This window comes from Micromonospora halophytica, assembly GCF_900090245.1.
Lineage (GTDB): Bacteria > Actinomycetota > Actinomycetes > Mycobacteriales > Micromonosporaceae > Micromonospora > Micromonospora halophytica.
Window position 1 is genome coordinate 1 of sequence record NZ_FMDN01000029.1, and the last position, 53,134, is coordinate 53,134.

51 protein-coding genes, 1 rRNA gene and 1 riboswitch are annotated in these 53,134 nt (G+C 73.1%); of the genes, 23 read left to right on the plus strand and 29 right to left on the minus strand.

All coding sequences use genetic code 11. From position 1 onward, the window contains the following. Positions 1 to 172, minus strand: a 16S ribosomal RNA gene (locus tag GA0070560_RS25540); the annotation flags it as partial. A gap of 477 nt (positions 173 to 649) precedes the next feature. Beyond that, on the minus strand, positions 650 to 1,840 hold the full coding sequence (locus tag GA0070560_RS25550; protein WP_245675710.1) for a glycosyltransferase: 1,191 nt from the start codon (positions 1,838 to 1,840) through the stop codon (positions 650 to 652). 350 nt (positions 1,841 to 2,190) lie between these two features. On the opposite strand from GA0070560_RS25550, the gene GA0070560_RS25555 reads away from it, so the two are divergent. Next, entirely contained in the window at positions 2,191 to 3,594 is a 1,404-nt protein-coding gene (locus GA0070560_RS25555) for a DivIVA domain-containing protein (protein WP_091302300.1), read from the plus strand. A 44-nt stretch (positions 3,595 to 3,638) separates the two neighbouring features. Here the strand turns inward: GA0070560_RS25555 and GA0070560_RS25560 are convergent, their stop codons facing one another. The 4 genes from GA0070560_RS25560 to GA0070560_RS25575 form a co-directional block, all read right to left on the minus strand. Then, complete coding sequence (locus GA0070560_RS25560; protein ID WP_170839583.1) at positions 3,639 to 3,971, minus strand: zinc-binding dehydrogenase; 333 nt, start codon at positions 3,969 to 3,971, stop codon at positions 3,639 to 3,641. Positions 3,972 to 4,101: 130 nt separating this feature from the next. Beyond that, on the minus strand, positions 4,102 to 4,911 hold the full coding sequence (locus GA0070560_RS25565; RefSeq protein ID WP_091302304.1) for a nucleotidyltransferase: 810 nt from the start codon (positions 4,909 to 4,911) through the stop codon (positions 4,102 to 4,104). Between the two features lie 53 nt (positions 4,912 to 4,964). Then, positions 4,965 to 5,597 (minus strand): hypothetical protein, encoded by a 633-nt coding sequence (locus GA0070560_RS25570; protein ID WP_211565996.1) that lies wholly within the window; start codon positions 5,595 to 5,597, stop codon positions 4,965 to 4,967. 155 nt (positions 5,598 to 5,752) lie between these two features. After that, positions 5,753 to 6,562, minus strand: a complete 810-nt coding sequence (locus tag GA0070560_RS25575; RefSeq protein ID WP_245675711.1) for a diacylglycerol/lipid kinase family protein — start codon at positions 6,560 to 6,562, stop codon at positions 5,753 to 5,755. 241 nt (positions 6,563 to 6,803) lie between these two features. Between GA0070560_RS25575 and GA0070560_RS25580 the strand changes: the two genes are divergently transcribed. Both GA0070560_RS25580 and GA0070560_RS25585 read left to right on the plus strand, forming a co-directional pair. Then, entirely contained in the window at positions 6,804 to 7,802 is a 999-nt protein-coding gene (locus tag GA0070560_RS25580; protein ID WP_170839584.1) for a helix-turn-helix domain-containing protein, read from the plus strand. Positions 7,803 to 8,041: 239 nt separating this feature from the next. Continuing rightward, complete coding sequence (locus tag GA0070560_RS25585; protein WP_091302308.1) at positions 8,042 to 8,995, plus strand: alpha/beta fold hydrolase; 954 nt, start codon at positions 8,042 to 8,044, stop codon at positions 8,993 to 8,995. Here GA0070560_RS25585 and fxsT read toward each other — a convergent pair. From fxsT to GA0070560_RS25610, 5 genes are all read right to left on the minus strand, one after another. Beyond that, complete coding sequence (gene fxsT / locus GA0070560_RS25590; protein ID WP_091302311.1) at positions 8,989 to 12,906, minus strand: FxSxx-COOH system tetratricopeptide repeat protein; 3,918 nt, start codon at positions 12,904 to 12,906, stop codon at positions 8,989 to 8,991. The two genes, GA0070560_RS25585 and fxsT, sit on opposite strands and share 7 nt — an antisense overlap. After that, the gene (locus GA0070560_RS25595) at positions 12,903 to 14,069 is read right to left on the minus strand and encodes a TIR-like protein FxsC (RefSeq protein WP_091302313.1); all 1,167 of its coding nucleotides are present in this window, start codon (positions 14,067 to 14,069) and stop codon (positions 12,903 to 12,905) included. The genes fxsT and GA0070560_RS25595 overlap by 4 nt, the downstream gene beginning before the upstream one ends. Then, the gene (locus GA0070560_RS25600; protein WP_091302314.1) at positions 14,056 to 14,736 is read right to left on the minus strand and encodes a TIR-like protein FxsC; all 681 of its coding nucleotides are present in this window, start codon (positions 14,734 to 14,736) and stop codon (positions 14,056 to 14,058) included. The genes GA0070560_RS25595 and GA0070560_RS25600 overlap by 14 nt, the downstream gene beginning before the upstream one ends. 164 nt (positions 14,737 to 14,900) lie before the next feature. Continuing rightward, on the minus strand, positions 14,901 to 17,243 hold the full coding sequence (locus tag GA0070560_RS25605; protein ID WP_091302316.1) for an FxsB family cyclophane-forming radical SAM/SPASM peptide maturase: 2,343 nt from the start codon (positions 17,241 to 17,243) through the stop codon (positions 14,901 to 14,903). After that, positions 17,215 to 17,394: a hypothetical protein gene (locus GA0070560_RS25610; RefSeq protein WP_091302318.1), complete on the minus strand. Its 180-nt coding sequence runs from the start codon at positions 17,392 to 17,394 to the stop codon at positions 17,215 to 17,217. Before GA0070560_RS25610 ends, GA0070560_RS25605 begins: the two co-directional genes overlap by 29 nt. Positions 17,395 to 17,696: 302 nt before the next feature. Between GA0070560_RS25610 and GA0070560_RS25615 the strand changes: the two genes are divergently transcribed. The 5 genes from GA0070560_RS25615 (at position 17,697) to GA0070560_RS25635 (ending at position 21,295) form a co-directional block, all read left to right on the plus strand. Next, positions 17,697 to 18,119, plus strand: a complete 423-nt coding sequence (locus tag GA0070560_RS25615; protein ID WP_091302321.1) for a TOBE domain-containing protein — start codon at positions 17,697 to 17,699, stop codon at positions 18,117 to 18,119. Between the two features lie 2 nt (positions 18,120 to 18,121). Then, positions 18,122 to 18,898, plus strand: a complete 777-nt coding sequence (gene modA / locus GA0070560_RS25620) for a molybdate ABC transporter substrate-binding protein (RefSeq protein WP_091302386.1) — start codon at positions 18,122 to 18,124, stop codon at positions 18,896 to 18,898. Beyond that, the gene (locus GA0070560_RS25625; RefSeq protein ID WP_091302322.1) at positions 18,895 to 19,716 is read left to right on the plus strand and encodes an ABC transporter permease; all 822 of its coding nucleotides are present in this window, start codon (positions 18,895 to 18,897) and stop codon (positions 19,714 to 19,716) included. The genes modA and GA0070560_RS25625 overlap by 4 nt, the downstream gene beginning before the upstream one ends. Further along, positions 19,713 to 20,774 carry an ABC transporter ATP-binding protein gene (locus GA0070560_RS25630; RefSeq protein ID WP_091302324.1) on the plus strand — a complete coding sequence of 354 codons (1,062 nt, stop codon included), beginning with the start codon at positions 19,713 to 19,715 and terminating at the stop codon, positions 20,772 to 20,774. The genes GA0070560_RS25625 and GA0070560_RS25630 overlap by 4 nt, the downstream gene beginning before the upstream one ends. A gap of 74 nt (positions 20,775 to 20,848) precedes the next feature. Then, complete coding sequence (locus GA0070560_RS25635; protein WP_245675714.1) at positions 20,849 to 21,295, plus strand: OsmC family protein; 447 nt, start codon at positions 20,849 to 20,851, stop codon at positions 21,293 to 21,295. A 7-nt stretch (positions 21,296 to 21,302) separates the two neighbouring features. On the opposite strand, the gene GA0070560_RS25640 is transcribed toward GA0070560_RS25635, so the two are convergent. Further along, positions 21,303 to 21,761: a GbsR/MarR family transcriptional regulator gene (locus GA0070560_RS25640; protein WP_091302327.1), complete on the minus strand. Its 459-nt coding sequence runs from the start codon at positions 21,759 to 21,761 to the stop codon at positions 21,303 to 21,305. A gap of 85 nt (positions 21,762 to 21,846) precedes the next feature. Here GA0070560_RS25640 and GA0070560_RS25645 point away from each other — a divergent pair, with 85 nt between their 5' ends. Both GA0070560_RS25645 and GA0070560_RS25650 read left to right on the plus strand, forming a co-directional pair. Further along, positions 21,847 to 22,758 carry an ABC transporter ATP-binding protein gene (locus GA0070560_RS25645; protein ID WP_091302329.1) on the plus strand — a complete coding sequence of 304 codons (912 nt, stop codon included), beginning with the start codon at positions 21,847 to 21,849 and terminating at the stop codon, positions 22,756 to 22,758. Further along, positions 22,751 to 23,539 carry an ABC transporter permease subunit gene (locus GA0070560_RS25650; protein WP_091302331.1) on the plus strand — a complete coding sequence of 263 codons (789 nt, stop codon included), beginning with the start codon at positions 22,751 to 22,753 and terminating at the stop codon, positions 23,537 to 23,539. The genes GA0070560_RS25645 and GA0070560_RS25650 overlap by 8 nt, the downstream gene beginning before the upstream one ends. Before the next feature lie 11 nt (positions 23,540 to 23,550). On the opposite strand, the gene GA0070560_RS25655 is transcribed toward GA0070560_RS25650, so the two are convergent. Continuing rightward, positions 23,551 to 24,879 (minus strand): cation:proton antiporter, encoded by a 1,329-nt coding sequence (locus GA0070560_RS25655; protein ID WP_342670440.1) that lies wholly within the window; start codon positions 24,877 to 24,879, stop codon positions 23,551 to 23,553. Positions 24,880 to 25,100: 221 nt separating this feature from the next. On the opposite strand from GA0070560_RS25655, the gene GA0070560_RS25660 reads away from it, so the two are divergent. Then, a complete protein-coding gene (locus tag GA0070560_RS25660) occupies positions 25,101 to 26,468 on the plus strand; it encodes a TrkH family potassium uptake protein (RefSeq protein ID WP_245675715.1) in 1,368 nt (455 codons plus the stop codon). Then, positions 26,461 to 27,141 (plus strand): potassium channel family protein, encoded by a 681-nt coding sequence (locus GA0070560_RS25665; RefSeq protein ID WP_091302333.1) that lies wholly within the window; start codon positions 26,461 to 26,463, stop codon positions 27,139 to 27,141. Before GA0070560_RS25660 ends, GA0070560_RS25665 begins: the two co-directional genes overlap by 8 nt. Positions 27,142 to 27,160: 19 nt before the next feature. Here the strand turns inward: GA0070560_RS25665 and nhaA are convergent, their stop codons facing one another. Beyond that, positions 27,161 to 28,489 carry a Na+/H+ antiporter NhaA gene (gene nhaA / locus GA0070560_RS25670; protein ID WP_091302335.1) on the minus strand — a complete coding sequence of 443 codons (1,329 nt, stop codon included), beginning with the start codon at positions 28,487 to 28,489 and terminating at the stop codon, positions 27,161 to 27,163. 395 nt (positions 28,490 to 28,884) lie between these two features. Between nhaA and GA0070560_RS25675 the strand changes: the two genes are divergently transcribed. After that, positions 28,885 to 29,511 carry a universal stress protein gene (locus tag GA0070560_RS25675; protein WP_139131598.1) on the plus strand — a complete coding sequence of 209 codons (627 nt, stop codon included), beginning with the start codon at positions 28,885 to 28,887 and terminating at the stop codon, positions 29,509 to 29,511. A gap of 111 nt (positions 29,512 to 29,622) precedes the next feature. Here GA0070560_RS25675 and GA0070560_RS25680 read toward each other — a convergent pair whose 3' ends face one another. The 4 genes from GA0070560_RS25680 to GA0070560_RS25695 all read right to left on the minus strand — a co-directional run bounded on the left by GA0070560_RS25680 (position 29,623) and on the right by GA0070560_RS25695 (position 33,890). After that, the gene (locus GA0070560_RS25680; protein ID WP_091302339.1) at positions 29,623 to 30,276 is read right to left on the minus strand and encodes a LysM peptidoglycan-binding domain-containing protein; all 654 of its coding nucleotides are present in this window, start codon (positions 30,274 to 30,276) and stop codon (positions 29,623 to 29,625) included. Next, a riboswitch (cyclic di-AMP (ydaO/yuaA leader) is annotated at positions 30,275 to 30,446 on the minus strand. It overlaps the preceding gene by 2 nt. Positions 30,447 to 30,519: 73 nt before the next feature. Beyond that, a complete protein-coding gene (locus GA0070560_RS25685) occupies positions 30,520 to 31,101 on the minus strand; it encodes a hypothetical protein (RefSeq protein ID WP_091302341.1) in 582 nt (193 codons plus the stop codon). Between the two features lie 154 nt (positions 31,102 to 31,255). Continuing rightward, positions 31,256 to 33,142: a molecular chaperone HtpG gene (gene htpG / locus GA0070560_RS25690; RefSeq protein WP_091302343.1), complete on the minus strand. Its 1,887-nt coding sequence runs from the start codon at positions 33,140 to 33,142 to the stop codon at positions 31,256 to 31,258. Positions 33,143 to 33,230: 88 nt separating this feature from the next. Beyond that, positions 33,231 to 33,890: a class I SAM-dependent DNA methyltransferase gene (locus GA0070560_RS25695; protein WP_091302345.1), complete on the minus strand. Its 660-nt coding sequence runs from the start codon at positions 33,888 to 33,890 to the stop codon at positions 33,231 to 33,233. Positions 33,891 to 33,937: 47 nt separating this feature from the next. Between GA0070560_RS25695 and GA0070560_RS25700 the strand changes: the two genes are divergently transcribed. Together GA0070560_RS25700 and smpB are read left to right on the plus strand one after the other, a co-directional pair. Further along, complete coding sequence (locus GA0070560_RS25700; RefSeq protein WP_211565998.1) at positions 33,938 to 34,183, plus strand: S8/S53 family peptidase; 246 nt, start codon at positions 33,938 to 33,940, stop codon at positions 34,181 to 34,183. A gap of 126 nt (positions 34,184 to 34,309) precedes the next feature. Beyond that, positions 34,310 to 34,804 (plus strand): SsrA-binding protein SmpB, encoded by a 495-nt coding sequence (gene smpB, locus GA0070560_RS25705; RefSeq protein ID WP_091302350.1) that lies wholly within the window; start codon positions 34,310 to 34,312, stop codon positions 34,802 to 34,804. 99 nt (positions 34,805 to 34,903) lie between these two features. Here smpB and GA0070560_RS25710 read toward each other — a convergent pair whose 3' ends face one another. Further along, the gene (locus tag GA0070560_RS25710) at positions 34,904 to 35,206 is read right to left on the minus strand and encodes a helix-turn-helix transcriptional regulator (RefSeq protein ID WP_091302352.1); all 303 of its coding nucleotides are present in this window, start codon (positions 35,204 to 35,206) and stop codon (positions 34,904 to 34,906) included. A 67-nt stretch (positions 35,207 to 35,273) separates the two neighbouring features. Here GA0070560_RS25710 and map point away from each other — a divergent pair, with 67 nt between their 5' ends. The 3 genes from map to GA0070560_RS25725 all read left to right on the plus strand — a co-directional run bounded on the left by map (position 35,274) and on the right by GA0070560_RS25725 (position 38,045). Next, positions 35,274 to 36,056: a type I methionyl aminopeptidase gene (gene map / locus GA0070560_RS25715; protein ID WP_091302355.1), complete on the plus strand. Its 783-nt coding sequence runs from the start codon at positions 35,274 to 35,276 to the stop codon at positions 36,054 to 36,056. Positions 36,057 to 36,270: 214 nt separating this feature from the next. Further along, a complete protein-coding gene (locus tag GA0070560_RS25720) occupies positions 36,271 to 37,086 on the plus strand; it encodes an MEDS domain-containing protein (RefSeq protein ID WP_170839585.1) in 816 nt (271 codons plus the stop codon). Continuing rightward, positions 37,083 to 38,045 carry an anti-sigma factor RsbA family regulatory protein gene (locus GA0070560_RS25725; RefSeq protein ID WP_091302359.1) on the plus strand — a complete coding sequence of 321 codons (963 nt, stop codon included), beginning with the start codon at positions 37,083 to 37,085 and terminating at the stop codon, positions 38,043 to 38,045. The genes GA0070560_RS25720 and GA0070560_RS25725 overlap by 4 nt, the downstream gene beginning before the upstream one ends. 58 nt (positions 38,046 to 38,103) lie before the next feature. Here GA0070560_RS25725 and GA0070560_RS25730 read toward each other — a convergent pair whose 3' ends face one another. Continuing rightward, a complete protein-coding gene (locus tag GA0070560_RS25730; RefSeq protein WP_091302361.1) occupies positions 38,104 to 38,517 on the minus strand; it encodes a hypothetical protein in 414 nt (137 codons plus the stop codon). A gap of 108 nt (positions 38,518 to 38,625) precedes the next feature. Beyond that, positions 38,626 to 40,356, minus strand: a complete 1,731-nt coding sequence (locus tag GA0070560_RS25735; RefSeq protein WP_091302363.1) for a M28 family peptidase — start codon at positions 40,354 to 40,356, stop codon at positions 38,626 to 38,628. Positions 40,357 to 40,521: 165 nt separating this feature from the next. Between GA0070560_RS25735 and GA0070560_RS28425 the strand changes: the two genes are divergently transcribed. Continuing rightward, positions 40,522 to 40,713, plus strand: a complete 192-nt coding sequence (locus GA0070560_RS28425; RefSeq protein ID WP_139131601.1) for a hypothetical protein — start codon at positions 40,522 to 40,524, stop codon at positions 40,711 to 40,713. A gap of 50 nt (positions 40,714 to 40,763) precedes the next feature. On the opposite strand, the gene GA0070560_RS25740 is transcribed toward GA0070560_RS28425, so the two are convergent. Continuing rightward, positions 40,764 to 41,963 carry an RtcB family protein gene (locus GA0070560_RS25740; RefSeq protein WP_091302392.1) on the minus strand — a complete coding sequence of 400 codons (1,200 nt, stop codon included), beginning with the start codon at positions 41,961 to 41,963 and terminating at the stop codon, positions 40,764 to 40,766. A 516-nt stretch (positions 41,964 to 42,479) separates the two neighbouring features. Next, entirely contained in the window at positions 42,480 to 43,160 is a 681-nt protein-coding gene (locus GA0070560_RS25745) for an NADPH-dependent F420 reductase (protein ID WP_091302366.1), read from the minus strand. A gap of 170 nt (positions 43,161 to 43,330) precedes the next feature. Between GA0070560_RS25745 and GA0070560_RS25750 the strand changes: the two genes are divergently transcribed. Together GA0070560_RS25750 and GA0070560_RS25755 are read left to right on the plus strand one after the other, a co-directional pair. Further along, positions 43,331 to 43,930, plus strand: coding sequence for a TetR/AcrR family transcriptional regulator (locus tag GA0070560_RS25750; RefSeq protein ID WP_091302368.1), 600 nt, complete (start codon positions 43,331 to 43,333; stop codon positions 43,928 to 43,930). A gap of 19 nt (positions 43,931 to 43,949) precedes the next feature. Next, entirely contained in the window at positions 43,950 to 44,735 is a 786-nt protein-coding gene (locus tag GA0070560_RS25755; protein WP_091302370.1) for an alpha/beta hydrolase, read from the plus strand. Between the two features lie 46 nt (positions 44,736 to 44,781). On the opposite strand, the gene GA0070560_RS25760 is transcribed toward GA0070560_RS25755, so the two are convergent. The 3 genes from GA0070560_RS25760 to GA0070560_RS25770 form a co-directional block, all read right to left on the minus strand. Then, the gene (locus tag GA0070560_RS25760; RefSeq protein ID WP_091302372.1) at positions 44,782 to 45,822 is read right to left on the minus strand and encodes a zinc-dependent alcohol dehydrogenase family protein; all 1,041 of its coding nucleotides are present in this window, start codon (positions 45,820 to 45,822) and stop codon (positions 44,782 to 44,784) included. A 92-nt stretch (positions 45,823 to 45,914) separates the two neighbouring features. Then, the gene (locus tag GA0070560_RS25765; protein ID WP_245675718.1) at positions 45,915 to 46,415 is read right to left on the minus strand and encodes a DinB family protein; all 501 of its coding nucleotides are present in this window, start codon (positions 46,413 to 46,415) and stop codon (positions 45,915 to 45,917) included. Between the two features lie 118 nt (positions 46,416 to 46,533). Beyond that, positions 46,534 to 47,367 (minus strand): M15 family metallopeptidase, encoded by an 834-nt coding sequence (locus tag GA0070560_RS25770; protein ID WP_091302395.1) that lies wholly within the window; start codon positions 47,365 to 47,367, stop codon positions 46,534 to 46,536. A 115-nt stretch (positions 47,368 to 47,482) separates the two neighbouring features. On the opposite strand from GA0070560_RS25770, the gene GA0070560_RS25775 reads away from it, so the two are divergent. After that, positions 47,483 to 47,716, plus strand: coding sequence for a hypothetical protein (locus GA0070560_RS25775; RefSeq protein ID WP_091302376.1), 234 nt, complete (start codon positions 47,483 to 47,485; stop codon positions 47,714 to 47,716). Positions 47,717 to 47,812: 96 nt separating this feature from the next. Here GA0070560_RS25775 and GA0070560_RS25780 read toward each other — a convergent pair whose 3' ends face one another. Further along, positions 47,813 to 48,598 (minus strand): peptidylprolyl isomerase, encoded by a 786-nt coding sequence (locus tag GA0070560_RS25780; RefSeq protein WP_425412715.1) that lies wholly within the window; start codon positions 48,596 to 48,598, stop codon positions 47,813 to 47,815. Between the two features lie 78 nt (positions 48,599 to 48,676). After that, positions 48,677 to 49,903, minus strand: coding sequence for a D-alanyl-D-alanine carboxypeptidase family protein (locus GA0070560_RS25785; RefSeq protein ID WP_091302378.1), 1,227 nt, complete (start codon positions 49,901 to 49,903; stop codon positions 48,677 to 48,679). Positions 49,904 to 50,266: 363 nt separating this feature from the next. Here GA0070560_RS25785 and GA0070560_RS25790 point away from each other — a divergent pair, with 363 nt between their 5' ends. Then, a complete protein-coding gene (locus GA0070560_RS25790) occupies positions 50,267 to 52,540 on the plus strand; it encodes an ATP-binding cassette domain-containing protein (RefSeq protein ID WP_091302380.1) in 2,274 nt (757 codons plus the stop codon). A gap of 60 nt (positions 52,541 to 52,600) precedes the next feature. Here GA0070560_RS25790 and GA0070560_RS25795 read toward each other — a convergent pair whose 3' ends face one another. Continuing rightward, positions 52,601 to 53,008: a protein-tyrosine phosphatase family protein gene (locus tag GA0070560_RS25795; RefSeq protein ID WP_091302382.1), complete on the minus strand. Its 408-nt coding sequence runs from the start codon at positions 53,006 to 53,008 to the stop codon at positions 52,601 to 52,603. Between the last annotated feature and the right edge of the window lie 126 nt (positions 53,009 to 53,134).

Consider the following 53,134-nt stretch of genomic DNA (forward strand, 5'->3'; position numbering starts at 1 on the left):
TATTCGGTATTAGCCCCGGTTTCCCGGGGTTATCCCAAAGCCTAGGGCAGGTTGCTCACGTGTTACTCACCCGTTCGCCGCTCGAGTACCCCGAAGGGCCTTTCCGCTCGACTTGCATGTGTTAAGCACGCCGCCAGCGTTCGTCCTGAGCCAGGATCAAACTCTCCAACAAAAACTGTTGAAAACATGTCCTGACAACAAAAGTGTTGCCAAAGGAATCCCAACCAACAACCCTCCCGAAGAAGGATCACCAGTCCGGGGTATAAATCAAATTGGCACTGGCTTATCAAGCACCCTGTTGAGTTCTCAAAGAACAACCACACACCGCCCAGAAACCCCGCAACCACGGAGCCCCCGACCCGGGGCATTTCATCCCACCACCCGCCGCTCTCGCGCCGGGCACTTTTACTACGTTACCCGCTGATATCCGCCGTGTCAAACCGCTCTGTCGCGATCCACACCACTTCCACCACAATTCCGGGCACCACAATTCGACCGGCTCTCACCGCCCATCTCGTGGATTCTCGACAGGACGGCCGGTCGAGGTTTCCCACGAACCCGCCCGCTTCCCTGCCGACGTGGAACCATACCCGGTCGGCTCCGCCCCACCAAATCGACCCCTGGCCGATTCGGGGGCACCGCCCGAACGTCAACTCCGCGCTCCGGCCTTCCAGGTCTTTCGCCCTGTTCGTCCGTTCCGCGCTGGCAGAGAGAAAGTTACGCGGCCGGCGAGTTGATCGTCAAATCCACGGGACGCGGCGGCGGTCACATTCCGCATCCCGAGCTGTCGTCCCATTTCAGAGCCTTGTGCCGGGTCGACAGGCTCACGCTCGGTCGAGGTGTCCCGGCAACTGGCGGGCCACCTCCTGCGGAGAGGGCAGCCGGGCGATCTCCTCGCTACCGCGCGGGCGGCGTCCCGGTGGCCGCCGTCTCCGTGCTGCGGCAACAACCGCGCGACATGGTCGGCGACGAACTCCGCGCTCACCTCCTCCGGGAGCAGTCGCAGCCCAGCCCCGGCGGCGCTGACCGCGTCGGCGTTGGCGAACTGGTCGGCGCCCTGGGGCAACACCAGCTGTGGCGCCCCGACGGCGAGCGCGCCGAGTGTGGTGCCGCTGCCACCGTGGTGCACGACCACGTCGACGGACGGCAACAGCTCCGCCTGCGGCACCCAGGCGTGCACGGAGACGTTGTCCGGCACGTCACGGAGCTGCTCCGGGCGCACTCGGCCGGCGGCGACCACCACGTACGCGTCCACCCGCGCCAGACCCTCGACGACCGTGCCGAGCAGTTCCGGGGTTCCGAAGACCGTGCCGAGGGTCAGGTAGACCAGTGGCTTCCCACCCCGCGCTGAACCCCACGCGGGCAGGGTGCCCGGCTCGGAGAACTGGACCGGACGTAGCGCGATGCGGTCCTCGGTGGCGAGGAAGCGCTGATCCTGCAGGGTGGGCGGGCAGATGTCGAGGTGCGCAAGTCGAGGCACCTCGCCGTTCGCCACGGGCAGTTCCAGACCGATCCCCTCCGGGAAGATCCGCCCGAATCCGTGCCAGATGCTCGGGATTCCGGCACGGTACGCGGCGACAGCCGCCCCCGGCAGTCCCCACTCGTGCACCACGAGGTCGGGTCGCAACCGGGCCAGCTCCGGTTCGAGGTCCTCGGCGTAGATGTCGTAGAACGCGTCCGCCGGACGGAAGGGACGCAGTCCGTTCGCGGCCAGCGGGGCGTGGACGGCCTCACCGGCGGCGAAGTGCACCTCGTGCCCGGCGTCGCGCGCCGCGATCGCGAGGGGAATCAGCGGGTAGGTGTGACCGACCGACGCGAGGCTGGTGAACAACAGACGCACGTCGTGAACCTACGCCCCGACCGGCCGCGCCCGGCCCGTCGCGAGGTCCGCAGGCACCCGACGGAAGCCGGCGACCGGCGGCTGTCGAGCCCGCCGCGCCCGGTGAGCGGCGGTTGCTCGGCCGCACCGCCCGGTCGCACGTCGTACCCCGGGAAGGGCCTGGGCCGTGACCGACGTGGACGGTCGGCGGAGCCGGGCCTCGTCCGACGGGGTGCAGCGACGCGCCCACCGGGTGTCCCGATCCGCGGGGCGGGCCTATGACCGGGGCCGGGACGACGGTAGCGTTGCGCCACATCACTGGCCCGTGGGCGAACATCCGCGTGGCGCTCGGAAGGTACGGAGGGTGCTGCATGTCCAACGGCGAGGAGCCGTTCGCGCTGCGTGACGACGTGGCCGGTCGGCCGCATTTCGAGACGGCCCTGCGCGGCTACGACAAGCGGCAGGTGGACCGGTACGTCGAGCAGACGGACGGCCAGCTGGCGACGATGACGGCGGAACGCGACCAGGCCGCCGGTCGGCTGCACGGCCTGACCACGCACATCCAGCGCCTGCAGGCGGAGGTGACCGAGCTGCGTCAGCGTCCGGCGCAGGTGGACCGGGCCTCCTTCCGGGACCTGGGGCCGATGGTGGACCAGATCCTGGCGCTGGCCGAGAAGCAGGCCGGGGTGATCACCGAGTCGGCGACGCAGCGGGCGAACAACCTCCAGGCTGAGGCGGAGAAGGTGCTGGCCGAGGCGCGCGAGCGGACCGTCCAGGCGCTGCGTGACCTGGACGAGGAGCTCGCCGCGCGCCAGGCCGAGCAGGACAAGGCGTACGAGGAGCGCCGTTCGGTGGCCGAGACGGAGCTGGCCGAGATCCACGAGCGGGCGGAGCGGCTGCGGGCCGAGGGCGAGGCGGCGCACGAGCGCGCCCAGCAGGAGGCGAAGCGGATCAGCGAGCAGACCGCCAAGCAGATCACCCAGACCCGGGCCGCCGCGGAGGCGCTGACGAAGGCGGCGCGGACCCAGATCCAGCAGGAGATCCAGGCGGCGCGCACGCAGAGTCAGCAGGAGTTGGCCCAACTGCACGCCAACGCGGAGAAGGAGATCGCCGAGCTGCGGGCCGCCGCCGAGCAGGAGTTGGTCGAGCACCGGACGGCAGCCGAGCAGGAGCTGACCAACCAGCACAGCGCCGCCGAGCAGCAGATCCAGTCGCTGATCGCGGAGGCGCAGCAGTACGCGACGGAGGTGCGCCAGCGCGCCGACGAGCAGGTGGCCGGGCACCAGGAGCAGCTGACCGCGGTGCAGCAGGAGATCGCGGAACGGCAGCAGGCGCTGACCCAGGTCCGGGAGGAGCTGGACACCGCCCGGCGGCAGCTCGCCGAGATCCAGCAGGAGGGCGACACCGCCGAACGGGACCTGGTGCAGGCGCAGCGACGCCTGGAGGAGGTCCGCCGGAGCCTCGCGACGGAGACCAGGCGGCTGGAGGAGGCCCGGCAGGCGGCCGACTCGGTGGAACGGCACGCCAAGGACGTGCGGGCGCGGGTGCAGCGCGAGGCGAAGCGGGTGGCCGACCTGGCGGCCGCCGCGGTGATGGCTGCCGCCGCGGGCGGGTCGGAGACCGCGGAATTCCCGGTGGTCACGGTCCGGCCGCCCGCCGAACCGCCGGCGGAGGAGACCCCGGAGGAGCGTCGCGGGCAGTTCACCGCCGACCGGCCGGCGCCCGAGTCGTACGTGCCGGCGGCGGCACACCGGCCGGAGGTGGTGGGCAGCTGACCGGCGTCGGCGGTGGGTGGGACCGGCTCTCCCACCCACCGGCCTCAGGGCAGGACGACGTTCCTGCCGCGGGCGTGGCCGCCCTCGACCTGCCGGATGGCGTCGCCCGCCTCGGCGAACGGCCAGGTCCGGTCCACGACCGGCCGGAGCTGACCGGCGTCGATCAGCACGGTCAGCGCGTCGAGGTTGTCGCTGCTCTCCTTGGCGGCCAGCGGGACGAGGCGCTGGCGTACCAGCGGGGGCAGCAGCAGGGCGCGCAGTTGGCGGTCGAAGCCCTGGAGCAGGCGTCCGCCGGCTGATTCGCCACCGACGAGGACCAGCGTGCCGGCGGAGCCGGGGGCGGATCCGGGCGGCGTCGCGGACGGCGGGGTCGACACCGGCGGCGGGCACCCGGACGGCACCTGGTCTGTCGCCGGGGCGGGGCCGGTAAGAGCACGAAGCCGAGATGGACGACGTCGGCGATCCGGCCCACGCCACCGGGTCGAGAATTCTTTGCACGCCCGCCGTTCAGCCCGCGTCGAGCACGCGGCGCAGCACCCACCCCTGGAAGTCGCGGGCCTCCGCGCCCCCCGGTGCGGTGCCGCCGGCCCGGGCCGCGACGCAGCGGGCGATCAGCTCCGGGTACGCCCCGGCGGCCGCGACCCGCTGCCCGGCCGCGACCTTCGACAGCCAGACGCCGTCACGGAGCCGGACCAGGGACCGACAGGCACCCAGCACCGCGTCCTCCGCGCCCGGCACCGGCGGGTCCCCGGCCGGCTCGGGCCCGTCCCCGGAAGGCTCGGGCGCGGCGGGACCGGGCAGGGCGAGCCACCAGCGCAACGCCTCGACGAGCAGCCGGTGCAGGTCGTCCGGGCGCAGGTCGGCGAAGACCTCGGTGGCGGGCGGGCCGAGCAGGGCGTACCCGTTCTGGTGCAGGATGCTGCGGTCCAGGCCGTACCAGAACCGGCCGTCGGCGGCGGGCCGGTCGGCGGGGTGGAGGGTGGCGCGGAACGGCATCCGCGCCCCGGTGTTCAGCTCCACCTCGAACCCCGGCTCCGGGGTGCCCGACCCGGCCACCGCGCGGGTGTAGACGACCAGTTCCAGGCCGCGCGCCGGGCACGGCAGCGCCTCGTGCCGCAGCCGGGCCACCAGTTCCCGCCTGCGGACGACGTCGAGGCGGTCGACAACGACGAGCGCCACGTCGACGTCGCTGCGGCCCGGCTGGTACGCGTCGAGTCCGACCGAGCCGGCCGCGTACGCGCCGACCAGCTCGACGCCGAGGACGTCGCGGGCCGCGCCGACCAGGTCGTCGAGGTAGCAGCGCACGGTCTGGTCCATCCCGCCATCCTGCCCCGCGAACCGGCGCAGGACCGCCCGGCGGTTGGCCGCCGCTACCCAACCCCGTCCCGGATGATCGCCTCGCCCTTGACCAGCCAGGCCACACCGAACGCCAGCACCGCCAGGGTCTCGCACCAGACGATCGGCTTGGTCGCGTCCTGGACGGTGTCGGGCAGGAACGTGCTGGCCACGGCGGCCACGATCGCGGCGACGATGAGCCAGCCGCAGACCCGGTACACCCGGTTGCGGATCAGCTTCTCGGGGGTCGGCACACCCGTCGGGTCGGTGCGGGTGAACAGCAGCAGGCAGAAACCGGCCAGGATCAGGAACAGGGCGGCGGCGCAGACCTGGTGCAGCCGCCCCACCAGCGTCTGCGCGGCGCTCGGCGAGCCGGGCGCGGTGGGCAGCAGCGCCACCGCGATCGACAGCACTCCGGCGACACTGCTGAGCACGTCGTCGAGACGGCGGTAGCGGTAGCAGACGAGAAAGACGCCGATCGCGCACATGCTGCCGACGAAGACATCCCGCATCGCCGTGTGGTACGCCCCGCTGATCGAGCCCAGCAGGATCGGCCGGCCGGCGACGAGGGCGTGGCCGGCGGTCAGCACGAACGGCAGGGCGATACCGACCACGCCGATGCCCAGGCGCAGCCGGCGGACCGTCAGCACGTCCTGCGACGGGACCAATCGCCCTCCCCCGGGAGGCTCCTGGCTCAACTGTCCGCCTCGGGGCAGCAGACCGTCAACGCCGCCGGCACCACCTTCACCTTCAGGCGCTTCGTGCGCGTCCGGGCACCGCCGTCCAACTCGTACGTCTTCGCCGCGGCGAACCGGACCTTGACCTACCGCCCGCGGGTGATCCGGACGAAGGGCGAGTCCTCCGACCGGCCGGTGGCCATCCGGCCCAGGGTGCGGGCCCAGTCGACCGCGCCGTCGGCGGTGGAGACGCCGATCTCCAGGGCGCCGTCGTCGGGGCGGGCGTCGTCGAAGGCCGGCACGCCGCCGGTGATGGTGCCGACGTTACCGAAGAGCACGCAGCTCGCCTCGCCGTCGAACCAGTCGGCGCCGTCGACCCGGATCCGGGTGCGGACCAGTTCACCCCGGACGTGACGCAGACCGGTCCAGACGTACGCGACCCGGCCGAGCCTGCCCTTGAGCTTGCGGTCGGCCTCCCGGATCAGGTCGCCGTCGAAGCCGGCGCCGGCCATCACCGCGAAGTGCTCGCCGTTGAGCCGGCCCAGGTCGAGCGTGCGTCGGCGACCGTGCAGCCCGATCCGGACCGCCTCGGCCAGGTCGGTGGGAATGCCCAGGTTGGTGGCGAACAGGTTGGCGGTGCCGGCGGGCAGGATCGCCATCGCGGCGGACGAGCCGGCGAGGGTGTCCGCGCAGCGCTGCACCATGCCGTCGCCGCCCCACACGAAAATAAGATCAGCGCCCTTCTCCAGCGCCTCACGGGCCTTCTCCGGGGCCTTACGGCTCTTCGGCACCTCGTACCAGAGCAGGCGCTCGACCCCGGCGGAGACGAGCGTCGCGCGCAGCTCGTCGAGGCCGCCGCCGAGGGTCTTCCTGCGGTGGGCGACGACGGCGACGGTGCCCGTGGTCGCGGCGGTCGCGGTCCGGTTGTCCGATTCCGTCGTGGTGCTGCTGCTCATGACCGGAAGTGATACCCCACCGCGTGCGATCCCACTCGTCCGACAAGATCGCCCGGACCCGGTGCCGGTCCGGGGCCCGAGAGGTGAGCACGTCGGCAGCGACCCGCTGTTGGCCGCGCCGCAACAGGCCGTTCACACCCCGGCCGCCTGCCGGCCAGGCAGGCTGCAACGCCGCGAGATGATGGCTGGCGCGACCGCAACACCTGGGACACACTTGAGGCCCGACGACGAGGACGGGGGCATGGGTAGCTCCACACAGGACGACACGGCTGCGGCTTTCGTGCGGGAGCTCACGCACTGGCGCCACCAACGCCGGCTGTCCAAGAAGGAACTGGCCGAGCGGACCGGCTTCGACCCGTCGTACGTCAGTCACATCGAGAACGGCCGGCACCAGCCGACCGAGGAGTTCGCCCGCCGGGTCGAACTGGTGCTCGACAGCGGAAACCGGATCTGGCAGCGCTACGTCGCGTTCGCCGGCACCCGGGGCCCGGCCGGCCGGGCCTCCGGGCTCGGCCCCACCGCCGTCCCCCCGCCGGCCGGGCCACACCTGGTCATCGACGACGAGCAGGCCGACCTGTCCCTGGTCGACGGCGGGTACGAGTGCCGCTTCCGACGGGTGCTGCACAGCGTCGGCACCGAGCCGATCACCCGGCACACGGTGCAGATCGACATCGACCGGTTCCCCGACGACCCGGCCCGGTCCACCGCCTTCCACAGCCGTCACCCGCTCACGCTGGACGAGGTGGGCTTCCAGGCGTCCCTCGGCGTCGAGCGGCCCGAACCGATGCGCTGGCGGATCACCCGCAGCCGGGACGCCTTCATGAAGATCGCCCTGCTGCTCGAGAGCGGCGGCGCCCCGGCACCGCTCTACCCCGGGCAGCGCACCGTGATCCACTACGCCTACCGGGTGCCGGTGTGGAAGTTCGGCGACTGGCTGCAACGCGACATCCGGCTACCCACCCGCCGTCTCACCGTACGGCTGGCCTTCCCCGCCGCCACCCGCCCGACGGTCTGGGCCAGCGAGACCTCCTTCACCGCGGAGAGCACCGCGGCCGTCACCCCCTTCCGGCAGGAACGCGAGGGCGTGGTGGCGTACGAGTGGGAGGTGCCCCGCCCCCGGCTGCGCGCCCAGTACCGGGTGCACTGGCGCTACGGCGACCCGGTGGCCGCCCTGGCCGGCGCCGACGTGCCGGTGGAGCTTCGCCGCCCGGACCCCGACACCCGGGCGACCGCCTGCTGACGCCCCCTCTTTCCGACCCCGGGCAGCCCCGGCGCCGGTGCCGTTCCGGCCGTGGAAGTTCCCGCCGGACGCGGCGGAAGCTGTCCTTTCCGACAGATCGGGCCGCTTGTCGACGCACTCCATAGCGTCACGACCGGCCCGACCGTTAGGCTCGAATGCCGAGTGGAGCCGGATCAGCGTCACCACTCGGCGCCGGGTTACGGACGTGGGCTGAACGCAGCACCGGAAGGCAGGCTGGAGTGACCCGAGAAGGCGAGCCTGGGGCCGAATTCGCCCACCGCGCCGACAACCGGCGCGTGGCGTACGAGGTCACCGGCGCGCCCGACGGTCACCCCGTCTTCCTCATGCACGGCACCCCCGGCAGCCGGCGCGGACCCAAACCCCGCGGCATCGTGCTCTACCGCCTCGGTGTGCGCCTCATCGCCTACGACCGCCCCGGCTACGGCGACTCGGAGCGGCGCGAGGGACGCGACGTCGCAGACGCCGCACGCGACGTGGAGGCGATCGCCGACCAACTCGGGTTGGAACGCTTCGCCATCGCCGGCCGCTCCGGCGGCGGCCCGCACGCGCTCGCCTGCGCGGCCGACGGCGCGCTGCGCGGCCGGGTGAGCCGGGTCGCGGTACTGGTCAGCTTCGCCCCGGCCGACGCGCCCCAGCTCGACTGGTTCGCCGGGATGAACAGCGACAACGTGCGCGGGTTCGGCGGCCGGGAACACCTCGACACGGCGGCGATGATCGCGCAGATCCGGCAGCGCGCCGAGCGGGCCGCCGAGGATCCGAGGTTCCTGCTGGAGGAGCTGATGGTGCAGATGAGCGCGGCGGACCGGCGGGCGGTCAACGACGCCGCACTGCGGCGGCTCATCGCCGACACCTACGAGGAGGCGCTGCGCGCCGGCCCGTACGGGTGGATCGACGACGTGCTGGCGCTGCGCCGCAGCTGGAAGTTCGACCTCGGCGCGATCGACACCACGGCCACCCCGGTACGGCTGTGGCACGGCGCGGAGGACACCTTCGCCCCGGTCGGACACGCCCGGTGGCTCGCCGGGCAGATCCCGGGCGCACAGATCGAGGTCCAGCCCGGCGCGGCGCACTTCGACGCCGTGGAGGAGCTGCCCCGCGTGCTGCGCTGGCTCATCGACGCGGACGTGCCGGCCGGCCGCGAACTGCTGATCGGCACCCGACACGCTCAGTAGTGGTGCGGGTCAAGGACCCGGCGGACCAGACGGCCGTCCCGCAGCACGATGACGCTGGGGTGGTGCTGACCGATCCGGTCGGCGAGCCGGTCGGCGATCCGGGTCCGCCCGATGCTGACCCGACCACCCGAGGCCATCTGGTGCACCGTCTCCAGGTTGCCCATGCTGCGCAGGGTGTCAGGATGCTCCGGTCCGAGCACCTGGGTCATCCGGTCGACCACGTCGCGCAGCTGCGCGCGCCCGCCCTCCAGGTCGCCGGAGTAGACGGCGAAGACCGCCATGTTGTTCTCCGCCGCCATCACGAACGGGTGCTCCGCGTCCAGCGCCGCGCGCAGCGCCTCACCCGCCGACACGGCCAGCGGGGTGGCGGTCTGCGGGTCCCCCGCGTCCCAGGTCGCCACGGCGAGGTTGTTCCGGCAGACCAGCACGTACGGATGCTCGGCGCCGAAGATCTGGGCGAAGACCCGCCCCGCCTCGACCAGTTCCGCGCGGGCCCGCTCGGCCTCGCCCTGCAGCATCAGGTTGGCCGTCCAGCTCAGCCAGGCGAAGAGGGTGTCCGGGCTGGTCGGGCCGAAGCTGACGCGCAGCCGCTCGTAGGCGACCTCCAGCAGCTCCGCCGCCGCGGCGATCTCACCGGTGCTGCGCAGTGAGGCGGCGAGGCTGGCCTGGGTGACCAGCACGTCGCGGGACTGGTCGCCGAAAAGTCCCCGGTAGCCCTCCACAACGCCGCGCAGCAGCGCCACGGAACGCTCGTACTCGCCGACCTCGCGCAGGTCACGGGCGAGGTTGCTGGCGGAGAGCAGGGTACGCGGGTGGTCCGTGCCGAGGACCAGGCGCAGCCGCCGGTGGGTGTTCTCGTTGAGTTCCAGGGACTTCGCGAAGTGCCCCACCATCTGGTACGACGCGGCGAGGTTGTTCGCCGAGACCAGGGTGCGGCGGTGGTCCTCGCCGAACACGTCCACCGACGCCGCGTACGTGCGCAGGTCCCGCTCCAGCGCCTCCCGGTAGCGGCCGAGCGCCCGCAGGTCGCCGGCGTAGCCGCCGGCCGTCATCAGGGTGTACGGGTGGCTGGGGCCGATCAGCTCCTCCTGCTGGCGCAGGGTTTCCTCGTCCAGCCGGCAGGACTCCTCGAAGCGGCCCAGGCTGCGCAGCAGGTTCGCCCAGTTGAACCGCAGGTGCAGCAGCTGCACCAGCGGCGCCCGGTGCGCGGCGGAGCCCGGGGACAGCTCGCCCAGCCGGGTGGACCAGATCTCGTCCGCCTGCCGGGCGTACTGCTCGCCCTGTTCGAGACCGCCATTGAGGTAGATGTAGCGAATCCGGTCGATGACCATCTGCCGGACCTCGTCGTCGTGGCAGGAGACCGCGTCGGAGCCGTCCAGGTGGGGCCAGAGGATGCGGAAACGCTCCTGCAGGGCCGGGTCCTCCACCTCACCCGACGGGCGGGACCCGGCGAGGATGCGGTGCACGTCGTGCTTGACCTCGTTCAGCTCACGGTCGGACATCCGGACCCGCAGCGCCGCCTGGAGCAACCGGTGCACCTGCACCCGGTGGGCGTGCAGGTCCACCTTGATCAACGCCAGCCGGTTGATCCGCTGCACCAGCGCCGCGGCGATGTCCCGCTCGGAGACCCGGTCGGCGACGCGCGCCGCCACGACCGGGTCGTGCGGGGCGATCACCCGCGCCACCTGGTCGCCGTAGAGCAGGTCCAGGGAGATCTCCGGGGCGAGCACCGAGGCGAGCTGGAGCAACCGGTACGCCCCGGCGGACTGCTCCTTCAACCGTTGCAGCGACCAGCCCCACACGTCGGTCTCCGGGCCGGTGCGCTCCAGCCCGGCCAGGTACTCCCCGACCGGAGTGCCGGTGTCGGCGAGCCAGGCGCCGGCCATCGCGACGAGGATCGGGATGTTCTCCACCGCGTCGGCGACCCGCTCGGCCTCGGCCACGCTCATCAACTCCGCGCCGATGCGCGAGCGCAGGTGCGTCACGCTCTCCGCACGCTGGAACGCCTCGACGTCGATCGCCCGGGCCAGATCACCCCAGTCCGGGTTGCGGGTGGTGACCAGCACGTGCCCGTTGCCCTGCGGCAGATGCTCCTTGACGTCCTCGTACTGGTCGGCGTTGTCGAAGACGAGCAGCCAGCGCAGCGGCTGGCCGGTGCCGTCGCGCCGCTCGCCGCGGCTGAGCCACTGCCGTACGGCCCGGGTCCTCTCCGGGATGGGCGCCAGCTCCGGCAGGCCGAGCTCCCGGCCGAGGTCGGCGACCTTTTCGTCGACGAACTGGGGCGGGTCCGCGTCGATCCACCAGACGATGTCGTACGCGCCGCGGAAGCGGTGGGCGTACTCGATGGCGAGCTGGGTCTTGCCGATGCCCGCGCCACCGCGCAGCGCCACCGGGACGGCCTCGGCGCCACCGGCCTTGAGCTCCTCGCGCAACCGGCGCAGCAGCAGCTCGCGACCGGTGAAGCGGACGTTGCGGCCCGGCGGGTTGAACACCTCTGCCCCGAGGGCCGGGAACCGGGCGCCCGGAACGGCGTGCCCGCGCTCGCCCGGCACCCGTCCGACGAGCTTGAGCAGCTGCTCGGCGGCGGCCTCGGCGCTGCGGTCGTGCACCGAGGCCCAACTGCCCACCGGCACGTCCGGCGCGGGGGTGGTGTCGTCGAGGTGCAGGGCCAGGGTTGGCACGCCGGGAGGGACCAGGTCCGCGGCGAACCGGCCCCGGCCGGCCCGGTACGCCCGCGACACCAGCCGCAGCTCACGGTGGGTGACCCCGGCCCGGGCCGGGAGCGGCTCGTCCGGCGCGACGGGCTGCACCCGCAGGTCCGCCGCGGTGAGCACGGCCTGCGCCCACTCCGCCCAGGCCTGGTCCTCGGCGACGTGCCGGAGCACGATCAGCTCGTCGGCGGTGGCCGGCTTGCGCTCGAAGCGCTGCACGGTCTGCCGGCGCAGCGCCTCGTCGATGCGGGGCAGCGCGGTGATCCGGCCGTTGGTGATGTGACTGGTCAACGTCTCGTAGGCCGACAGCAGGGTGGTCCGGCCGCCCGGCTCGTCGCCGAAGGTCGCCAGGGTCTCCTCGTAGGCGTAGTACGCCCGGTAGGGCACCTCGACGGTCAGCCAGTACTCCTGCCGCTCGGCGTCGGTCATCCCGCTGGGCAGGCCCGCGAAGCGCTGCATGGCCAGCGCCCGACCGGCGTCGCGCTTACCCTTCTCGCCGTCGTCGACCCGCATCGGCACCGGCAGCACCCGCCGCGCGCGCCGGCCCTCGTAGCCCCGGACCCGGCCGGCGACGTCGGCGGCGCCGTCGATGCCCTGGCCGCTGAGGGTGAAGCAGTCGACCAGCACGTCCGGCAGGTGGATGGTGCAGATCTCGGCGACGTCGCTGATGCCGGTGCGGCTGTCGATCAACGTCCAGTCGTAGTGCCGTTTCATGTCCTCGCGCAGCGCGTCGAAGAACTGTGCGCCGCCGAGCCGGTTGTAGAAGTTGTCCCAGTTCAGCCCGGTGACGCTGGTGGCGTAGTCGGGGTTGTGCCGGCCCGCGAGCAGCAGGTCGAGGCTGCCGCCGCCGGGGAAGTCCCAGCTCACCGAGAAGGCGTAGTTGTGCACCCGGGCGTACTGGCGGTGCCAGTCGCCGGGGCGTGCGGCGGCGTCGCCGGGCGCCCTGCGCCGCCGGGCGTTCTCCCACTCGTACTCCAGGATCAGATCCATCACCCCGCCGGTGGAGGCGACCTGCTCCGGGTCGAGGAACGGCGCGAAGAAGCGGTGCAGGCCCGGGGATTCCAGGTCCCAGTCGGCGACCAGCACCCGCTGGCCGTTGGCGGCCAGGATCCAGGCCGTGTTGGCCAGCGCCATGGTGCGGCCGGTGCCGCCCTTGTAGGAGTAGAAGGTGACGACCTGGCCCTCACGTGGTTGCGTCAACGGTCTTCCTTCCCTCGCGGTACGTCTGATGGGCCGTCCGGTCGCAGGCTGGGCCGGGGCACGGTCGGGCCGTCGGGCGGGTCGACCGGGCCGTGCCGCAGGAACAGCTTGCGGGCCTCGATCACGAGCTGCGGGGCGCTGCGCTCGAACTCGACGATCTCCCGCACCGGCAGCACCTGCGGGAACCGCGCGTCCTGCAAGCTACCGGCGATCGTCTCGGGCGTGGTGTCGCCACGCGCACCGTCGGGGGCGATGACCAGCGGGACGGCCCAGCGCGGCAGCGCGTCCACCGCCGCGCGCGCGTCGCCGGGGTCGACGGTGGCGTCCACCAGCACGACCGTGGGGCTCTCCGGCGCCCGGGCCCGGGCCTCGGCGATCTCGACCACCCGGGTGGGCAGGCCCAGCCGCTCGGCGGTGGCCGCCACGTAGTCGGCGACGGCGAGGGCGTGCTGGTCGCCGTACGGTCGCCAACGGACTCCGTGCGGGGTGACCGTGGTGATCACCAGCGGCGTGTCCCCGGAGTCGACCACCGGGCTGCTGGCCGGCGTGGCCGCCCGGGACGGGGCGAGCGGATCGGACTCGGCGACCGCGACGACCCGCTCGGCGAGCGCGGTGAGGACGCTCTCGTACTGCCGGCGGTAGGCGCTGAGCTTGCACAGCGCCCGCAGCCCGTTCTCGGCGTAGTCGGCGCGGTCGGCCGGGTCCCGCGCCAGCTCCAGCGCCTGCGCCGTCTCGGGCCGTTCCTCCCACGGCGACAGCGGCAGCCAGAGCACCGGCAGGACGTGCCGGGCGGCCCGCCCGGGTGGCAGCCCTCGCAGGCGACTGTGGAACGAGTCGCGCTCGCCGAGGGCCCAGGGGTTGCTGAAGTACTTCGGCGAGTAGAGCGGGACGAAGACCTGGGTGACGCTGAGCGCGTCGGTGAGCGCCCGCCTCAGGTCGGCGCCGGGTTCGACCAGGCCGTCGAAGAAACCCACGTCGAGTTCACCGGTCCGGCGGGCGGTACGCCGCACGGCGACGCCGAGGTCCTGGAAGAAGCGGTTGACCCAGAAGTCGGTGTCGGGCCGGGCCGCGGCGGAGAGCGGCACCGAGTGGGCGTAGCTGAGGAAGAAGTACGTCTGCCGGCCGGCGGGCACCCCTGCGGAGGAAGTGTCAGACCAGGTCATGCCCGACCTCCTCGAACGTGGCGCGGAGCTGGCCCATGTCGACGGGGACCTCCGCCCGCACCCAGTGCGTGTGGTACGCCCGGGCGACACGCTGGGCCAACCGCCAGACCACCGCGTCGTAGGCGTCCTTGCCGTTCTTGCCCAGGCTGAGCAGGCCGTAGATGCCCTCTTCCTGGTACTGCGGGGCGATCTCCGAGGGTAGCCGGGTCGGGCTGAACATCTGCCGCTGCGACACGACCGGCGGCATCGACCGGCGTTCCACCACCGACCAGTTGACCGGGATGATCGGGGTCTCCCCCGGCGTCGTCGCCGCGCCGGGGCGCAGGCTGACCCGGCGGCGGGCGAAGGCGTCCCACTCCCGGGCGCACCAGGCGCTGTTGAGGTACTGCGGTGAGATCAGCGGGATGAAGACCTGGCAGTGCCCGGCGGCGAAGGCGAGGTCGTCGGTCCACAGCTGCCCGCCGTCGAGCATCCGGTCCATGAACCCGGCCGGCCGTCCGGCCGGCAGCCCGAGCAGTTCGACCACGTGGTCGGAGAGGTCCACGAAGAGCTGGAAGACCTTCTGGTTGGTGTCCCTCGGCGGCGCGGCGACCCGGTTGCGGGTCCGGGCGTAGCTGAGGAAGAAGACAGGCGCTCCCGGGTCGACCCGGAAGTCTTCCTCCGCCACGCGCCACTCCCGCCCATTGTGGACATCCTCGGCCATCCACAGTATCGACAGCCGCACGATCCGCGCTGTCCCGCACGGCGACCGGCACCGCATCGCGCACCGCGGACCGGCCCGGTCACCCGCCCTGAACCGGTGCGCACGTCGTACGGGGGGCACCGCGGCGGTCACGGCCAACTGTCCAGGGTGTCGCGCATCCGACGCACGAACCGGTCTCCGGCGGTGGTGAGCGCGCCGAGGCCGAGCAGCGCGTCGAGGGCCCCGTCGGTCCAGTCGCGATAGCGGCGGAAGGCGGCGGCCGCGGCCGGGCCGGACCGGTGTCGCCACACGTCGGCGACCGCCAGGTGGGCGTACGTGCCGTGCAGGACCCCCTCGACCGGACGCGGGTCGGTGCGCCAGGGCACCGTCAGCCGGCGGTCGTCGTGGCGGTCGAACAGGTCGCAGACGTCGAGCACCGCGTCCAGCTTGAGGTGCTGCACCTCGTGGACCAGCAGCACCGCCAGCGCCGCGTCGTCGGGCGCGGGAGCCATCGCCACCGCCCCGAAGGCCGCCCCGGCGGCGGCGCTGCGCTGCACCCCGCTGTCGTCGGGCCGCAGCGGCACGACCGCGCGCAGCAGTGCCCGCAGGCCGGGGCTGTACCCGTCGGTCTCGGTGTCGACGCGGCGCAGCGCCCGGTCGAGCTGCCCGGTCCACCGTACGGCGTCGGCGGCGGCGAGACGGGCGGCGACCGGCAGGTCGTAGCAGTCCCGGTACGGGTCGGTGTCCTCGACCAGCAGGTCGCGCCCACCGGCCCGCACCCGCCGCGCCGGCAGCCAGTGCGCCGGCGCGGCGGCGTCGACCCGTACCCGGTGGTGCAGGCCGTCGACACGGACGTCGAAGCCGGCGTCGTGCACGGCGAGGCGGGCCGTGCGCGTGTCGGCGGCGACGGCGACGGTGAGCGTGCCGAGCGTGGGCAGGTGCAGCGCCCCGTCGTGGACCGGCACGTCGAGCTCGGCGTCGACCCCGGCCCGGATCGCGGCGGCAGCCGCCACGCAGGCGAGGTACGACACGTCTTCCGTCGCCGTGTCCCGGCACCGCTGCGCCCAGCGCCGGACGAACGGATGCTCCAGTACGGCACGGACGGCGTCGGGCGCGGTGACGTCGAGGTCGACCAGGAGCTGCCAGCCGCCCGCCGCCACCGGGTCGTCGCCCGCCCGAGGGCTGAGGGCGACGAGCAGAGCGCGGACCATGGCGACGTGGACCGAGGCGAGCTGGCGGGCGCTCCCCTCGCCGCCCCGACCGCCGGCGAGGTCGTCGAGCACCTCACGGCTGAGCGAGTCGGCGCCCTGCCGGCGGGCCGGCACGTACGCGGGGGTGCCCGCCATCGCGCTGATCAACTCCTTGAGGTCGGCGCAGTAGACGGACGGGTTGTCGAAACCGGTGCCGGCACGGTACCGGTGGGCGAAGAGCCCGCCGCCGCACTGGCGTACCACCTCGCAGTCGCGGCAGGTGGCGCTGAGGCCGGTCAGGCCGCTCTGCCGGATGGCGATCATCGGATGGGCAGCGGCATCGTCGACACCGTGCCGGAAGACGTCCAACCCGGTGGCCGCAGCGCCGTCGTACGCCGACTTGAGGGAGTCGACCTGCTCGAAGGAGCCGTCGGTCTCGATCACCACCAGGTCGGCGAAGCCGAGCCCCACCGCCTCCGTGCGACTGGTGCCGCCGGACGCGGTGGACAGCAGCGACTCCAGCAGCCGGATCGGCACCGGCCGCCCGTCGGCCAGCCAGCGCCGGTGGACAGCCAGCAGCCAGTCGGCGTACGGGGTGGCGACGCCGTCGGGGCGCGGCGGTGGGCGCTCCCAGTTCGCGTGCGGAAGCAGGAAGTCGATGTGTGGCGGCTGCTCGGCCAGCAGCGCCTCGTAGACGCGTACCGGATCGTTGTCCAGGTCGATGGTGCACAGGATGCCGGCGTAGCTGGCGCGGTACGCGGGTCGGCGCAGCAGCGCCAGCGCGCGCCGCACGGCGGCGTGGCTGCTCGCACCGTTGGCGTGGCGCCGGTGCCGGTCGTTGGCGGCGACGTCGCCGTCGAGGGAGACGCCCACCTTGACGTCGTGGGCGACCAGCACGTCGCAGATCTCCGGGGTGAGCAGCACACCGTTGGTCTGCATGCGCAGGTCGAGCCGGGTCACCGGATCGATGTGCCCGCGCAGTTCGGTGGCGGCGGCGGCGAGACCGGCCGCGCCGGCGAGCAGCGGCTCGCCGCCGTGCAGCACGACCCGCACGGTGTCGAGCCGGTGCGCGGCAGCATGCTCGGCGACGCGGCGGGCCGCGGCCCGCAGGGTGGCCGTCGCCATCACCCGCGGCTGCCGCCGCCAGGACTGGTCGGGGTGCTGGTAGACGTAGCAGTGGTCACACGCGAGGTCGCAGCGGCTGGTCAGCTTCAGCACGTACTGGCTCAGCGGGCTGACCCCGGCGGCGGGCTCCCTGCGCGGCTCGGCAGGGTCAGATCGCAGAACCGAAGCCCTGGACATCGACACCGGTCGGGCGGTTGACCCTGCGGTCGTGGGTGTGGGCGACGTCCCGCGCGCGGGAGAGCGGGATCTGGCCGAGTGGGGTGTGCCGGAGGTCGTCCAGCGGCGGCGGGGTCGGGGCCTGGTCGGGACGGACTGCGATGCGATCCACGTCGTTCCCCCAAGTGAGTCGGAGGTCGGCGGGCCTCGGCCCGGGACGACGGTCAACGCCGACCATCGACGATAATATATGGCACGCACGGTGATGTCACGGCCGCTCTGTGTTCATCCGTATCGTCTGCAGCTCCGGCGCCCGGCCCGTCAGCCCGGGGCGCCCTCCCGCCCGCGGCCCTTCGGCCGGCCCACCGCAGCCCCTCGGCACCGCAGTTGCGGCCGAAATCCCGCCACCGCCCTTTGGTACGCGAGGGCACAGCCCCCTTTCGTCACGTGTTCGCGGCCGGCTAGGGTGGCGCGGTGACCGTGTTCCGGATCAGTGAGGCCGCCGAGCTGCTCGGCGTCAGCACCGACACCGTGCGGCGCTGGATCGACGCCGGGCGGCTGGCCGCCAGCCGGGACGAGCACGGCCACCGGCTCGTCGACGGCGTCGACCTGGCCGGCTTCGTCCGCGGCCAGGGCACCGGGCCCGACGGCGGGGCCGAGTTCTCCTCGGCCCGCAACCGGCTGCGTGGGATCGTCACCGCCGTCGTCAAGGACACGGTGATGGCGCAGGTCGACATCCAGGCCGGACCGTTCCGGGTGGTGTCGCTGATGAGCCGGGAAGCGGTCGACGAGCTGGGCCTCACGGTCGGGTCGGTCGCCGTCGCCGTGATCAAGTCGACCGCCGTCGTCGTGGAGCGGGCCGCCCCCGGCGGCACCCGGGCAAGGGGCGGCGCGTGAGGATCCGCCGGGCCCTCGCCGCCCTGTGCGGGTCGGCCCTGCTCGCCGTGGCCGGCTGTGCCCCGGCCGACGAGCCGGCCGGCCGCGACGGCGTGGCCGGGACGGTGACCGTGTTCGCCGCCGCGTCGCTCACCGAATCGTTCCGCACCCTGGGCCGGGAGTTCGAGGCCGCCCACCCGGACGCCACGGTCACCTTCAACCACGCCGGCAGCTCGGCGCTGGCCGCCCAGATCACCCAGGGCGCGCCGGCCGACGTGTTCGCCTCGGCATCCCCGGTCAACATGACGACCGTCGCCGACGCCGGCGCGGTCGCCGGCACCCCGTACGTGATCGCCCGCAACCAGCCCGTCATCGCCGTGCCGAAGGGCAACCCGGGCAGGGTGGCCGGGCTGGCCGACCTCGCCCGGCCCGGCGTCAAGGTGGCGCTCTGCGCCGAGCAGGTGCCCTGCGGCACCGCCGCCCGCACCGCGCTCGCCACGGCCGGCGTCACGCTCACCCCAGTCACCCTGGAGCAGGACGTCAAGGGTGCCCTGGCCAAGGTACGGCTCGGCGAGGTGGACGCCGCGCTGGTCTACCGCACCGACGTACGCCCCGCCGCGGCCGACGTCGACGCCGTGGAGTTCCCCGAGGCGGCCGTTGCGGTCAACGACTACCCGATCGCCGTGCTCACCGACGCGCCGAACCCGGTCGCCGCCCGCGCGTTCGTCGAACTGGTCCGCAGCGACCGCGGCCGGGCCGTCCTCGCCGCCGCCGGTTTCCAACAGTCGGGGCGGGGGTGACCGTCCCCGCCGACGCCCCGCCCCGCCGGCGGCGACCCGGGCAGCGGGTGCCGGTGGCGCTGGCCGTACCGGCCGCCCTCGGGCTGCTCTTCCTGGTGCTGCCGTTGATCGGGCTGCTGGCCCGGACCCCGTGGGACAGCCTGCCGCAACGGCTGACCGCCCCGGGGGTGCTCACCGCGCTGCGGCTGTCGGTGCAGTCCGCCACCCTGGCCACCCTGCTCTGCCTGGCGCTCGGCGTCCCCCTGGCCTGGCTGCTGGCCCGGGCGCAGTTCCCCGGCCGGCGGATCGTACGGGCGTTGGTGACCGTGCCGCTGGTGCTGCCGCCGGTGGTCGGCGGGTTGGCGCTGCTGCTGGTCTTCGGCCGCCGGGGCCTGCTCGGGCAGTGGTTGGACACCACCTTCGGCGTCACCCTGCCCTTCACCACCACCGGCGTGGTGCTCGCCGAGGCGTTCGTCGCCATGCCGTTCCTGGTCATCGCCGTGGAAGGGGCGCTGCGCGGCGCCGACAGCCGCTACGAGGAGGCCGCCACCACCCTCGGCGCCGGCCGCTGGACCACCTTCACCCAGGTCACCCTGCCGCTGATCGCCCCCGGTGTGGCCGCCGGCGCGGTGCTCTGCTGGGCCCGCGCGCTCGGCGAGTTCGGTGCCACCATCACCTTCGCCGGCAACTATCCCGGCCGCACCCAGACCATGCCGCTCGCGGTCTACCTGGCGCTGGAGACCGACCTGGAGGCCGCGATCGTGCTCAGTCTCATCCTGCTCACCGTCTCGGTGGCGATCCTGGCCGGGCTGCGGGACCGCTGGATAGGCCACCCGTGACCGCGCCACCGCTCGACGCCCACCTGGTCGTGGACCGGGGTGGCTTCCGCCTCGACGTGCCGCTGCGGGTCGCCGCCGGCGAGGTGGTGGCGCTACTCGGCCCGAACGGGGCCGGCAAGACCACCGCCCTTCGTGCTCTCGCCGGGCTGCAACCACTCACCGCCGGGCACGTCACCGTCGACGGCGTCGACCTGGACCGGCCCGCAGGCGACCGGTGGGTGCCGCCGGAACGGCGGCGCTTCGGCGTGGTGTTCCAGGACTACCTGCTCTTCCCCCACCTCAGCGCGCTGGACAACGTCGCGTTCGGGCCCCGTCGGCAAGGGCTGGACCGACGCGCGGCGCGGGAGCGGGCCGCCGGGTGGCTGGAGCGCGTCGGCCTGGGCGGGTACGCCCGGCGTCGGCCCCGGGAACTCTCCGGCGGACAGGCGCAGCGGGTGGCCCTGGCCCGCGCGCTCGCCGTACGACCTCGGGTGCTGCTGCTCGACGAGCCGCTCGCGGCGCTGGACGCCCGCACCCGGTTGGAGACCCGGGCCGAGCTGCACCGGCACCTGGCCGACCACGACGGCGCGGCGCTGCTGGTCACCCACGACCCGCTGGACGCGCTCGCCCTGGCCGACCGGCTGGTGATCGTCGAGGAGGGCCGGGTGGTGCAGGAGGGGGACGCGGCGGCGGTGACCGCCCGGCCGCGCACCGACTACGTCGCCCGCCTCGTCGGGCTCAACCTCTACCGTGGCCGGGCCGACGGCGGCCGGGTACGCCTTTCCGGCGGCTTCACCCTGGCCAGCACCGACCGGGTCGACGGGGACGCGTTCGTGGTGTTCCCGCCCGCCGCCGTGGCGCTGCACCCGCGCCGCCCGGAAGGCAGTCCCCGCAACACCTGGCCGGCCACCGTCGCCGGGGTCCAGCGGCACGGCGACAACCTGCGGGTGCAGCTGACCGGCGCGCTCGACGCGGCCGCCGACGTGACCCCGGCCGCCGTCGCCCAGTTGCGACTGGTCCCGGGGCAGCAGGTGTGGGCGGCGGTCAAGGCCAGCGAGACCCGCGCCTACCCGGCCTGACCGGCGACAGGTCGAAGGTCCCGCCGGGACGGGTCGACCGCCGTGTGCCGCCATACCCCAGGGGGTGTTAACTGGTGGCGACGGACAAGCAGGAGGACGACATGCGACAGCAGGCCGAGGTCAGCACCCGCCAGATCGACGCCCGGTTCCTCGACGGCGAGGCGTACGAGTTCACGGCGCGTGGGCACCGCGTACGGGTGGACCAGCCGGTGACCGACGGCGGCGACGACACCGCCCCCACCCCGGTGGAGCTCTTCGTCGGATCGCTCACCACCTGCGTGGCCTTCTACGCCGGGCGTTACCTGACCCGGCACGGGCTCAGCCGGGACGGCCTGCGGGTCCGCGCCGACTACGAGATGGCCGCCGACCGGCCGGCCCGGGTGGCCACGCTCCGGTTGACCGTGCACGTCCCGCCGGGGCTGCCCGCCGACCGGCGGGCCGCGCTGCTCGCGGTGGCCTCGCACTGCACGGTGGGCAACACCCTGGCCGCCGCCCCGGACGTCAGCGTCGAGCTGGCCTGAGCGGCAGTCACCGGGAGCCGGCCCGATCGGCGCGCCATCGCTCGATGAGGGCCGGCATCTCCCGCCAGAGGTAGTCGTAGAAGTCCCGCATCTCGGCGAGGCGACGTCCGGCGGGGCTGTCCGGCCCGGTCGCGGCGATGCCCTGCTCGGCAGCGTCGCGCATGACGGTGACGACGGCGTTCTGGTTGGACATCAGCGTGGCCCAGGCGCCCTCGCGGATGCGGAAGTGCTCGCGGCGACTGCCCGGCGCGGGCACCCGCTCGATCAGCCCGATGCCGGTCAGGGACTTCAGTGCCGTGGAGACGCTGCCCGAGCTGATGGTGAGCGCCTCGGCTATCTCGCCGGCCGTCATCGTCTCCTGCTCGGTGAAGAGCAGGGCCGCGAGCACCCGCGCGGTCATCCGTTGCAGGCCCCCCTCGGCGAGGACCAGGGCGAGCCGTTCCGCCGGATCGCTCGTCGCCGTCATGCCGTCGCCTCCCTCTCGGTTCCGACTCGAACCCTAACATCTTTGCATCTTCAGAAATCTCTGAAGGTTCGATAATGTCGGAGGCATGAGTGAGGTCATCCGACTCGAGAAACTGACAAAGACGTACGGTCGCCGTCGCGGGCTGGCCGGCCTGGACCTGACGGTGGGCGAAGGAGAGGTCTTCGGGTACCTGGGACCCAACGGCGCGGGCAAGTCGACCACCATCCGGCTGCTGCTGGACCTGATCCGTCCCACCGACGGCCGCGCCCTGCTGTTCGGCACGGACTGCCGGCGGGCCGTGGCACACCTGCGCCGGCGGATCGGCTACCTGCCCGGTGACTTCACCGTCGCACCCCGGCAACGGGTCGAGCAGTGCCTCGACCACCTCGCCGCGCTGCGCGGCGGCGTGCCCAGGGCCCGCATCGACGCGCTGGCCGGCCGACTGGACCTCGACCTGGGCGCCCGCATCGGCGCGCTGTCCAAGGGCAACCGACAGAAGGTCGGCCTGGTGCAGGCCTTCATGCACCGACCCGACCTGCTGATCCTCGACGAACCCACCTCCGGCCTGGACCCGCTGGTGCAACAGACCTTCCTCGACCTGGTCCGCGAGGCGAAACTCGCCGGCCAGACGGTCTTCATGTCGTCGCACGTGCTGACCGAGGTGGAGGCGGTGGCCGACCGGGTCGGCATGATCCGTGAGGGTCGCCTGGTCGCCCTGGACACCGTCGCCCAGCTGCGCGACCGGGCCGCCCACGACGTCGAGATCACCTTCGTCGGGCCCGCCGACCAGGCCGGGCTCGCCGCCCTGCCGGAGGTCTCGGACCTGGTGGTCGACGGGCAGACCGCCCGCCTGCGCCTGTCCGGCAGCCCGGACGCGCTGATCCGCCTGCTCGCCGGACACCGCCTGGCCCGGCTACGGGTGACCGAGCCCGACCTGGAACACCTCTTCCTCGCCCACTACCGCACCGACGACACCGTGGAGGCCAGCCGTGCCTGAGGTCATGACCCGCACCCTCTGGGAGGGGCGCCGGGCGCTCGCCGGATTCGCCGCCGGGACGGCGCTGGTCGGCGCCCTCTACGCCGGCTTCTACCCCCAGGTCGCCGATGGCGCGATGGGCCAGGCGGTGCAGGGCTTCTCCCCCGCCATGCGCGAGGCCCTGCGGATGGAGGACCTCACCTCCGCCGCCGGCTACCTCGGCTCCAGCGTGTTCGGCATCATCGTCCCGCTGGTCGCCGTGATCTGGGGCGTCGCCACCGGCGCCCGGGCGATCGCCGGCGAGGAGGAGGCCGGTCACCTCGACCTGCTGCTGGCCCACCCGGTGTCCCGGACGAGGGTGGTGCTCGACCGCTTCGCCGCCCTGACCGCCGGCGCCGCGCTGATCGCCGCCGCCGTCTGGGTGGCCATGCTGGCCGTACGCCCCGGCGCCGACCTCGGTGACGTCGGCGTCGTCGAGTTCGCCGCCCAGTGCCTGGCCCTGGCGCTGCTCGTCGTCGTCTTCGGCACCCTCACCCTGGCCATCGGCGCGGCCACCGGCAGCCGGGGCGCGGCGCTCGGCGGCGGCGCGGCCGCCGTGGCCCTCACCTACGTCATCCAGGCGCTCGCCGGCCAGCTCGGTGCGGGCGCCCTGCGCCACCTCTCGCCCTTCCACCACTACATCGGCGGAGAGCCGCTGCGGCACGGCTTCCAGTGGGACGGCCTCGCCACGCTGGCGGGGACCGCGCTGGTCCTGCTGGCCGTCGCGGTGCTGAGCTTCGACCGCCGCGACCTGGCCACCTGAGACGTCTGGCGCTACGTCGTGCCGGGCCGCCCGTGCGGGGCGGCGTCCTCGACCGGTGCTCCGCCGGTGGGGGCGTCGCCCGCTGCCGGGTCGACGCGACGCGCCGACCCGGTCGCCGAGCGGCGCGACCGGAGCCGGTGCAGCACCCCGTGCCAGTGCGGGGTGTCGCGGGTGTCGTCGAACGCTTGGGCCACCACGACGTCGGTCGACGAGTGCGCCAGGATCGAGATCACGATGGTCAACGCCACCAGGTGGAACACCTCGTCCGCGGCCGCGATACCGGACTCCAGCACCAGCAGCCCGTAGACGACCGAGGCGAACCCCTTCGGCCCGAACCACATGGCGGCGGCCTGCTCCCGCAGGCTCAGCCCCGAGCGCAGGAAGGAGATCCACAGCGCGACCGGCCGGGCCACGACGATCGCCAGCACGGCGAACACCCAGCCGGCCCAGGAGATCTCCCCGAGGAACTCCACCGAGATCAACGCCCCGAACACCAGCAGCGCGGCCAGCTTCAGCAGCTCGGCCACGTTCTCGCCGAAGTGCTCGAACGCGACCCGCTCCCGCGGTCCGAAGGTGGCCACGGTGATGCCGGCGGCGAACGCGGCCAGGAACAGGTTCCCGTGCGTCGCCTTGCCCAACGCCAGCACCAGCAGCCCGATGGCCACCCCGTTGAGCGGGGCGTACGCCGCCGACGCGGCGAACCAGCGGGTCCGCTCCAGCGCGATCGCCAGCAGCGGCACCAGCACGCCGATGAGCAGCCCGAGGAGCAGCTCGGTCGCCAGCTCCCCCAGGTGCAGGTCGTCCGAGCCGGCGGCCACGGCCAGGAGCACGACCACGAACGGCAGGGCCAACCCGTCGTTGACACCCGACTCCACGTTCAGCAGGTGCCGCAGCCGCGCCGGCACCTTGTCGTTGCCGACCAGGGCGGCGGCGAAGACCGGGTCGGTCGGGGCGAGGATCGCCCCGACCAGCAGCGCCTCCGGCCAGTCCAGCCCGGCGACATAGTGCGCCAGCACGGCGGTGACCAGCAGGGTCAGCGGCAAACCCCAACCCAGCGCGCGTCCGGGCAGGCGCCACGCGGAGCGCAGGTCGGCCCAGCCGACCCGCATCCCGTCGGTGAGCAGCACGGCGAAGAGCGCCAGCTCGGCCAGCTGCGCCACGATCGGTGAGTCCGCCCGCAGGTGCAGCACCCCGCCGGTGTCCTCACCGAGCACGAAGCCGGCCACCAGGAACAGCGCCGCGGTGGAGAGGATCGTCCGGTGGGCCAGGGCGGAGACGAGCACCGCCGCCAGCAGGACGACGGCGAAGGACAGCAGCAGCACGGCAACCTCCGGAGGCACGACGAATCACGGTGCCGACCAGGCTTCCCGGCGCTCCACGAATCCGGGTGATCATAACCATCGACCGCAAGAGCCGAAAACGCCTCAGCCTCCGCCCCGAGCCGGCACCCGGCCCGACGATCCCCGACGTCAGGTGCGTGCGATGATCCGCCTGTGGCGATGACGGTCCGGTACGGCGAGCCGGCAGGACAGCAGGCCCGGAACGGGTGGGCGGGAGCTGCGTGCCGACGCTGAGGCGGCTGCCCGCGTGGAAGCGCACCGGCAGCCGGTTCCGACACCCGGCCCAGGTGATCAGCACCGGGTTCGGCGCCGCGGTGGCGACCGGCACGGCCCTGTTGTCACTGCCGGCGGCCACCCAGTCCGGGCACCGGGCGCCGCTGGTCGACGCGCTGTTCACCGCGACCTCCGCGGTCTGTGTCACCGGGCTGGTGACGGTCGACACCGGCAGCTACTGGTCCGGGTTCGGACAGGTGGTCATCCTGCTGCTCATCCAGGCCGGCGGTCTGGGCATCATGACGTTGGCGACGCTGTTCACCGTGCTGCTCTCCCGCCGTCTCGGACTACGCGCGCGGTTCCTGGCCCAGGCCGAGACCAGGAGCCTGAGCCTGACCGACGTGCGGGGCGTGGTCCGGCGGATCGTCCTGTTCAGCCTGATCAGCGAGGCGGTCGTGGCAGTGGTGCTGACGCTGCGATTCGCCACCGCCTACGACGAGTCGCTCGGCGCGGCGGCCTACGACGGCGTGTTCCACGCGATCTCCGCGTTCAACAACGCCGGTTTCTCCACCAACGTCGACAGCCTCGTCCGCTACGTCACCGACCCGTGGATCAACCTCACGATCACCGGCGCGGTGATCCTGGGCGGGCTCGGGTTCCCCGTGGTGTTCGAACTCCTCCGCTGCTGGCGCCGACCGGCGCGGTGGTCCGTGATGACCCGCCTCACCGTCACACTCACCGCCACCCTGCTGGCGCTCGGGACCCTGGTGTTCACGCTGGCCGAGTACGCCAATCCCCGGACCCTGGGGCCGTTGAGCGTGCCGGAGAAGTTCCTCGCCGGGTTCTTCGCCTCGACGATGACCCGTACCGCCGGGTTCAACAGCGTCGACATCGGGGCCATGCGACCGGAGAGTCTGCTCGCCAGCGACGTGCTGATGTTCATCGGCGGGGGCAGCGCCGGCACCGCCGGAGGGATCAAGGTGACCACCTTCGGGCTGTTGGCGTTCGTGCTGTGGTCGGAGATGCGCGGGGAGACCCACGTCAACGTGGGCAGACGCCGGATCCCGCCCAGCAACCAGCGACAGGCCCTGGCGGTGGCGCTGCTCAGCGCCACCGCCGTGGCGACGGCCACGTTCGTCCTGGTCGCGATCACCTCGTACGGCCTGGAGCCGATCCTGTTCGAGGTCGTCTCCGCGTTCGCCACGGTCGGCCTGTCGACCGGGATCACCGGCAGCCTGCCCCCGCAGGCGGACCTGCTGCTGGCCGTGCTGATGTTCGCCGGCCGGATCGGGCCACTGACCCTGGCTTCGGCGCTGGCGCTGCGCGACCGGACCCGCCGATACGAACTACCCGAGGAGAGGACCATCGTTGGCTGACACACCGAACGACCCCGTGGTCGTCATCGGCCTGGGCCGCTTCGGCAGCGCCCTGGCCCTGGAGCTGACCAACCGGGGCACCGAGGTGCTCGGCATCGACAGCCGACCCAAGGTGGTACAGGCGCTGTCCGGGAGCCTGCCGCATGTGATCACCGCCGACTCCACGGACATCGAGGCGCTGCGGCAACTGGGCGTCGCCGAGTTCCACCGCGCCGTCGTGGCCATCGGCACCGACATCCAGGCCAGCATCCTCACCACCAGCCTGCTGTCGGAACTCGGCATCCCCGACATCTGGGCCAAGGCCATCAGCGACCAGCACCGCCACATCCTGACCCGGGTCGGCGCCACCAAGGTGGTCGCGCCCGAACACGACATGGGCGAGCGGGTCGCCCACCTGCTCTCCGGACGGATCCTCGACTACGTCGAGGTCGACGCCGACTTCGCGGTGATCAAGACCACCCCGCCCCGCGACGTGGTCGGCAGGCCGCTGCGGGAGTCACGGGTACGCAGCCGGTGGGGCGTGACCGTCGTCGCGGTGAAGCCGCAGGCGACCCTGGCCGGACGGCGGCCGGAATTCACCCACGCCACCGCGGACACCGTGCTCGCCCACGGCGACCTCATCCTCGTCGTCGGTCCGATCGACAGTGTGGAGCGGTTCGCGACCAGCGACTGAGCGGGCTCCCGCCGGCGGATCACCGCCCGGCGGTCCCCTCCGTCGGCGTTTCGAAGACGTCCGGAACGCCGTCACGGTCGCGGTCGATCTGTTCGATCTCGTGCACCCGACGGTAGAAGCGGCTGCGGGCGCGCAGGATCACCGTGGCGAGCAGCGCGGAGAGCAGCGAGCCGGTGAGGACGGCGACCTTCACGTGGTCGTCCCGCTCACTGCCGAGGCCGAAGGCCAACTCGCCGATGAGCAGGGACACGGTGAAGCCGATCCCGCCGAGCAGCGACAGGCCGAGGACGTCGAGCCAGTTCAGGCCCTCGTCGAGGTCGGCCCGGGTGAACCGGGAGACCAGCCAGGTGGCGGCCATGATGCCGATCGGCTTGCCGAGCAGCAGGCCGACGACGATGCCGAGGGCGACCCGGTCGGTCAGCGAGGTGACCAGGCCGGCGAGGCCGCCGACGGTCACGCCGGCGGAGAGGAACGCGAAGATCGGCACCGCGATGCCGGCGGAGACCGGTCGGAACCGGTGCTCGAAGTGCTCGGCCAGCCCCGGGCCGGCGTCCGGGCCGCCCGCGCTCTCGCTCCGGATCACCGGGACGGTGAAGGCCAGCAGGACGCCCGCCACGGTGGCGTGCACCCCGGACTCGTGCACCAGCACCCAGGTCACCGCCGCCAGCGGCAGCAGCAGCCACCAGGACCGGACCCGCCGCTGCACCAGCAGCCCGAAGATCACGAGCGGGACCAGCGCGCCCAGCAGCGGCACCACCGACAGGTCGGTGGTGTAGAAGACCGCGATGATCACGATTGCCAGCAGGTCGTCGACGACGGCCAGGGTGAGCAGGAACGTGCGCAACGCCGACGGCAGGAACCGGCCGATGACGGCGAGCACGGCCAGGGCGAAGGCGATGTCGGTGGCGGTGGGGATCGCCCACCCCCTCGCCGCGCCGCCCCCCGCGCCCGCGGCGATGGCGGTGTAGATCAGGGCGGGTACGACCACCCCGCCGACGGCCGCCGCCACCGGCACCGCGGCACGACGCGGGTCACGCAGGTCACCGGCGACGAACTCGCGCTTGAGCTCCAACCCGGCGACGAAGAAGAAGATCGCCAGCAGGCCGTCGGCGGCCCAGGTGGCCAGACTCAGGTCGAGATGCAGCGACGCCGGACCGAACCGGAAGTCCCGCAGCGACTCATAGCCGTCGGACCAGGGCGAGTTCGACCAGACCAGGGCCAGCAGCGCCCCGACGAGCAGGAGCGCGCCGCCCACCGTCTCCCGGCGCAGGATGGCGGAGATGCGGCTGGTCTCGCCCCAGGAGCGGCGGGCGAACAGGCTGGGGCGGCGCCGGGTGGCGTCGGTCACGAAAACTCCTCGTCGGCAGGGAACGCGTCATCCATCGCCGACCAGACTTCCCGGCACACCTGACTCAACCCTATCCACCCCGACGGCATACGGCCCGTTGGAGCCTCACCCGACCGCCGCATCAGTGCCCCGCGGCGACGCGGCGCACCAACCGCGGGCCTCGTCCCGCGGCACGCCGGTGGCCCGCAGGACGTCGTTGGCGACCGTTCGCGCGCCACCAGGCGACGGACCTCGTCCTCGTCGGCGGGTTCGGCGTACGCCGCCGGGTGAAGGCGAGACCGCCGGACCAGTTGACGAACTCCGGTGCCACGCGACCCCCTCCCCGCCGGACGGGCGGCTTACCCGCCACCGGGCCGGGTAGTCACGCGTGACGGCGGACCGACCGGGGGGTGACGATGGGTGAGGTGTGGTGGGTCGTCCTCGCGGTGCTGGCCTGGCTGGCGATCGGCCTGGTCACCGCGGCGGTGTTCGTCACGCGGGGCGGACACCGCAACCTGCTGTGGTATCTGGTGGGCGGGCTGCTCGGCCCGATCTTCGTGCCCATCGCCGTGGAACGCGGCCGGGCCGGCACCCGGCGGGTCGACGTGCGCTCCCGCCCGCCCTCGGGGCGGGGCGCCGGGCTGCGGGTCCTGGTGGGGCTGGACGGGTCGGCAGACTCCGACCGGGCCCTGCGCACCGCCGTGCACGCGCTCACCGGCACGGCCGGCGACCTGGTCCTCGTCGCCGTGACCAGCCCGGACCTGGTCGACATCGAAGCCGCCGAGGAGGACCGACGGGCCCGCCGCATGCTCGACGAGCGGGTCGCCGGGCTACCGGCCGGGCTGCCCGAGCCGAGCACGGAGATCATCGCCGGTCACCCGGTGGACGCGCTGCTGGCGGTCGCCGACGCCCGGGACGTCGACCTGCTCGTCGTCGGCCGGGCCGGGCACGGACTCGGTGAGCGGCTGCTCGGCAGCGTCGCCGAGGAACTGGCCCACCGTTCCCGCCGCCCGGTCCTGCTCGGCGGCCTGCCCGGCCGGTGAGGCGTTCCGCCGGCGCGGACCGGGACGGGGCGCGGACAGTGATGCCCGGCCGGTACGCCGACCGGCCGGGCATCACTGGTGCGGGTGCCCGTGCAGGGGGCCGCGGTGTTGTCAGAGGCTGAGCTTCTGGCCCGGGAAGATCAGGCCCGGGTCGGCGCCGACGACCCGCTTGTTGCGCTCGTACAGTGCCTGCCAGCCGCCGGCCAGCTTCTTCGCCTCGGCGATCTGCGACAGGGTGTCCCCCGGGCGCACCACGTAGGTGTCGCCGCCGGCCGCCGGGGCGCTGCGCTGCTCGGTACGCGTCGACCGCTGCGTGGTGGCCTTGGCCGTCCGGCGCGACTCGGAGCGCCGCTCCGACTTCTGCGACTTCTCCGACTTGGTGGCGTAGCTCTTCGTCGAGCCGCCCTTCTTGCCACAGGTCGGCCAGGCGCCGATGCCCTGGCCGTCGAGCACCTTCTCGGCGATCGCGATCTGCTCGCTGCGAGTGGCCAGGTCCGCCCGGGCGGCGTACTTCTTGCCGCCGTAGCCGGACCAGGTGCTCTGGGAGAACTGGAGGCCACCGTAGTAGCCGTTGCCGGTGTTGATGCGCCAGTTGCCGCCGGACTCGCACTGGGCGATCGCGTCCCAGTTGACGCTGGCGGCGCTCGCCGGGGCGGCCGGCGCCAGGACGGCGGCGACCCCGGTGACCGCGCCGACGGCGAGCGTGCCGACGGCGACGCGGCACGGGCTGACCCGTCGATGACGGGCGACGTATGCAGTTGCCATGTGTGATCCTCCACGCCGACGAGGTGAGCTGTCGGGTTCGGGCCGAGGAGCCCGGCCGCCGTGGCGGCTTCACCCCGAGGTGACGTGCACCGAGGAACGTGTGGGTCCCCCGCTCCATGCCCAGGTGACGAGGTCCGTGGCCGGCGGCATGGATTAGGCGTTACCGACCCCGGTGTCCGCGATCGCGGACCAGATCGACGTTAGGAACCGTTTCGGCGTAATGCCCACTTCTTGAGAGGTTCTTCACCCGGTCAGGCGAGGACCCCCGGCTCCCGGTTGCGGACTTCGGGCCGCCGTGCACAATGCCCGGTCAACCCGGATTCTTCTGCCCCAGGCCGAGGGCCGCGGTGCGACGTCGCAGGTGAGTTCTCCCGGCTGCATGAGGACGCTCGGGGGCCGCCAGACCTCGACGCGGTCACCGACCACTCTGGCCAGCAGGCACGAGCCGCGTCGGCCCTCCCGCAGCGCCAGGCCCACGGTGCCGTCGGCGGTCGCCACGTCCCGCCGCACCCGGGGATCGAGCCGCAGCCGGTCGACGGCCGCCTCGACGGACTGCTCGGTGGCCGCCGGGCCGGTGGGCAGCGAGCGGCGCAGCCGCTCGTCGGTGCCTGACGGCAGGCTCGGGGCGGGTCGCCGGGTGATCGGCGCGGTGGGCAGGCAGTCCACCTCGGTCACCGGGTCCACCCGGCCGTCCGGCCGGTACCCGAGCCGGTGGCAGTGCGTCACCTCGGACAGCCGGGCCCGGGCCTGCTCCCTCGCCCGGCGCAGCGCGTCCGCATCGTCGTCACCGGCAGCCCAGCCCGTGAGCAGCGCCGCCAGCACCACCGCGCCGGCGATCCCGCCGTGCCCCGTCCGACCCGCATGACCGCATCGTGCCCACCCGGCGCGGCCCGCCCAGGGGGCACGGCCGGTCGGGAGGCCCACGACGGCCGGTGCGGCCCGGGTCGGACGCGAAATCCGGCCCGGGCCGCGGACGACGTCAGAGGGTACGGGCCAGCCGGTCGGCCAGCACCCGCGCGAACCGTGCCGGGTCGGCGAGGTCGCCGCCCTCGGCGAGCAGCGCCATGCCGTACAGCAGTTCGGCGGTCTCGGCCAGCGCCGGGTCGGCGGCGTCGCGCTCGTACGCGGTGCGCAGCCCGGTGACCAGCGGGTGGGTCGGGTTGAGCTCCAGGATGCGCTTGACCGCCGGCACCTCCTGCCCCATCGCCCGGTACATCTTCTCCAGCGTCGGGGTGATGTCGTGCGCGTCGCCGACGATGCAGGCCGGCGAGGTGGTCAGCCGGGAGGAGAGGCGGACCTCCTTGACGGTGTCGGCGAGCGCGCCGCCGAGGAAGGTCAGCAGGTCGGCGTACTCCTTGGCCTGGCGTTCCCGTTCGGTCCCGGCCTCCTCGCGCTCCTGCTCGGTATCGAGGTCGACCTGGCCCTTGGCGATCGACCGCAACGGCTTGCCGTCGAACTCACCGACCCGCTCGACCCACACCTCGTCGACCGGGTCGGTGAGCAGCAGCACCTCGTAGCCCTTGGCCCGGAACGCCTCCATGTGCGGCGAGTTCTCCAACGTCGCCCGGCTCTCGCCGGTGGCGTAGTAGATCTCGCCCTGGCCCTCCTTCATCCGCGCGACGTAGTCGTGCAGGGTGGTGGGCTCGGCGGCGTCGTGGGTGGACTCGACGGACACGATGTCGAGGATCGCCGCGGTGTTGTCCGGGTCCTCCAGCAGTCCCTCCTTGACCACCCGGCCGAACTCGGACCAGAAGCTGCGGTAGCGCTCGGCGTGCGCGGTGCGCATCTCCTTGACGGTGGCGAGCACCTTGCGGACCAGCCGGCGGCGGACCACCTGGATCTGCCGGTCCTGCTGGAGGATCTCCCGGGAGATGTTGAGCGACAGGTCGTGCGCGTCCACCACACCCTTGACGAAGCGCAGGTAGCTGGGCATCAGCGCGGCGCAGTCGTCCATCACGAAGACGCGCTTGACATAGAGCTGGACGCCCCGGCGGCCGTCGGCCATGTAGAGGTCGAACGGCGCGTGCGACGGGATGAAGAGCAGCGCCTCGTACTCGAAGACGCCCTCGCCGCGCATGTGGATGGTCTCCAGCGGGTCGGCCCAGTCGTGGCTGACGTGCCGGTAGAAGTCGCGGTACTCCTCCTCGGCGACCTCGTCGCGCGGGCGGGCCCACAGCGCCTTCATCGAGTTGAGCGTGGCCGGCTCGGCGTCGGCGGTGACGAGCCGGATGGGCCAGGCGATGAAGTCGGAGTACTTCTTGACGATCTCGCGGATCTTGGCGTGGTCGGTGTAGTCGTGCAGGTTGTCGTCGCTGTCGGCCGGCTTGAGGTGCACGGTGACCGTGGTGCCCTGTGGGGCGTCGTCGACGGTCTCCACCACATACGTGCCCTCGCCGGTGGACTCCCAGCGGGTGCCCTCGGCCTGGCCCGCGCGACGGGTGACCAGGTTGACCTTGTCGGCGACCATGAAGGTGGAGTAGAAGCCCACGCCGAACTGGCCGATCAGCTCCTGGCTGGCCGCCTCCTTGGACTCCTTGAGCTTGCGCAGCAGCTCAGCGGTGCCGGAGCGGGCGATGGTGCCGATCAGCGAGACGACGTCCTCGCGGGACATCCCGATGCCGTTGTCCCGCACGGTCAGCGTCCGCGCCTCGGGGTCCGTGGAGATCTCGACGTGCAGGTCCGAGGTGTCGACGTCGAGGTCCTTGTCGACCAGCGACTCCAGCCGCAGCTTGTCCAGCGCGTCGGAGGCGTTGGAGACGAGTTCGCGCAGGAAGACGTCCTTGTGCGAGTAGATGGAGTGCACCATCAACTGCAGCAACTGACGTGTCTCGGCCTGGAACTCCAACGTCTCGGTCCGGCTGCTCACACCAACCTCCTCATCCGGTGGTTCCGGTCCCGTGTGGGATCCGCGCAAAGGATACGAGCCGCCGTGGCGGCCCGGTCACGCCCGGTCGTCACCCCGGCCGGCGGGCCATCAGGAACGCCTGCGCGGTCGGCTCCGGGCGGCCCTGCCACTGCTCGGGCTCCCGGCACAGCCGGGCCCGTACCTGCAGCCCGGCGGCCTCCAGCAGGGCGGCGACCCGCTCGGGGCGGCGGCGGTGGAAGACGAGGTCGACCTCGTGGCCCCAGGCGTCGGTGCGGTGCACCGGTTCGTCGCCGACCTGGAAGGCGAGCAGCGCGTGCCCGCCCGGGGCGAGCACCCGGTGGAACCCGGCGAACGCCGCGGGCAGCCGGTCGTCGGGCAGGTGGATGACCGAGTACCAGGCGACCAGCCCGGCGAGGGCGCCGTCGGACTGGTCGAGGTCCAGCATCGAGCCCACGGTGAAGCGCAGGTCGGGGTGGAGCCGGCGGGCCTCGGCGATCATGCCGGGTGAGAGGTCGAGACCGCCGACGTCGAGACCGAGGTCGCTCAGGTGCCGGGTGATCCGGCCGTTGCCGCAGCCGACCTCCAGCACCGGCCCGCCCCCGCCGGCGCGCACGGTCTCGGCGAAGGCGGCGAGCAGGGCGCGCTCCAGCGGTCGGGCCGCCAGTTCACCGGCGACGAACCCGGTGTAGTCGGCCGCCATCGTGTCGTACGAGGCGCGGGTGGTGGTGAGGAAGTCGGGTGCGGTCACGGTCGCCGACCCTACCGGCCGACCGGCCGGACACAGTGGATCTGACGGTGTACGCCGAACCGGCCCGGGCCACCGGCTCCGGCGTCACCGTCGCGGTCCTGGACACCGGCGTCACCACGCACCACGACCTGGCCGCCGACCTCGTGCCCGGCCACGACTTCGTCAGCCGCCCGGCCGACGCCCGCGACGGCTGCGACCCGGACGCCACCGACCCAGGACGACTGGGAGGAGCCCGGCGACTGCGTTCCGCACGGCACCCATCCGTTCGCAGAAAGCGGCCGAGGCGGTGCTGACCGGCACGACCGCGTACGACGGGCAGTGCCGGGTCTGACCCACCCGACGCCCGACGGCGTCGCCTCCCTCGGGCGGCGCCGGCGGGTATCCTGCTCCCGGTCCGCAGCTCACCGGGGGAGGTCGCCGTGGCCAGGGACACCGGGCGCACGCTCATCGCCTCCAACAAGAAGGCCCGGCACGACTACACCGTCCTGAAGACCTACGAGGCCGGGATCGTGCTGGCCGGTACCGAGGTGAAGTCGCTGCGCGAGGGGCGGGTGTCGCTGGTCGACGCCTTCGCCCAGGAACGCGACGGCGAGATCATGCTCTACGGCCTGCACATCGCCGAGTACGGCTTCGGCACCTGGACCAACCACCAGCCCCGGCGCACCCGCAAACTGCTGCTGCACCGGGTGGAGATCGCCCGGATCCTGGAGAAGCTGCGCGACGGCGGCGTGACGCTGGTGCCGCTGTCGATGTACTTCAGCAACGGCTGGGCCAAGGTCGAGCTGGCCCTGGCCCGGGGCAAAAGGTCGTACGACAAGCGGCAGGCGCTCGCCGAGCGCGACGCCAACCGGGAGATCGCCCGTGAGCTGGGACGCCGCCTCAAGGGCCGCCGCCCTGCTGGTGAGCGGGGCTGATCGTGGAATCGACACTCAGCGTCCAGACGATCTTCCCAGCAGTGTCCGCCCCGGCGTTCTGCATCGTCGGCAACCGCAACGGAGCCGAGGGGTCGAGACCTATGAGGCCAACCGCTCACCGGCGTTGCGACCTGATCTTGCGAGTCCGGCCCCGCCGTCCGACTGGTTGATCTCTGACCACACTGCGTCGAGGGAGAGGCCGAGGACGTCGGCGATCGCAGCGATGGTCGGGAAGGCCGGGGTGGCTACGCGACCGGACTCGATCTTCCGAAGAGTCTCCGGCGAGACACCTGCGTCCAGCGCGGTGCCGAGCATCGAACGCCCTCCCCTGGCGCGACGCAGGAGGGCGCCGAGGCGCTGTCCGCGTTCGACCTCTGCGGGAGTGAGCGGCAACCTGACCATGGCTGCGATTCTAGTACCGGGATAATATGGCCGGGATATTTATTGGTCACGCGAGGGAAGGCGCTGCATGATCGAGATCCTGAGCCCCACAGACCTGCTGCGAGCGAAGGAGGCCGGCGCCCTGGTCGCCGGCATGCTGCAGACACTGAAGAGCCGCAGCACGGTCGGCACGAACCTCCTGGACATCAACCGGTGGGCCCGAAGCATGATCACCGAAGCCGGGGCGCAATCCTGCTATGTCGACTACGAGCCGCCCTTCGGACGCGGGCCGTTCGGCCACTACATCTGCACGTCGGTCAACGACGCCGTGCTCCACGGACTGCCGTACGACTACGCGCTTGCCAACGGCGACCTGCTGACGCTCGACCTCGCTGTCTCCAGAGACGGGGTTGTCGCTGACTCCGCCGTCAGCTTCATCGTGGGCGACGTCAAGCCCCCGGAGAGCATTGCGATGATCAACGCGACCGAGCGCGCACTGAACGCAGGCATAGCCGCGGCCGGCCCCGGGGCTCGCATCGGTGACATCTCCCACGCCATCGGCTCGGTCCTCAGCGAGGCGGGATATCCGATCAACACCGAGTTCGGCGGTCACGGCGTCGGATCGACGATGCACCAGGACCCGCACGTCTCGAACACGGGGCGGCCCGGTCGCGGATACAGGCTGCGCCCCGGGCTGCTGCTGGCATTGGAGCCGTGGGTCATGGCGGACACCGCCGAGCTCGTCACCGACGCCGATGGCTGGACACTCCGAAGCGCGACAGGCTGCCGGACAGCGCACAGCGAGCACACGATCGCCATCACCAACAGCGGGGCCGAAGTCCTCACCCTGCCGAAGCAGGCACAGCCGTGAGGTGACGGCCATCCGCACTCCCCGCTTCCCGCAAGTGGCTTCCTGGTCGCGGCGTCACCGTCGCCCCGGCCCGTACCGCCGGCAGCGGTGTCCGGCGACCGGGCGGAGGCGGGTCCCCCCGGCCGCCGTGCCCCCGCACCGGTCGCTCGACCGACCGGCCGGGTCCCTGGCCACCTACGCGCCCGGCATACACTGCGGGCATGAGGCAGTCAGCGTGACCAGCGCAGAGAGGGCGTCCGGGCGTCCTGGTCACGCCTGCTGGAGCTACGACGACCCGGCCATCTTCGAGGCGCGGGCACGGGCATTCCTGCTCGCTGGCCTGACCGCCGGTGACCGCGTCAGCTACGTCAGCCCCGAACCGGTGCCGGTGGTCGTGGAGCGATGGAACAGCACTCCACGACTGCGCGAGGCGCTGCACAGCCGCGCGGCGGAGATCGTCTCCGTGGAGCAGATGTACGGCGACGGCGTCCTGGCCCATGACGCCCAACTGGACTCCTACGCCACGACGATCGCGGCGGCGCTCGCCGACGGGTACGCCGGCTGGCGGATCGCCGCCGACGCCACCTGCCTGGTGCGCGACCCGCAGCGGCGGGAGGCGTTCGCCCGCTACGAGCACCTCGTGGACCGGTTCATGCGCACCCGACCGATGTCGGCCGTCTGCGGCTACGACCGCAGCCGTCTCGACGAGCGGGTCATCGAGGAGCTGGCCTGCCTGCACCCGACGTCCGACCCGGGCACCAGCCTGTTCCACCTGCACGCCGGTGACGACGGCCTGGTCCTCGACGGGGAGCTGGACACGTCGAACCAGGACGTCTTCGCCACCGCCCTGCGGCACACCGACTCCGGTTCCGGCGACCTGGTGGTCCGCGCCGCCGACCTGCGCTTCATCGACTACCGCAGCCTCGTGCACCTGCACCGGCACGCCGAGAGCCGGCACGGCGACGTGGTGCTGCACACCGACCTCGCGCCCGCGTCCCGACTGGTCGCGCTGCTCGGGTTGACCCGGGTGCGGGTGGAGGCGGCCGGATGAGGACGGGCGCCGCCGCCGGGCACCCCGGCTACTACCACGAGGCCCTGCTCTACGACTCCGACGACGAACTGCTCGCCGTCGTCCTGCCTTTCCTGCGCGACGGGGTCGCGGCGGGTGAGCCGTCGATGGTGTCACTCGGCGAGCGCAACACCGCCCTGGTCCGCTCTGCGCTGCCCGCCGGATCCGGCGTGACGTTCCTCGACGGCGGGGGCGTCTACGCGCGCCCCACCGCCGCGATCCGGTCGTACCGCCGGCTGCTCGCCGACCATGCCGCCGCAGGCGCGGCGCAGATCCGGATCGTCGGCGAGCTGCCGCCGGTGGCGTTCGGCCGGTCCTGGGACTGGTGGGCACGCTACGAGTCGGCGATAAACCACGCGTACGACGAGTTCCCGCTGTGGAGCATGTGCCCGTACGACACCCGGACGACGCCGCCGGAGATCCTCGCCGACGTCGCCCGCACCCACCCACGTACCGCCACGGCCGACGGCCGGCACCTGCCCAACGAGGCCTACACCGAGCCGGAGACCTACCTGCGCGAGCCCCGCCCGGTGCCGCCCGACCCGTTGCAGCGGGGTGCCGCACTGGTCGAGTTGGGCGACCCGACTCCGGCCCAGGCCCGGGCGGCGGTGCACGCCGTCGCCACCGCACACCTCACCGCCGACGAGGTGGAGGATCTGTCCGTGGCGGTCAGCGAGGCGGTGACCAACGCGCTGCGGCACGGCCTGCCGCCGGTGCGGTTCCGGCTCTGGGCCGGTGGCGGGCGGGTGGTGGTGACCGTCAGCGACGCCGGCAAGGGCCCGTCGGACCCGTACGCCGGCCTGCTGCCGGCACCGGGTGCCACCCCCGGCGGCCTGGGGCTGTGGATCACCCACCAGTCCTGCGACCACGTGGCGATGCAGCGCGGCCCGGACGGCTTCACGTTGCGCCTGACCACCGGCGATCCGAACCTCGCCGGCTGAGCGGGCCGGCCGGGGTGCCCTGGGCGGGGCTCGGCGCGGCCAGTCGGATCGACCTGGGTCAGCCGCGCAGCAGGTCCGCCTGGGCGGCGCGCAGCCGGTCCACGGCGGCGTCGACACCGGGCGGAACGCGCCGGTCGAGCTCCGCCCACACCTCGGCGAGGGCGTCGGTGACCGCCCGCAGCTCGGCCGCGTGCCGGCGGGCGCCGTGGCGGTGCGTCTCCTCAAGTCGACGGGCCCAGCCGGCGGTGACCGCGGCGAGCCGCCCGTCGTCGGCGCGGGCCTGGGCGGCGGTGCGGGCCGCCGCGACGGGCACGACGGCCGCGAGCGGGCGTGGATCGCCGTCGCGGGTGACCAGGGTGACCGTGTCGGTCAGCTCGGCCATGGCGATCACCTGGGTCAGCCGGGTGCGCAGCTCGCGCAGCGGCATGGAACGGGGTGGACCACTGTGGTGGGTCAGCGCGGGGGCAGCCATGCCCTCATGGTCCGACCGGGGTACGACATTTATCGCCGTCTGGGTCTGCCAACCCGACGCCGCAGGTCGGGGCGGGGTGGGCACCGGGCCCACCCCGCCCCGGCCCGGTCAGCTCGCCTGCAGGGTCACGTCGTCGATGACGAAGCTGGTCTGCAGGGACGCGTCCTCGGTCCCGGTGAACTTCAGCGTGACGGTCTGCCCGGCGTACGCGGCCACGTTGAACGAGCGCAGCACGTAGCCGCTGGCCGCGTTCAGGTTGGAGTAGGTGGCCAGGGTGGTGGTGCCGAGCTGCACGGTCAGCCTGTCGTACGCGGTGCCGGTCGTCGTCTCGGCGGTGTCGATGTGCAGGTAGAAGCCGAGCGTGTACGTCGAGCACCCGGCCGGCACGGTCACCGACTGCGACAGGGTGTCGGTGTGGGTCCTGCCGTACCCGTCGAGCCACGCCTTGTACGACCCGGTGCGAGCCGGCTGGCTGGTCGAGCTGGTGATCACGCCCGAGCTGGCGGTCCACGGGGTGGTGCCGGACTCGAAGCTGCCGTTGCCGACCACCTGACCGCCGGTGCAGCCGCCGGTGCCGGTCACGGTGAGGCTGTAGGTGGCGGTACGCGTCACCGAGCCGGTGCCGGTGACCGTGATGGCGAAGGTGCCGGTGGTGGCGGTCGACGAGGCGCTGACGGTCATGGTGGCGGAACCGCCGGAGGTGACCGACGACGGGCTGAACGACACCGTGACGCCGGCCGGCGCCCCGGAGGCCGACAGCGCCACGGTCTGGGCGCTGCCGTTGGTGGTGGCGGTGCTGACCGTGGCCGTGGTGGACCCGCCCCGGACCAGGCTGCCGGAGGTCGGGCTGACCGCGACGGAGAAGTCGTTGGTCGCGGTGCCGACCGCGAGCTGCCAGAGGGCGTACGCGACGCCGTCGGCACTGCGGTTGAGGTGGGTGGTGCTGATGTTGCTGGTCGTGTCGCAGGACCGGTGGTAGCAGGGGTCGTACGCGGCGCCGGAGGTGCCGCCCCACTTGGCGGCCTGGGCGCTGGTCTTGCGGGCGCTGGCACCGGTGGCGTACCCGGAGGTGGGGATGCCGGCCTGCTGGAAGGGGTAGTCGTCGGAGCGGCCCTGGCCCTCGACGTTCTCCTCCGGCTGCAGACCCAGCGAGTCCCAGTACGCCTTGAGCGGCGCGGCGGTGGTGGAATTGAGCCGGTTGATGAAGTAGCCGCCGTTGGTCGAGGAGACCATGTCGAAGTTGTAGTACCCCTTGATGTAGCCGCGCTGGGTGGCGGTCAGCGAGTTGACGTAGAACTCCGAGCCGTTGAGGCCCTGCTCCTCGTCGGTCCACCAGGCGAACCGGACCCGCTTGGTCATCGTCGGGTTCCGACTCGCCAGCACCAGGGCGTTCTCCAGCAGGCTGGCCGAGCCGGAGCCGTTGTCGTTGATGCCCGGGCCGGCGGAGACGCCGTCCAGGTGGGCGCCGAACATGACGACCTGGTCGGCGGGGCCGTGCGGCCACTCGGCGATCAGGTTGTTGGACCGATAGACACAGCTCGTGCAGACCTGCTCGGTGACCGTGTACCCGGCGGCCTGGAGCTTGGACTTGACGTAGCTGACCGAGGCCGTGTAGCCGGCAGACCCGGCCCGGCGGTTGCCGCCGTTGCTGGTGGCGATGCTGTTGAACTGGGCCAGGTGGGCCTGGACGTTGCTCACCGAGATGTCCGGCGCGGCCAGCGCGGCCACCGGGGCGGCTGCGGTCGGCCGGATCGCCGTGGCCGGCTGCGCGGCCACCGTCATCGTCACTGCGGCGAGGACGGCGAGCGCGAGGCCCGTGGTCGGCGTTCTCAGTCTCATGCGGGCTCCTCATGGGGGCACGGGCGTGACCGGGTCCCGAGCGGGGTGCGTTTCGGGGCGGACGGGACGCCCGCGACCTGGGGGTGAGGTCGCGGCGGTCACACCGGGGAAGCAAACAGTGGCATGTATCAATCTCGTGGTCAACCGGCCGGAAGGTGTCACAATTTGCCAGTCGCAGCGCACCGGGACGCGCCAGCAGCACCACCGGGCCTGGCGGCCGGCCTCGGCGCGGCGACCGTGCTGCCGGTCACCGCGCTGAGCCTGCCCGTGCTGTGGCGGCTGACCCGCCCGGCCTCCGGCGTCACCACGGTGGAACCTGGGCTCTCCGGTTCCGTAGGACGGCGCTCTCTCCGCTGAGCCACCGGGGCGCACGACCGGCGCCCACCCCCCTCGGGGCGCCGGTCGGCCTAACCCTTCACGCAGACCACCTGCTTGAGGTGCGCCACCACCTCGACCAGGTCGTCCTGCTGCGCCATCACCTCGGTGATGTCCTTGTACGCGCCGGGGATCTCATCGACCACCCCGGCGTCCTTGCGGCACTCCACCCCGGCCGTCTGGGCAGCCAGGTCGTCGAGGGAGAACGTCCGCTTCGCCTGCCCCCGCGACATCCGCCGCCCCGCGCCGTGCGACGCCGAGCAGTACGCGTCCGGGTTGCCCTTGCCGCGCACGATGTACGAGCCGGTGCCCATCGACCCGGGGATGATGCCCAGGTCCCCCCGACCGGCCCGGATCGCGCCCTTGCGGGTGACCAGCACGTCGACGCCGTCGTAGCTCTCCTCCGCCACGTAGTTGTGGTGGCATGAGATCGGCTCGCCGTAGGCGACCTGCGGGAACTGGCCGCGGACCACGCCGCAGAGCAGCGCCAGCATGACCGCCCGGTTGCGCCGGGCGTACTCCTGCGCCCACCACAGGTCCCGACGGTAGGCGTCCATCTCCGGGGTGCCGGCGAGGAAGACCGCCAGGTCCCGGTCGGGCAGGTCGGTGTTGTGCGGCAGCCGCCGCGCCACCCCGATGTGCCGCTCGGCGAGTTCCTTGCCGATGTTGCGGGAGCCGGAGTGCAGCATCAGCCAGACCTGCCCGGCGTCCGGACCGTCCTGCTCGACGCAGACCTCGATGAAGTGGTTGCCGCCACCGAGGGTGCCCATCTGGTGCTGGGCTCGGCTCTCCAGCTGCGCCACCTTCCGGTCCAGTTCGCCGAAGCGCCGCCAGAAGGTGTCCCAGCCGGCCTGCTCCAGGCCGCGGATCCGGCGCGGGTCGACCGGGTCGGTCCGCTTGGCGAAGCCGACCGGTACGGCCGCCTCGATCGCCGCGCGCAGCGGCGCGAGGTTGTCGGGCAGGTCGGCCGCGGTGAGCGAGGTACGTACCGCGCTCATCCCGCAGCCGATGTCGACTCCGACCGCGGCCGGGGAGACGGCCTGCCGCATGGCGATGACGGAGCCGACCGTCGCGCCCTTGCCGAAGTGCACGTCGGGCATGACGGCGACGCCCTGCACCCAGGGCAGCGCGCCGATGTTACGCAGCTGCTGCGCGGCCTGCGGCTCGATGCCGTACGGGTCGGTCCAGACCCGTACCGGGGCCTTGGTGCCCGGCAGCGGGGTGAATGCCATCGTCGTCTCCTGTGTCGTCGTGGTGCCGTACCCGGTCGGGGCGGCGGACAGTTCGTGGACCGCCCGGGAGTCGAACCCGGCGGGAGTGGCGTGCAAGGCCTCTCTGCGCCCGGTGCGCAGCCCGTGACGCCCCGGCGGCGGGGCGGAGAGCGGTTGGCCGGGTTGGAACCTTCGACCGTCGGGTTGGGAATCCGATGCTCTGCCAGTTGAGCTGCACCCCTGGGTGGGTGCCGGAAGACGAAGAAGCCGCCCGGTCCCCGGTGGGGTGGGCGGCTGCGCGTGTCGCGCGTGGCGCTATCCGCGCCGCCACCCTCGTCGCCAGCCGCATCGGCCCTGGAGCAGGCCCCGGGCTCGTTCGCCCGCGGGCAGCACCGCACCGCCGCGCGGCACGGACCGCGTGGTCTCGGTGCTGGTTCGCTGCTGCACGGTGGGCTCCCGGATCGATCGGCGTGACGTTGCCCGGTGAAGGTAGGCGAGCCCTCCGGGAGCCCGCAAACGGATATCTACTGGACCTGACTACCGCACGATCCTGAACTGGAACATCGGGGTGTCCAGGGTGCCCATCAGTCGCAGCCAGAGCGGCAGCAGCATCTCGGTGCCCCGGGCCCCGGTGAGGTCGCCGAGGTCGATCACGTCGGTGTGCCCGAAGCTCTCCAGCAGTCCGGTCACCGTCGCCTTGGCCTCGCTGTCGTTGCCCGCCACGAAGACGGTGTGCTCCCCGGCGGCGACCGCCTCCGGGTTGACCATCAGCTCGGCGGTGAGCGTGTTGAGCGCCTTGACCACCTTCAGCTCGGGGAAGGCCGCCTGGATCCGTTCGCCGAGCGAGTCGGTGTCGGCGACGAGGAGGCGGGGCGGGAAGCCCTGGGAGAAGTCGAGCGGGTTGGCGGTGTCGAGCAGCACCTTGCCGGCGAGGTGCCGCTCGCCGGCGGCGGTCAGCGCGGCGATCGACGCCTCGCCGTGGGTGGCGTTGACGACGAGGTCGGCGTCGGCCACCGCCTCGGTGAAGGTGGTCAGCGCGACCTCGGGGTGCCGGCGCGCCCACTGCGGGTAGGGCGGGTTGCCCATGCCGTCGGGGTCGGTGCGGGCGAGGGTGGTGGCGACGTCACGGGTGCCGACACGCACCTCGTGGCCGAGCCGGGTCAGCCGCCCCGCCAAGGTCCGGCCGACCATCCCGGTGCCCAGTACGGCGATCTTCATGGTCCTGCTCCTGTCGTCGTGGAAGGGGGCGTCCTGCCCGCCCCGGTCAAACTAACAGACAGGTCTGTCTACCAACAGGGTTGCACCCCTCGACCCCTCCTGCGGACACGGCCGGAACGGTCGACAGACCGGTCGGTATCATGGCGGGGACCAGCACGGGAGGTGGCGACATGGCGGCGACGGCCCCGTCCGGCGGCACCCGGCAGTCGGCGCGCGAGCGCATCCTGGACACCGCCTTCCGACTCTTCTACGCCCACGGCCCCCGGGGTGTCGGGGTCGACACGGTGATCGCCGAGTCCGGGGTCGCCAAGGCGACCCTCTACAAGCACTTCCCGCGCAAGGACGACCTCGTCCTGGCGTACCTCGACACGGTGGACCAGGCCTGGTTCGGCGCGCTGCGCGCCGCCGCCCGGGCCGCCGGGGACGAGCCTCGCGACCAGCTCGTCGGGCTGTTCGGCGCCCTCGGCACGGCGTGCCGGCGGGAGGGCTACCACGGCTGCGCGTTCATCAACACCGCGGCCGAGAGCGCCCCGGGCAGCGACATCCACGCCCGCACCGTGGAACACAAGACGGTGGTCCGGGCCTGGGTCACCGAGCTGGCCCGCCGCGCCGGGGCCCGGGACCCGGACCGGCTCGCCCGCCAACTCACCCTGCTGCTCGACGGAGGGCTCGCCGCCGGCGTCCTGGACGCCGACCCGTCCGCCCCCGCCGAGGCGCGGGCCGCCGCCGAGGCGCTGGTGGCCGCCGCGTGCCCCCGGCCGACAGCCTGAGCCGGTACGGTCTCTGACCATGGCACTGGTCCGCTGCGACTTCTTCTCCGAGGCGCTCGGCCTCAACACCTCGATGCAGGTGATCCTGCCGCAGCCCACGGCGCCCCAGATCGGGCTGGCCGGCGCGACCACCGAGAGTGACCCGCCCGTGCTCTACCTGCTGCACGGCCTCACCGACGACGAGACCATCTGGCTGCGGCGCACCTCCATCGAGCGGTACGCCGCCCCGCTGGGCCTGGCGGTGGTGATGCCCCGCGCCGAGCGCAGCTTCTACGCCGACGAGGTCCACGGCAACCGGTACTGGACGTTCCTCAGCGAGGAGCTGCCGCAGGTGTGCCGGTCGCTGTTCCGCCTCTCCGAGCAGCGGGAGGACACCTTCGTCGCCGGGCTGTCGATGGGCGGCTACGGCGCGGTGAAGTGGGCGCTGCGCCGGCCCGAGCGGTTCGCCGCCGCCGCCAGCCTCTCCGGCGCGCTGAACGTCGCCCACCGACGCGACCACCCGACCCGCCCGGTGGCCGCCGACGTCTGGCACACCGTCTGGGGTGACCGGCAGGTTCCCGGCAGCGACGACGACACGGTGGGGCTGCTGCGCACCGCCGGGCAGGACACGCCGCCGCTCTACGTCGCCTGCGGCACCGAGGACTTCCTGTACGAGGACAACCTGACCTTCGTCGAGGCGGCCCGGGGGAAGGGCGTGCCGGTCACCGTGGACTTCTCCCCCGGCGACCACGACTGGGCGTACTGGGACGCGAAGATCTCCGACGTGCTGGCCTGGCTGCCGCTGCGTACCCGGGTCGGCGGCTGAGCCGCGTACCGCACCCCGGGCCCGGGGTGCGGTACTCCGCAGCTGCTCAGCCGCGGCTCAGCACGACCTTCAGCGCACCGGTCTCGGCCGGGCGGGAGAAGACGTCGTACGCCTGCTCGATCTCGCCGAGGGCGAAGCGGTGGGTGACCATCTGCGCGGTGTCGAACTGCCCGGCAACGAGCATGTCGAGCAGCTTCGGCGTGGTGCGGGTGTCCACCAGGCCGGTGGTGATGGTGACGTCGCGGATCCACAGCTGTTCCAGGTGCAGGGTGGCCGGGCTGCCGTGCACGCCCACGTTGGCCAGCCGTCCGCCGGGGCGGACCAGGGTGGCGCAGAGCTCGAAGGTGGCCGGGGTGCCGACCGCCTCGATCACCACGTCCGCGCCGAGGCCGTCGGTGACCGCGCGGACCGCCTCCAGGGGCTCGTCCTCGGGGCGCAGGGTCAGGTCCGCGCCGAAGAGCTTCGCCGCCTCCAGCCGGCTCTGCGCCTTGTCGACCACCACGATCCGGGACGGGGAGAACAGCTTCGCCGTCTGGATCGCGGCCAGCCCGATCGGGCCGGCGCCGACCACCACCACGGTGTCGCCGGGCGTGACGCCGCCGTTGAGGACGCCGACCTCGTACGAGGTGGGCAGGATGTCGGCGAGCAGCACCGCCGCCTCGTCGGGGACGGAGGCGGGCAGCCGGTACGTGGACAGGTCCGCGAACGGGATGCGGGCGTACTCGGCCTGCACGCCGTCGACGGTGTGCCCGAGGATCCAGCCACCGCCGCCGAGGCACTGGCCGTAGCGGCCCTCCCGGCAGAAGCGGCAGACCCCGCAGGCGGAGATGCAGGACGCGAGCACCCGGTCGCCCTCGGCCAGGTTGCCCACGCCCGCGCCGACCGACATCACCGTGCCGACCGCCTCGTGGCCGAGGATCCGGCCGGGCCGTACCTCGGGCACGTCGCCGCCGAGGATGTGCAGGTCGGTGCCGCAGATGGTGACCGCGTCGACCCGGACGATCGCGTCGCGGGGGCCGGCGAGGCGGGGATCGGGGACGTCCTTCCAGGACTTCTCACCCGGTCCGCCGTAGACGAGTGCCTTCATGGCTCCTCCTTACGCCGTAGTCACCTCCCACGGTGCGCGTGGTGGTGCCGCCACGGCAGGGCCGGAGGACCTGGCGGGCGGGCCGGAGGCCCTCAGGCCCCGACGGTGCCGTCCACGGCCTCCCGCAGGAAGTCGGCGTGCCCGTTGTGCCGGGCGTACTCGTGGGCCATGTGGTGCATCACCAGCCGCAGCGACACGTCCTCGCCCCACCGCGCCTGGTGGCCGGTGACGTCGAGCGACTCGGCGTCCCGCTCGATGCGGCGGGAGTGCGCCACCTCGCGCTGCCACACCTCCAACGCCTCCGCGCCGGTGCAGCCGGACGGGTCGTACGCCGCCTGGAAGTCGCCGGTCTCCGACCAGATCAGTGGGATGTCCTCGGCGTTGATCACGCGGCGGAACCAGGTCCGCTCCACTTCGGCCATGTGCCGCAGCAGACCGAGCAGGGTCAGGGTGGACGGTGGCGACGACCGCCGGCGCAACTCCTCGTCGGTCAGTCCCCGGCACTTCATGGCCAGGGTGGCACGGTGGAAGTCGAGGAAGGCGCGCAGCGTCTCCCGCTCCCCCGCGCGCAGTGGCGGGCCGATCCGTTCCATCTCCACGCGGGCTCCTCGGATCGGCGACGGGAGCCTGCGCGGGCGGGACCGTCGAGGGGTGGCCAGGGTCGGTGGCGAGCCTAACGTCACCGACGGCCGGCGGTGGGCCGGCCCCGGCTCAGCGCGGCGGCAGCGAGGCGACCGCGACCGGGAAGTCGAAGTACGTCTCCGGGTACGGCTCGTCGGCGTAGCGGTAGTGCCACCACTCCCGGTCGTAGTTGACGAACCCGCCCTGTGCCATCAGTCGCTTCAGCAGTTGCCGGTTGCGCTGCGCCTCACCCGTCACGCGCGGGTCGTCGGTGTGCGCCAGCGGGTCGAAGCAGTCGAAGCCGGTCCCCATGTCGACGCTGCCGTCGGCGCGGCGTCGGTCGGCGGGTGCGGTGCAGGCGGTCGGCGGTCGCCCCGGGTCGTACGTGGCGCGCGGTGGCGCGGCCAGCGGCTCCAGGGTGACGTCGACGGTGCTGCCCCGGCTGTGGGCGGTGGGCGCGCCGAGGTAGCCCTCGGCGAACAGCCGGTCCTTGGGCACCCGGGGATAGAACTCGGCCCGCGTCCGCTGGTCGGCGGGGTCCCCGGCCCAGCGGACGAAGTGCGCGACGGCCCGCTGCGGCCGGTAGCAGTCGTACACCCGCAGGCTGCGGCCCTGGACACGGGCGGCGGCCTGCACCCGGCGCAGCGCCTCGGCGGCCGGGCGGGTGAGCAGGCACAACGGTTCCGGGTAGCCGTCGACCGGCCGGCCGACGAAGTTGTGCGCGGTGGCGTACCGGATGTCGGTGGCGATGGTGGGGTCGACCTCGGACAGCAGCACGAAGTTGGCCGGGGCGGGCGAGCCGCCGGGCGACGGTGTGACGGGGCGGGGTGTCGGCGCGGGGCCGGGCGGTCGCTGGCAGGCGGTGGGCGACGTGAGGGCGGCCGCGACGGTCAGCGCCGCGACGGTACGGACCAACACCCTCATCACCACGCAGCGTAGCCACGACGGCGGCCCGGGGTGACGGTTTCCGGGCCCCGGCCCGGGTGTCGGTCGCAAGCGGGCGGGGTAGCGCAGAAACGGAAGGTGAAGGAGGAGAACCATGACCGATCCCCGCTACGTCCCGCTCGGTCTGGCCGGCGCGGGCGACCTGCCCGAGGACCACGACGACGCCGACGGCCGTCCCCTGGTGGGTGCCGACGACGCCCGCGCCGACGCGGCGCGCGCCGGTGCGCGGACGGACCTGGCCGGCGCGACCCGCGACGGTGACGGCGTGCCCGTCGGCGCCGCCGACGCCGAAGCCGACCGGGCCCGTGCGGCCGGCGAACAGGGCTGAGCCGATCGGTCCCCGGGCCCCCGTCGTGGGGCGTGGCCTCGGGCCGGCACGGCCGGCGATCGGGTGGGGCGGCGTGCCGCCGCCCCACCCGACGCCTCAGCGGCCCCGGCCGGCCTTGCGGATCTCGACCGGGCGGGCGGGCGCGCCGTCGACCGGCGCCGGGTTCTCCGGGGTGGGGGCGATGCCGCCGGCAGCGATCCGGTCCAGCGTCGCCAGACCGGCCTCGTCGACGGAGCCGAAGACGGTGTAGTTGGGGCGCAGCGCCGAGTCGGCCTGCACCAGGAAGAACTGACTGCCGTTGGTGTCCGGGCCGGCGTTGGCCATGGCCAGCGTGCCCCGGGCGTAGAGCCGGCGGACCCCGGTCGGATCGGTCGGCGCGGGTGGCAGGTCGGTGGGGAGTTCGTCGGCGTACCGGTAGCCGGGGCCGCCCGAGCCGGCACCGGACGGATCCCCGCACTGGAGCACCTTCAACGTCGCGTACGCGGTCAGCCGGTGACAGGTGGTCCGGTCGTAGAACCGGTGCCGGGCCAGGTGCAGGAAGCTCTGCACGGTGCAGGGGGCCTGCTCCCGGTCCAGGGTCAACCCGACCGGCCCCTGGTTGGTGTGCAGGGTGACCCGGACCGTGCCGCGGTCGGGCGTACGCCGGGGGTCCGGCGGCAGCGGCACCGGGCGGGCCGCCGGGTCGTCCGGCGTCGCCGTGTACGCGCAGGGCCCCTTCGTGGTCGGCGGCGTGGCCGGCTCGTCGCCCGGGGCGGCGACCGCGGCGGTGCCGGCAGCGGCGACCAGCGCGGCCGACGCGACCGTCACGCCGGCCAGGCGGCGCAGCGTCCGGAGCGGTCGGTGGCGCGGCGGTACGGCGGGCGGTCGGGGTTCACTCGACACGAGGGTCCTCCCTGGACTCGTGGCACCAGAAAGATCGGAGTCTATGGACCTCGCGACGGCTTGTCGACGCCGGTCGATTCAGGCGCGGCGCCGGCCGCGCGGGCGACGACGGCGGCGCAGCGCCAGCACGGCGGCGACGAGCCCGACCAGGGCCGCCCCGCCGCCGACCACGGCCCCGCCGAGCCACTCCGGTCCATCCGAGGACGCTCCACCGGCCGGCGCACCGACCGCTGCGGGCGGGGCGGACGCGGGGAGCCCTTCGGCGGTCACCTCGCCCGGCTCGACCAGCCGGCCCACGGAGGCGTCGCGGGGCAGGGAGAAGCCCCAGTCGAGCAGGCGGGCGCCCTGCTCCCAGGCGCGTACCGGCCGACGCTCTGCGCCCAGCAGGGTGACCACGAGCCGCCGGCCGTTGCGCTCGGCCGCACCCACGTAGGTGTGCCGGGCCAGGTTGGTGAAGCCGGTCTTGCCGCCCAGCGCGCCCGGATAGTTGTGGATCAGCGGGTTCTCGTTCTGGATCTGGAAGCCGGGCTTCTTCAGCGCCGGCTGGGCCGGGATCTGGGTGCGCTCGGTCAGCGCGTACCGGCGGAAGGTGGGGTCGGCGAAGCAGACCCGGGCGATCAGCGCCAGGTCGTACGCGCTGGTGAACTGGCCCGGCCCGTCCAGGCCGGAGGGGGTCACCGCGTGGGTCTGCCAGGCACCGAGCCGACGGGCTTCGGCGTTCATCTCGCGTACCCCGGCCTGCGCGCTGCCGGCGCCGAGCCGGGCCAGCATGTTCGCCGCGTCGTTGCCGGACTGCAGCAGCAGCCCCAGCCAGAGGGTCTGCACCGGGTACCGGCCGCCGACCAGCAGGCCGACCGCCGAGCTGCCGGGTTCGATGTCCAGGTCGGGCCGGGTCGCCGTGGCCACCTGCTTCGGGTCGAGCTTCGGCAGCATGGTGGCGGCCAGCAGCAGCTTCTGCACGCTCGCCGGAGTGGCGTACTCGTGCGGGCCGCAGCCGCCCAGCACCGCGCCGCTGTCCAGGTCCGCGACCAGCCACGAGCTGGCGGTGACCGGCGGCGGCGCGGGCGCGGCGGGCGGGACGACCAGACCGGCGGTGGCCAGGGCCTCGCCGCCCACCGCCTGCTGCGCGGGCACCGCCGCGGGCGGCACGGGTCGCGGCGGGCGGGTCACCTTCGGTGTCGGCAGCTTCGGGCAGGGCACGAGCGCCGGGGACGCCGGCGCCGACGGCGCGGCGTCCGCCGGAGCGGGCGTCCCGGTGATGAGGAGTACGGCGACAGTGGCGGCGGCCAGGACCCGGGCTCTCATGGTGAGGCACCATACCGAGACAAGATCGGCGTACCGGAGCGACGCTCCCGCAGGCGGCGAGGGTGACGACGACGACACCGGGAGTTGACCGGATCGGCAGTGCCGCCGAACTCTCGCCCACCGAGCGGTGGGGCGCCCTCGCGGCGCTGCTGCTGGCCGGCGGACCTGGACAGCTTCGCCTCCTGCGGCCCGGGCGGGCCGCTTCGCGTCCGCCCCCTTGGCGGGACACCGGCGGTCGCCGCAGCCGGCCGTGCCGACGGGGTGCCGCAACGTCGTTTGAGACTCTCCTACGGGCTGTCGCAGTTCAACCCGGCGCATCATGGTGAAAGGTTCAACCGGCGGTTCAATGAGACGATCGAAGGCATGCAGCAGCCAGCGCGATCCACAGCCGACCACCACGACGTCATCGAGGTACGGGGCGCCCGGGAGAACAACCTCACCGGCGTCTCGGTCGACATCCCGAAACGACGGCTCACCGTGTTCACCGGGGTCTCCGGGTCGGGGAAGTCGTCCCTGGTCTTCGGCACCATCGCCGCCGAGTCCCGCCGCCTGATCAACGAGACCTACAGCGCGTTCCTGCAGTCGTTCATGCCCAGCCTGTCCCGGCCGGACGTCGACTCGCTGCGCAACCTCACCCCGGCGATCGTGGTCGACCAGGAGCGGATGGGGGCGAACTCCCGCTCGACCGTCGGTACAGCGACCGACGCGTACGCGATGCTGCGCGTCGTGTTCAGCCGGCTCGGCGCCCCGTACGTCGGCGGGGCGGGGGCGTTCAGCTTCAACCTGGCCGAGGGGATGTGCCCGACCTGCGAAGGGCTGGGCCGGGTGTCCGACCTGGACGTGCACGCCATGGTCGATGTGGAACGCTCTCTCAACGACGGGGCGATCCTGGTGCCGAACTTCGCCGTCGGCTCCTGGTACTGGCAGACCATCGTCGGCTCCGGCCTGTTCGACCCGGACCTGAAGCTGCAGGACTACACCGCGCAGCAGTGGCAGGACTTCCTGCACAAGCCGGCCACCAAGATCAAGGTGGGGAGCAACAACTGGACGTACGAGGGGCTGGCGGTCAAGGTGCGCCGGCTCTACCTGGCCAAGGACCGCGAGTCGTCGCAGCCGCACGTCCGGGCCTTCGTGGACCGGGCGGTCACCTTCACCACCTGCGCCGACTGCGGCGGGGCGCGACTCAACGCCGCCGCCCTGTCGTCCCGGATCGCCGGGCGCAACATCGCCGAGTGCTCGGCCATGCAGATCAACGACCTGGCGGAGTTCGTCCGGGGCATCGCCGACCCGTCGGTCGCGCCCCTGGTCGGCACCCTGCGGGAGACACTGGACTCGCTGGTGGAGATCGGGCTCGGCTACCTCAGCCTGGACCGGGAGTCGGCGACCCTCTCCGGCGGCGAGGCGCAGCGGGTCAAGATGGTCCGCCACCTCGGCTCCAGCCTCTCCGACGTGACGTACGTCTTCGACGAGCCCACCGTGGGGCTGCACCCGCACGACATCGCCCGGATGAACGACCTGCTGCTGCGGCTGCGCGACAAGGGCAACACGGTGCTGGTGGTCGAGCACAAGCCGGAGACGATCGCGATCGCCGACCACGTGGTCGACCTCGGCCCGGGCGCCGCAGCGGCGGGCGGACGGGTCTGCTACACCGGCGACGTCGCCGGGCTGCGCCGCTCGGACACCCTGACCGGCCGCCACCTCGACCACCGGGTGACCCTGCGCGACCCGCTCCGCCGGCCCGCCGGCTGGCTGCCGATCCGCCACGCCGACCTGCACAACCTGCGCGACGTCGACGTCGACCTGCCGCTCGGGGTGCTCACCGTGGTGACCGGGGTGGCCGGCTCCGGCAAGAGTTCCCTGATCCACGGCTCGCTGCCCGGGCGGGACGGGGTGGTCGTGGTCGACCAGTCCCCCATCCGCGGCTCCCGACGCAGCAACCCGGCCACCTACACCGGCCTGCTCGACCCGATCCGCACCGCGTTCGCCAAGGCCAACGGGGTGAAGGCGGCGCTGTTCAGCGCCAACTCCGAAGGCGCCTGCCCCACCTGCAAGGGCATCGGCCTGGTCTACACGGACCTGGCGATGATGGCCGGCGTCGCCACCGTCTGCGAGCGGTGCGAGGGTCGGCGCTACACCGACGAGGTGCTGACATACACCCTACGCGGAAAGAACATCAGCGAGGTCCTCGCGATGTCGGTCACCGAGGCCCGGCAGTTCTTCCCCGGCGGCGCGGCGCGGGCCGTGCTGGACCGGCTGGCCGACGTCGGACTGGGCTACCTGGGCCTGGGGCAGCCGCTGACCACCCTCTCCGGTGGCGAGCGGCAACGGCTCAAGCTCGCCATCCACATGGCCGAGAAATCCAGCACCTACGTGCTGGACGAGCCGACCACCGGCCTGCACCTGGCCGACGTGGACCAACTGCTCGCGCTGCTGGACCGGCTGGTCGACGCCGGCAACACGGTGATCGTCATCGAGCACCACCAGGCGGTGATGGCGCACGCCGACTGGATCATCGACCTCGGGCCCGGGGCCGGGCACGACGGCGGACAGGTGGTCTTCACCGGCACCCCGGCCGACCTGATCGCACAGGGCGACACCCTCACCGCCCGTCACCTGCGGGGGTACGTGGCCCGCTGAGCCGGTACCACCCATCCGGGCAGTGGGCGTGGCGGTGGCCTTCTGCCCGACGTGGCGTGGTCAGGGCAGCCGGCGCAGCCAGGCGCGCTGCCACGGGGTCTCCACCGCGCGTGGGTGGTACCGCTCGCGCACCCAGGTCACCGCATCAGCCGCCGGCAGGCCGTCGAGGATGGCAAGGGCGGCGAGGGCCGTGCCCGTCCGGCCGACCCCGCCACGGCAGGCGACCTCCACCCGGGCTCCGCCGTGTGCCCGCCGCAGCGTCTCACCGAGGGCGTCCAGGGCGTCGGCCCGGTCCAGCGGAAGCCAGAAGTCCGGCCAGCGGATCCGTCGGTGCGGCCAGGCTGGCGCCGGGCCCGGCGCCAGCAGCAGGGCGAAGTCGGCGGGTGAGGCGGCATCACCGACGCGGCGTCCGCGCACCGTCACGCCACTCGGCAGTACGACCACTCCAGCGGCCTCGGACCAGTCCACGCCATGATTCTCCCGCCTTCGGCGCAGACAGCGCCGCCCCCGGCCAGGGTGGGTCGGGGGCGGCGCTGGGGGTGCCGGTGTGCAGGTCGCCTCTCGGCGAGTGGCGCGACGCGGCTCCAGCCGAAC

Bases quoted from the DNA above. Each gene is read 5' to 3' on its own strand.
- GA0070560_RS25765 (WP_245675718.1), bottom strand. From the start codon at position 46,415: ATGGAACGGATCGGCCCGCCACTGCGCGCGGGGGAGCGGGAGACGCTG.
- GA0070560_RS25755 (WP_091302370.1), top strand. From the start codon at position 43,950: ATGGCACTGGTCCGCTGCGACTTCTTCTCCGAGGCGCTCGGCCTCAAC.
- GA0070560_RS25680 (WP_091302339.1), bottom strand. From the start codon at position 30,276: ATGGCAACTGCATACGTCGCCCGTCATCGACGGGTCAGCCCGTGCCGC.
- GA0070560_RS25555 (WP_091302300.1), top strand. From the start codon at position 2,191: ATGTCCAACGGCGAGGAGCCGTTCGCGCTGCGTGACGACGTGGCCGGT.
- GA0070560_RS25565 (WP_091302304.1), bottom strand. From the start codon at position 4,911: ATGGACCAGACCGTGCGCTGCTACCTCGACGACCTGGTCGGCGCGGCC.
- GA0070560_RS25730 (WP_091302361.1), bottom strand. From the start codon at position 38,517: ATGGCTGCCCCCGCGCTGACCCACCACAGTGGTCCACCCCGTTCCATG.
- GA0070560_RS25750 (WP_091302368.1), top strand. From the start codon at position 43,331: ATGGCGGCGACGGCCCCGTCCGGCGGCACCCGGCAGTCGGCGCGCGAG.
- GA0070560_RS25735 (WP_091302363.1), bottom strand. From the start codon at position 40,356: ATGAGACTGAGAACGCCGACCACGGGCCTCGCGCTCGCCGTCCTCGCC.
- GA0070560_RS25580 (WP_170839584.1), top strand. From the start codon at position 6,804: ATGGGTAGCTCCACACAGGACGACACGGCTGCGGCTTTCGTGCGGGAG.
- GA0070560_RS25725 (WP_091302359.1), top strand. From the start codon at position 37,083: ATGAGGACGGGCGCCGCCGCCGGGCACCCCGGCTACTACCACGAGGCC.
- GA0070560_RS25605 (WP_091302316.1), bottom strand. From the start codon at position 17,243: ATGTCCAGGGCTTCGGTTCTGCGATCTGACCCTGCCGAGCCGCGCAGG.
- GA0070560_RS25770 (WP_091302395.1), bottom strand. From the start codon at position 47,367: ATGAGGGTGTTGGTCCGTACCGTCGCGGCGCTGACCGTCGCGGCCGCC.
- GA0070560_RS25645 (WP_091302329.1), top strand. From the start codon at position 21,847: ATGAGTGAGGTCATCCGACTCGAGAAACTGACAAAGACGTACGGTCGC.
- GA0070560_RS25710 (WP_091302352.1), bottom strand. From the start codon at position 35,206: ATGGTCAGGTTGCCGCTCACTCCCGCAGAGGTCGAACGCGGACAGCGC.
- GA0070560_RS25675 (WP_139131598.1), top strand. From the start codon at position 28,885: ATGGGTGAGGTGTGGTGGGTCGTCCTCGCGGTGCTGGCCTGGCTGGCG.
- GA0070560_RS25760 (WP_091302372.1), bottom strand. From the start codon at position 45,822: ATGAAGGCACTCGTCTACGGCGGACCGGGTGAGAAGTCCTGGAAGGAC.
- GA0070560_RS25595 (WP_091302313.1), bottom strand. From the start codon at position 14,069: ATGACCTGGTCTGACACTTCCTCCGCAGGGGTGCCCGCCGGCCGGCAG.
- GA0070560_RS25785 (WP_091302378.1), bottom strand. From the start codon at position 49,903: ATGAGAGCCCGGGTCCTGGCCGCCGCCACTGTCGCCGTACTCCTCATC.
- GA0070560_RS25740 (WP_091302392.1), bottom strand. From the start codon at position 41,963: ATGGCATTCACCCCGCTGCCGGGCACCAAGGCCCCGGTACGGGTCTGG.
- GA0070560_RS25790 (WP_091302380.1), top strand. From the start codon at position 50,267: ATGCAGCAGCCAGCGCGATCCACAGCCGACCACCACGACGTCATCGAG.
- GA0070560_RS25640 (WP_091302327.1), bottom strand. From the start codon at position 21,761: ATGACGGCGACGAGCGATCCGGCGGAACGGCTCGCCCTGGTCCTCGCC.
- GA0070560_RS25775 (WP_091302376.1), top strand. From the start codon at position 47,483: ATGACCGATCCCCGCTACGTCCCGCTCGGTCTGGCCGGCGCGGGCGAC.
- GA0070560_RS25745 (WP_091302366.1), bottom strand. From the start codon at position 43,160: ATGAAGATCGCCGTACTGGGCACCGGGATGGTCGGCCGGACCTTGGCG.
- GA0070560_RS25575 (WP_245675711.1), bottom strand. From the start codon at position 6,562: ATGAGCAGCAGCACCACGACGGAATCGGACAACCGGACCGCGACCGCC.
- map (WP_091302355.1), top strand. From the start codon at position 35,274: ATGATCGAGATCCTGAGCCCCACAGACCTGCTGCGAGCGAAGGAGGCC.